The following is a 57,671-nucleotide window of genomic DNA, read 5'->3' on the forward strand; positions in this document are numbered from 1 at the left end:
GTTGGTTAGAATACCGGCCTGTCACGCCGGGGGTCGCGGGTTCGAGTCCCGTCCGCTCCGCCAACATTAAGAGATAAGCCTCATCGAAAGATGAGGCTTTTTTCGTTATGGCGTCGTGGATAATCCGTGTCCGTGACGCACATGCTTCGGGCTCGAAGTACATGGTTATCCTCATACTCGGCCATCATGTAGACGAAATCCTTATCAGAATATGACGCTTTCGCTTCAATGTTAAAAATCAAAACCTACTTTTTTGCCGATCTTTATTCCACTTTATCGATATTGTTTCTTTCACGTTCTGAAAACCTCCTGTGCGCGACTTGGCAGTATTGACCTGTGACACTGATCTCAGACAAATTAAACGGTATAATGCCTTATGTCTTTCATGAGTAACGAAAATGAATTGTCGTCTTGGGTGTGGTGCTTGCTGTATTGCGCCTTCAATAAGCAGCAGTATTCCGGGTATGCCAAAGGGTAAGGCGGCGGGTGAGCGTTGTGTGCAATTGAGCGATGCCAATTTATGTTTGATTTTCGGCTCGCCTGATCGTCCTGCGGTTTGTAGTGATTTCGATGCATCTGAAGATGTTTGTGGTCATTCGAACGAAGAGGCGATTTGGTTGATTACCCAACTCGAATCTCAGACCTCTCATTAAGTTTATCGCTGACAGGTGAAATATGCAGTTAACTCGTTATACCGATTTTGGCGTTCGTACCCTGATGTATTTAGCGGTTCAGCCAGATAGAACAACTTTATTTAGGATTGCTGAAATTACGCAGGTGTTTGATCTGTCACCAAATCATGTCTCTAAGATAGTGCATCATTTAGGCAAGATGGGTTACCTTGAAACCATCCGCGGTAAGATGGGCGGTTTCCGTTTGGGTAAGCCTGCGAGTGAGATTAACCTAGGCCAGTTAGTTCGAGTATTAGAAAACTCACTCGCACCGATTGATTGCAGCAAACCTTATTGCCGATTTACACCAGCCTGTAAGCTTAAAGGCGTATTAGCCCAGGCTGTTGAAGCTTATTTGAATGTGCTGGATCAATATACTTTGCTGGATATTGTGAGTAACCGTGATGAGTTAGTCGCCTTGCTGCCAGACTTTTCTATTTCATTACTGCAACTGGATTAGTACCACTTTTAAGTGCAATACCGATGGGGAGCAAACTCGATGCTGGCACCAGATCAATCCCCTCGGTTTTAAGTCTGTGTAGGTTAGCCTCTAAGAAGCGCATAGTTTCTGGATAGGGATGGGCAATCACCACCAAGCTACCTTGGGTATGTGCCTGACTTATCATTAAGTTAAATTGTCTCTCGAGTGCATTGGCACTGGTATCATTGTCTAGAAACAGTTGGCGTTTTAGTAAAGGAATGCCTAGCTTATCTGCGTTATCCCCAGCCTTAGTGAATCGTGTTGTCATACTATCGACAAAATACAGCTGCTCTTGTTTGAGTGTTTCCATGACCCAGAGCATGGGATCGTCTAGTTGAGTTAATAGACTCCCCATGTGGTTATTGGCACCTTTGGCAAAGGGAACGCTGTTAATCGCATCAATAATACTGGTGCGAATTTGTGCCTCAGTCATCGTATTGGTTAACCCCCCCAACCCTAACGTCTTACCATTAAGCGCCTGCATGGGAAGATGTAGCATAATTTCGTGGCCTTTTTGGTGTCCTGCGTTAGCGAGTTCTTTGCCAAGTGGGGTATGAGGTAATACAGAGAGTGTTACTGTACTGGGCAGTGCCAGCACGGCTTTATCTGTATGACGATAACCTATGTCATCAATAATGAGTGCAAGCTGGGCTGCATAGCTTTGAGAAATGCTTAGGGCCAATAGGGCTAAGGAATAAAGTAAGCGCACAATTTCTTCTTATTCATCATGGTGCTGTATCCATGCAATGGCAGAGGTCACTTGATGATCTTGGGCCAGTGATGCATGGGCTGATAGGGCGTCGATTATAGCTAAATTACCAACGCCGGAACCAGTTTCGGCGGCAATTTTTATGTCGGGGATGATCCCTATGTTGTGAATGTTTTCACCTCTAGGAGTATTGTACTGGGCAATTGTGAGTTTAATCGCGTTACCATCTTCTAAAATGGGGATCAGGCTTTGTACTGTACCTTTGCCAAAACTGGTCTCACCTAAGAGTTTAGCACGACCATTTTCTTGTAATGCGGCGGCGAGAACTTCGGATGCAGAGGCCGAGCCTTTGTTGATTAACACTAGCATAGGCACGTTAGTTAGCATGGTTTGCGGTGAGGCATAGTAGTCAGAGTTGGCGTCGAAGAAGCGGCCAGAGGTCGAGACTATGCGTCCTTTGGCGAGAAATAGATCCGCAATTTTAACCGCTTGGTCGAGTAGGCCGCCGGGATTATTACGTAGGTCTAAGATAAGTCCTGTGAGCGGTTTGTTTTGCCATTGGCTGAGCGAGCGCACCATATCTTCGGTAGAGTTTTCTTGGAAGTTGCTTAATCTGACATAGCCAATATTGCCATCAAGCAGTTGAGTACTTACAGACTCTATAGTGATATTGCTTGGCTTGAGTGACACTTTAAAGGTGGCATCGTCATTACTGTGTTTTAGCTCTAAGTTAATACTCTGATTATTGAGACTATGTCTTTTTATTTGAGTAAGGATATCGGCTAGATTCGTTTCAGTCGCTAGGGTGTCGTTAAGTTTAATAATAATATCGCCCGCACGTATTCCCGCTTGCTCTGCGGGAGAATGGGCAAAGGGGGCTATGATGCTGATGTGGTCTTTTTGGGCCGCGACTTCGAAACCGAAACCAAAATACTCGCCGCGATTCGAATCTTTAAGATCGAGTAATTCTTGATGATTCAAGAAGCTGGAATAGGGGTCGAGATGTTCAAAAATGCCTTTGATGGCGGCCTGCACTAGCTCTTCTTTGGGAACGGTTTTGATATAGTAAGTTTCAACCGTTTCAAGTACATCTTGTAGTAATGGATAGTCAAAGTTGTCGCGGTAGGATTTAGCATTCTCTTGGCTGGAGAGGCTGATGGATAGGCCTAAAGTGAGACCTAATCCAACGCAACTGATATAGCGGATCATGTATTTCATAACGGTCCCCTGTGATAAGGGGACCGTTATGATTAGCGACAGTATTTCGCTGGATCGACGGCTTGCCCTTTGTGCCTTATTTCAAAGTATAGGCCAGGCTCGCTCTGTCCACCTGAACGTCCGACTAAAGCAATCGCTTCACCGCTTTTCACCATCTCACCAGGGCTTTTTAGTAGGGTTTGAGCGTGACCGTAAAGACTCATATAACCTTTACCGTGATCGATGACCATGACAAGACCAAAACCGCGTAACCAGTCGGCATAAATGACTTTACCACCTGAAACGGCTCGAATATTTTGCCCTTCTGGTGCAGACAACATAGTGCCTTTCCACACTACTTGACCGGAACGTTGGCTACCAAAGCTAGCACTCACACGACCTTTTGTCGGCCATTTAAGTTTGCCACTTTGTTTACCAAAGCCTTCCATCGAGGGGTTATCTTTCATGGCCCGCAGCGCTTGTTCAACGACGCGCTTTAAGCTGGCCTCTTCAATTTGCAACTGCTCAAGCTCTGCACCCTTAGAATTTAAGGTGCGTTGCAGCTCTTTGATGGTCAGTTGACGCTGATCTTGCTCTTGGCTCAAACGTTTAGCTTGTACTTGTTGTTCGGCCACGAGTTTCGTTAATTGCTTTTGCTTACTCGTTTGCGACACCTTGATCTCATCTAGCTCGGTCAAGGTTTGCTTTAATTCGTTGATCGACTTCATCCGCGCTTTATTGAGGTATTGGTAATAAGCCAACATACGCTCGATAGTGGCGGGACTTTGTTGATTAAGCATCATCTTAGTGTAATCGTGATTACCGGCAAGATAGGCGCTCGACAGCTGTTTCGACAGTGTTTGTTGTTGAGTCATTTTAAGCGTTTCTAACTCATCTTGACGTTGTTTTAGCTCGGCAAGTTTAGTGTCAATTTGCACTAAGCTATTTTTGGTGCTGTTGACTTTTTTGGCAGCTGACGCAATCGCTTCTTCATCGCTACGCAGCAATGACAGCAGTTTTTCTCTTTGTTTACTGGTGGTTTTTAATGCGCTTTGTTGTTGATTTATTTGCGTTTGGATTGATTTTAACTCGGACTTACGCTTCTCCAAATCAGAAGCGTGTGCCGAGAAAGATAACATCATAAAGCCAGCAATAATGCTGGCTTTAACAAGGAGTCGAGTGCTCACTAGGTAACGGTTACTCTTTTATGTGGATTAAGGGTTTGCCCGTCATCTCAGCTGGAATGGCTTCGCCGATCAAGGTCAAGATGGTAGGTGCAACATCGCTGAGTTTACCACCTTCATCTATGGTCGCATTGCGTCCAACAAAGACGAAAGGCACGAGTTCACTGGTGTGGGCCGTGTGAGCCTGACCTGTGGTTTCGTCGGTCATTTGCTCGGCATTGCCGTGGTCGGCGGTAATAATACATTCTCCGCCCACTTTCGCCAGCGCATCAACCACACGGCCGATACAAGCGTCGACAGCTTCACAAGCTTTAACGGCTGCATCGAAATTACCCGTGTGGCCAACCATGTCACCATTGGGGTAGTTACAGATGATCACGTCGTATTTAGTTGATTCAATTGCTGCGACTAACTTGTCAGTCAGCTCAGCTGAACTCATCTCAGGCTGTAGATCGTAAGTTGCCACTTTAGGCGAGTTGATTAGGATGCGATCTTCTCCCTCGAATGGCTCTTCTTTACCGCCGTTAAAGAAGAAAGTCACATGGGCGTATTTCTCAGTTTCAGAGATACGCAGCTGAGTACGACCTTGTTTCTGCAGCACTTCACCTAAGGTATTCACTAAGTTTTCAGATGGATAAGCGATAGGGGCTGTGATGTCGCCAGCATACTCAGTCAAAGTGACGAAGTGCATTTTTGGCATTACAGCGCGTTCGAAACCATCGAAGTCTGGGTGAATAAAGCTACGGGTGATTTGACGGGCGCGGTCAGCACGGAAGTTCATAAAAATCAGGGCATCGCCGTCTTTTAAGGTCGCAACTTGACCGTTGGCATCTGTGATCGCCGATGAAGAGACGAATTCGTCGTTCTCGTTACGCTCGTAAGCCGCTTCTAATGCTGTAACGGCATTGTCGTATTGGAATTTTGACTTGCCTTGGGTGATTAAATCGTAGGCTTGCGACACGCGATCCCAACGATTATCCCTGTCCATAGCAAAGTAACGACCAATAATCGATGCGATACGGCCATGGCCTAATGTAGTAAACAGATCATCAAAATGGCTCAAGCTACCCATAGCGCTACGCGGTGGCGTATCGCGGCCGTCGAGGAAAGCGTGCAGATAAACCTGAGTTGCACCGCGCGCAACGGCCATACGGCACATAGCTTCGATATGCTCTTCATGGCTGTGGACGCCGCCGGGGGAAAGTAAGCCCATAATGTGCACAGCTCCGCCAGCTTTGATGGCTGAGTCTACCGCATCACATAGCGCAGGATTTTTTTCAAACTCATGATCTGCAATGGCTTTACTGATACGAGTGAGTTCTTGATAAACCACACGGCCAGAGCCTAAGTTAATATGGCCAACTTCAGAATTTCCCATCTGGCCATCAGGTAAGCCAACATCTAAGCCAGAACCTGAAATCAAACTATGGGGATATTTAGCGTTGAGACGGTCGAGTACCGGAGTCTTGGCGTGGAAAATCGCATTATTATGCGTGTTTTCACGGTAGCCCCAGCCATCGAGGATCAACAACGCGAGCGGACGTTTAGCTGTCGTCATAGTGATACCTTTAAGTTTTATAGAAGCGATAGAAATCTGAAATTGGTCAAATATTACTACGTTAGCGGGGGATGAAAAAGCGCTTTACCCCGATTAAGGTCATCGAATCACTAATTCGCCCGATTATGTGAGTGGCTTGTGACAAGTACAGAGTCAATTGCACTAAAAGTGCGATCTCGAACTGTGACTAAACTGCTGCATTCTGCCAAGGCAATCGGTATACTCTGTGCCCTTATCGAATTTTCGCCATTTATGCGGGCAATCATCATGCAAGAATATATCGAATTTTTTAAAGCTCACTCAATGCTCAGTCTGGCTTGGGTGGGATTATTTGTTGTGCTTGTCGCGAGTATCATCAAATCGAGCATGTCAAAAATTAAAAGTATTTCTCATCAAGAATTAACGATTATGGTGAATAGACAGGATGCTAAAGTGGTTGATGTGCGCTCGAATGACGAGTTCCGCAAGGGCCATATTGTTGATGCACTTAACGTTACGCTCGCCGATATTAAAAATAATCAGATATCAGCCCTTGAAAAGTATAAAGCCAGTCCCATTATATTGGTATGCAATGCTGGCATGACCTCGTCTCAAGCCGCTCAGCTTTTGAGTAAGCAAGGTTTTGAAAACCTGTACAACTTGAAAGGTGGTATGGGTGAATGGCAGGCAGCAAATATGCCTGTTTCAAAAAGCAAAAGATAAGTTGTCGGCGGCAGTTATGATTTCAGCTGCACTCAATCCACAGGATAGTGCAGTAATAAAGTCATCATTGTTTGGCATACTGATCCTACGGTCGCTAAGGGCTTAATGTAAGTTTTTAGACTGGTTCGATCGATACCCGAATATGGGTACAAGTTGGGATGATACCGAGATCTGATATAGGCCTTGAGTAACATAAGCCCCGAGCCAATTTACGTTCAAATGGTAATTGGCTTTCAAATAATAATTGGCTTTCAACGAAAAGCCGATACAACATTGATAGGATAGGTAGGAAATTATGGCTGAAGTAGCAAACAACGAACAACAAGCCCCACAATTCAACATCCAACGTGTTTACACTAAAGATGTGTCTTTCGAAACGCCTAACAGCCCAGCGGTATTCCAAAAAGAATGGAACCCAGAAGTTAAGTTAGATTTAGACACGCGCAGCGCTAAATTAGCTGATGATGTGTATGAAGTTGTCCTGTCTTTAACTGTGACTGCACAAAACGGTGGCGATACCGCTTTCTTATGTGAAGTACAACAAGCCGGTATCTTCTCTATCACTGGTTTGACTGAGCCACAATTGGCCCATTCATTAGGTGCATACTGCCCTAACATCCTATTCCCATATGCTCGCGAAACCGTGGGCAGCTTAGTCGGTCGTGGTACTTTCCCACAACTGAACTTAGCACCTGTTAACTTCGACGCGCTGTTTGCCCAATACGTGCAACAACGTCAAGCTGCTGCGACTGCACCAGCTGCCGAAGAAGCTAACGCTTAATTACATGAAAAACTCTGCCGATATCACGGTATTAGGGGCGGGCTCTTATGGCTCCGCCCTTGCCATTTCTTTAGCCAGCAACGGTCATAAGACCTTGTTATGGGGACACGATCCTGTCCACATGCAAACGCTCGCTCAAGACAAGTGCAACCAAGCTTTTTTGCCTGGTATTGCGTTTCCTGATTGTTTACAGATCGAAGCCGATTTAGCCAAAGCCTTAGCCGCCAGCAACAATGTGTTAGTGGTGGTGCCAAGCCATGTGTTTGGTACTGTGCTTGAGCAAGCTAAACCGTTACTCCGTAGCGATGCGCGCATCGTATGGGCAACGAAAGGGCTCGAACCTGAAACCGGACGTTTGCTGCAAGATGTGGCCCGTGATGTGTTAGGTGAGCAATATCCGCTGGCGGTGTTATCTGGGCCGACCTTCGCGAAAGAACTCGCCATGGGTTTACCTACGGCCATTTCGGTCGCGGGCACTTGTCCTAAATTCACCAACGATCTCGTCGAGCTGTTACACAGCCCTAAACGTTTGCGGGTTTACGCCAATGACGACTTTACCGGACTGCAACTGGGCGGCGCGGTAAAGAACGTGATCGCGATTGGCGCGGGCATGTCCGACGGTATCGGCTTTGGTGCGAATGCCAGAACGGCCTTGATTACCCGTGGTTTAGTCGAATTGACGCGTTTAGGCGAAGCCTTAGGTGCCAATGCGGCCACCTTTATGGGCATGGCGGGGTTAGGCGACTTAGTGTTGACCTGTACCGACAACCAATCCCGTAACCGTCGTTTCGGTTTAGCCTTAGGTAAAGGCTGTGATGTGATGACTGCACAGGCTGAAATCGGCCAAGTGGTTGAAGGTTATCGTAATACCAAAGAAGTGTTTACACTTGCGAAACGCCTCGGGGTTGAAATGCCGATCACTGAGCAGATTTACCAAGTCTTGTATCAAGGCAAAGCGCCGGTCGATGCTGCTAAAGAGCTGCTCAGCAGAGAAAAGAAATCAGAAACGCCTACGCAATAAACCGCGAGCCGTGATGATGCTGTAATGCCGAATAAAGGAAAGGGTGCTAAAATAGCGCCCTTTTTTGTGCCTAGCGTTTGAGCTTATCTTTGCTCCGTTTAGCTGTTGCATGATTTGCTTGCTAAAGGTTCGCGAGTCAGCAAATTGCCCGTTGGCAGCCAATGCCAATCAATTTATCTGTGTGGAGTAAGAGCGTGAAACATCATGATGTCATTATTATCGGAGCCGGCGCCGCGGGATTAATGTGTGCAGCGACCGCAGGTTACCGAGGCCGTGATGTACTCGTACTCGACAATGCCAAGCAAGCTGGGCGTAAAATCCTCATCAGCGGCGGCGGGCGTTGTAACTTCACCAACCTTAAAGTCGAGCCCGCTAACTTCCTCTGTGGTAATCCTCACTTTGTTAAATCGGCACTCGCGCGTTATCCGTCGCAGCAGTTTATTGAAATGGTCGAGCGTCACGGCATTGAATACCACGAACGTGATCACGGCCAACTGTTTTGCAATGACTCGGCCAAAGAGATAGTCACTATGCTATTGACCGAGTGTGAATGGGCGGGCGTGACGATCAAGCTGCGTACCGATATTCTGGCTGTTAAAAAGACCGAGGCTGGGCACTTTGAGCTCAATACCTCTAACGGCGAACTGAGCTGCGACTCACTCGTTATCGCCACGGGTGGCTTATCCATGCCTAAACTCGGCGCCACGCCTTACGGCTATCAACTGGCCGAGCAGTTTGGCCTTAAAGTGTTGCCAACTCACGCGGGTCTGGTGCCTTTTACTTGGCACAGTGAAGATAAAATTCGTTTCGAACCTCTGTCGGGAATCGCAGTGCCGAGCCGCATTACCGCCAAAGATGGCACTGCATTTAGCGAAGCGCTGCTATTCACTCACCGTGGCTTATCTGGCCCCGCCATTTTGCAGATTTCCAACTATTGGAAAGCGGGCGAAACCATAGAAATCGATCTATTGCCGAATATGGATTTGGCGCAATTGCTAGAACAACAATTTGCCGTACATCCTAAACAGAGTTTGCGTAATACCTTAAGCCAATGGTTGCCTAAGCGTTTGGTCGAAGTGCTATTCGATGAAGCCCTGTTGAATAAAGCGTTAAATCAGCTAATTCACGCCGAGCGCGCAACACTTGTGGATGATCTCCACCGCTGGACAGTATTGATGAACGGTACTGAAGGCTACCGCACCGCCGAAGTGACCTTAGGTGGTATTGATAGTAATGAGCTGTCTTCCAAAACCATGGAAGCCAGCAAAGTCGCAGGACTCTACTTTATCGGTGAAGTCATGGACGTAAGTGGTTGGTTAGGCGGGTTTAATTTTCAATGGGCCTGGGCATCTGGCGTGGCTGCAGGGCAAGCGGTTTAGTTGTAAAGATGAAATTCGAACGAAGACTATTTGAATTCAACGAAGACAATCTTTTGAGGTAAAAAACTCAAAATAAAAATAACTCTTTGATAGTTAAATTAAAAGATTGTCTTCGGCTTCTTTACTTACTCCACGAATTAGACAACATTTCAGCTTGCTTCAATATCAGCTCTACCGCTTCAACAGCTTTATCAGGTGGATACTTGTAACGCTGCAGAGTGCGGCGAACGAGTATTTTCAACTTAGCTCGAACACTGTCACGAACTTGCCAGTCGACTGTGGTTGATTTTCTGAGTTTGTCAGTGATTTCGATGGCAATCTTTTTAAGGATCTCATCACCCAGTTCACGCACTGCGCTTTCGTTGTTGGCTAGAGCATCATAAAACGCGATTTCATCTGGATTTAAGCCCAGTTCAGCCTCGCGCATCATTTCTTCCTGAAACTCTTTCGCCATTTGAATAAGTTCTTCAATGACCTGAGCCGTTTCAATCGCGCGGTTATTGTACTTTCTAAGCGTTTCTTGCAAGCGTTCAGCGAATTTTTTCTCTTGCACCACGTTATTGCGTGTTTTCGCTTTAATGTCATCCTTAAGTAATTTCTCAAGCAACTCAATGGCCAAGTTCCGCTCCGGCATCTGTCGCACGTCTTCTAAAAACTCGTCCGATAGCAAGCCAATATTGGGTTTATCCAAGCCACAAAGTGCGAACACGTCAGCAACGCCTTCAGCGATTACTGCGTTATCTAGAATCTGTTTGAGTGCAGAGTTCTTATCTTCTTGAGTGCGCTTTTTATCTACGCTTGTAAATTTGCTAATAGCGGCCTTAATGGCTGAGTAAAATGCTATTTCTTTCCTTAACTCTTTAGCCTCATCCAAAGTACTGCATAATGAGTAAGATTTCGTCGCTGCCAACACTAAGTCTAAGAAACGCTTTTTACCATCCTCTAAACCGAGTACATAGTTGGCGGCAGGCACTAATAGTTTATGCGCTTGTGTTTCAAAGCCCGATATATCCAAACCATCTGATTTTGGCGTTTTACCGAACATGCCACGGATAGCATCAATTTTTTCTAAAAGGATTGAAAAAGCTTCTTCAGCATTGAGCGTCGGCTCCCCTTTCCCTTTTGAGTCCGTATAGGTTTTTAATGCTTGCTTAAGTTCATTGGCTATTCCGATGTAATCAACGACTAGACCGCCAGGCTTATTTTTAAACACGCGGTTAACCCGAGCAATTGCCTGCATCAAGTTATGGCCTTTCATCGGCTTATCTACGTACATGGTGTGACAACAAGGCGCATCAAACCCCGTTAACCACATATCCCTTACGATGACCAATTTCAGTGGGTCGTTAATATCCTTAAAGCGTTTTTCTAAGCGTTTTTTCGTTTTTTTGTTATAGATATGGGGTTGCAAAAGTGGCTTGTCCGAAGCAGACCCTGTCATAACAATCTTAATGGCCCCTTTTTCAGGGTCATCAGAATGCCACTCTGGGCGCAGTGCAACAATTTCATTGTAGAGGTGCGCACAGATATCACGGCTCATGGCCACTATCATGGCTTTACCATCCATGGTGGCATTGCGTGTCTCAAAGTGCTCGATCAAGTCAGCCGCAACTTGGTTTAATCTGGGTGTGGCACCAACAAGCTTTTCAAGACGGCTCCATTCCCCTTTGGTTTTCTCACGGTTACTGACGTCCTCTTCATCCTCGACCACTTCATCAACTTGATCGGACAACTCAGCGATTTCAGCGTGGTTTAAATCAAGCTTGGCAAGGCGAGACTCGTAATAAATTGGAACCGTGGCACCGTCATCTACAGCATCTTGAATGTCGTAGATGGACACATAGCCACCAAATACGGCGCGGGTGTCTTTGTCATCGATTGAAATGGGTGTACCAGTAAAGCCAATAAAAGAAGCAAACGGAATAGCATCTCGCATATGCTTGGCGTAACCAAACTTATATTGGCCATCGGCACTCAATGTTGCTTTGAGGCCATATTGGCTGCGGTGTGCTTCATCCGAAATAACAACTATATTGTGACGGTCATTAAGTATTGGATGATGTTTCTCGTCGTCAAGCAGGGCAAACTTTTGTACCGTCGTGAAAATAATACCGCCGGACTCTCTTTCTGCTAATAACTGCCTTAAGGCATCTCTGTCAGATGCTTGAACAGGTGTTTGCTTCAAGAGTTCCACTGCGTTGCAGAACGTGGCATAGAGCTGACCATCAAGATCATTGCGGTCAGTAACGACAATCAGCGTGGGGTTATTCATGGCCTTTTGCTGAAGCAACATACCGGCATAGCAACACATTGAAATACTTTTGCCACTGCCTTGAGTATGCCAAACCACACCTGCTTTTTTACTACCAGGTACAACCTCATCAGCATAGGTTGCCCGTTTCTCACTTATGCCATCGATTTGCTGCGCCGCAATGACTGTCGCCTTTACCGCTTCACGCACGGCATGAAACTGGTGGTAACCAGCAATCTTTTTAATGATCGTCTCACCGTCTGTTTCAAACAACACGAAAAATCGTATGTAATCCAGCAGCAACTCACGATCAAAGAAGCCCCGAACCATGGTTTCTAGTTGCCACTCCAGTAGCGGTTTGTCGTTTTCATTTTTAATAGTGCGCCAAGGCATAAAACGCTCTTGGTTAGCAGTTAGAGAGCCTACCCGAGCGGTGTAACCATCACTGACGACTAACGCTTCATTGAAAACAAACAGGTCAGAAATTTCATCTTTATAGGTTTGCAGCTGATTAAAGGCATCCCAAATATCGGCGTTTTCATCGCTTGGGCTTTTCAACTCAAGAACAGCAATTGGCAACCCGTTGATAAAACAAATAACATCAGGTCTGCGTGGCTGTTTAGTACCAGTAATCGTGAATTGATTGACAACTGAAAAGGTGTTGTTGTTTAGGTTATCGAAATCAATGATAAAAGCATGGTCTGCAATTGGTTCGCCATCGTCTTTTTTGTATTCAACAGGCACCCCTTCCAATAACAACCGATGAAATGCGCGGTTGTTGGTGATTAAATCCAAACTTTCAGGTTTTAAAACAATCGCTTTAAACTGCTCGTAGCAATGCTCAATCTGTACGGCAGGAAGGTGTTTATTGATCGTTTCAAATGCTGCTCGAAGTTGACCATCCAATACCACTTGCGCGTAGTCATTACGAAGTGGGTTATCGCTATCAGGGGCAATATCGGGGCCATGTATTACATCCCAGCCACCTTCTTTAAACCAATCTAAGCAGAGGTTTTCTAGTTGTTCTTCATTCATTTTATACTCCTAGACCTTTGCTTTACCGGCCGCGCAAGCGACTGCGAATTTAATCAAATCTTCTAATTGAGAGTGATTTCGAGCGCCGCCATCATCAATGTTTACTTGATACCAAATAGGGTGAATTTTTGCTTTTGCTAGCAAGTCTTCTTTCTCTAACTTTTTCTCGTGAGAAGAAGGCTCAGGTAAAAATGCAAAATGGGCCGGAATATCGAATGCTTCTGAACTCACAACATCAATAAAAAGCTCTAATGTTTTATCCGTCTCTAGGCTACAACCAAGAAATAAAAGAGAATGACTGACAAATATTTGACGAAGAACCTTTGCCAATGGTTTCGTGTAATCCAAGCTTTCTTCTCCGTACGCTTGGTCATACTGTGATTTAGAAAAAATATACGTTTCAGGGTCGCTATAATTCCCATGTAATTTCAATATGCAGCGCTCGCCTTGTATCAGTTTCGATGCAAATTGATTTCGAGACTGAGTACCGTGCATATAGCCTTCGATTGATCGATTGTTTCCTGTATACACTCGCTCGATCAAATTGTCGAAATTGGTCGTTATAATACACCCGTCGCTCAATTGGGGTAATAAATCTAGAACACCGAAAAATTCCAACACATTAGATCCATCAAATGTATTGAGTACAAAACTCTCAAAACGAGTTTTATGGTTCTCATAAATCAGTTGTGCGGCTTCTAGATACTTCCAGTGACTTAGCAAGCCCTTTACATCCTCAAGATACTGAAGCGCTGGAAGCATTGCTCTTTGGTCAGACTTCGATGCTCCTTCAAGCTTAGTAACCAGCCTATCTAGAGCTTGCCCCCATAAAGGTAATTTGTAAGGATACGATAAACCTGCACCAACGAATGGAGCTACGCGACCACGTTTTATCGCCTCAACAAGACGAGAAAAAGGGTTTAATTGATCACTTCTGTCTAAATACTCTCGAATGCTTACGTGCTCATCAAGAATCTTTTGGCCTTTCCAGCGATCCAATTCATCTAAATATGCAGTTGGATCATGCCAAAAAAGAACATCACTTGGATCCACTAAATACTCGTTTCTTTCGCCTTCTGGCCCCATTCCTTTGAAAGCTATTGGCTCTTCATCGTTTATTGCGTTATGAAACTCGCAATTTTCATTGTCTAACTCCCTCTTAACAGCATCTTTGAATTTATGCACAGCCGAGGCTAAGCCTTGATATTTATTAGACATTTGCCTTCTCCGAGGTCAAATCATCACCAGTCAATAATTTCGGAAGGAGTGCATCTCTAATCTCAGCAAAATAGCTAGATTCTTCTTTTAATGAGCTAATTTGATTGAAGATTGGCACAATTATGTCTGAGAATTTTTTGTTAATAGCTTTATCACCAACTAAGACATGTTGAGATTCCATAATCTTTTTTGTTAGATGGGTGAATATCGACCCGGTGCCTGCATTTTTCATTGCCTCAGTTTTTCTAAACATGCTCAGATACAAAAAATATCGGCTTATTACTGATTCATCTACTTTCATTTTCCATATGTGGTAATGGTAAATGCTTTTTGGGCCTCGCCAGATATGAGGGCCAAATGTGGCAGACCAAGCATATATAAATTCTTCCCGATCAATGTACTTTTCGGGTGGAAGCTCTAAATCTGAATAGACGGTCTTTCCTCCATTTGAGAGGTTCTGGATCCTGACTATCGGAGTTCCTTCAGTTTTGAATTCGGTGTTTTTATATGCCCTACCGTTAATTACTTGGCAGATTTCTGAGAGCAGCTTTACCTCCCACCCCTCAGGTATTTCCCCAAGTTCAGAGTCTTGCATTGCCGCAGGAAACAGTGCGGCGGTTTGGGCAAGTTTGTTAAATGCCTCGGGATTACTGGTTTTTAAACCGTTCAGCTCATCAAGGGTTTTGGCAGAAATAACACTCATGGCAGCGAGCTCTACATCGTCAGCGCTACCACCCGCTGCCAAGGTTTCAATCTTGGCTTTAACGGGATCAAAATCGACAAACCAGCTTTTGAAGAGCGCTTGTGCGATTTGTTCTAAGGTTTGGTTGGTTTGGGTGTTTAAGCCTATTTTGTCTTCAATCTCACCGATTATTGAAACTATTTTTTCTTGAGCTTCTAGGTTGGTTGTAACATAAGCCTCCAACTTATTTAACAGACCTTGAGTTAAAAGTGGATGACTAGAACCCTGCGCATATTGATTTAAGTTTTTACTTTTTAGTACGTAATACGCATATTTTGCTATAAATCCTTCTTTCGCCTTTGCAGACAATGCATTATCAGAAACCCAAATCGGATTATTTTCGAAATAAGTCGCACCACAATAAGCACCAACTCGACCAATTATGATGGTCTCTTCTTGATAATTTGAATCGCCAGAATAACCTAGAATTCCATTTCCTCCGTAGATTGGAATATTACCTTCTGTCTTTGGACGAGCTTTGCCATTTCCAAAATTAACAATTTCGTTTAGCGTCAATGTTTTCCAATCAGAACTCATAACCAATCCCCGCTAGATTATCCTTAATCGCCTTTTCTAATCGTTCAGATTCTTCAAACTGGGCTTTTAATTGCGCGGTTAATCGCAGCATTTTTTCAGGAAAAGGCTCGCTATCCTCTTCTGCCTCAGCTGCACCGACATAGCGGCCGGGCGTTAATACATAATCATGCTTTTGCATGTCTTCAAGCTTGGCACTGAAACAAAACCCTTTTTCATCGTCATAGCCTGTGCCAGATTGCCAAGCGTGGAAAACATCGGCAATTTTTGCAATATCATCATTGGTAAAGTCGCGCAGCACGCGGTCTTTCATAAAGCCAAGATTACGCGCATCAATAAACAAGGTTTCACCACGGCGATCACGTTTACCTTTTTGACCTGGTGACGTGCCGCCTTTTTTGTTTTTGGTTAAAAACCAAATACAGGCTGGAATTTGCGTATTGGTGAATAGCTGTCCTGGCAAGGCCACCATACATTCGACTAAATCAGCTTCGATAAGCGCTTTACGGATCTCACCTTCGTTGTTGGTATTAGAGCTCATCGAACCATTAGCGAGTAATAAGCCCATTGAGCCGTTATCGTTAAGGTGGTACAGCATGTGCTGTATCCAGCCGTAGTTAGCATTGCCTTGCGGCGGTGTGCCATATTTCCAGCGAATATCGCCCTCTAGTTTGGCGTGCCACCAGTCTTTGATATTAAACGGTGGATTGGCCATCACAAAATCAGCACGCAGGTCGGGGTGTTGATCATCTAAGAAGGTATCAGCATTCTTTTTACCAAAGTTAAAATCGATACCACGAATAGCCATATTCATGGCGGCCAACTTCCAAGTAGTCGGGTTGCTCTCTTGGCCATAAACAGAAATATGTTTGCGCTGTTCGCTAGCGTTGTAATGTTTATCAGCGGCATGAGCTTCGATGAACTTATCGTTACTCACAAAGAAGCCACCGGCCCCCATGGCAGGGTCATACACTCGGCCTTGATAGGGCTGGAGCATTTCAACAATCAGTGTAACGATGCTTTTAGGGGTATAGTACTGGCCACCTTGTTTACCTTCTGCTAGGGCAAATTGGCCCAAGAAATACTCGTAGACATGCCCCAAAATATCTTTGCTGTGTAGATCTAACTTTTCGCCATTGTATTCAGGGGTGCGGAAGCTGGTATCGGAGAAGCGGTTAATCAGCTCAGTAAGGTTATGATTATCCACCTCATAACGACTGATGCGAGGCAGAACCCCTTTTAACTTGGGGTTGGCCAGTTTGTCGTCGATTTTATAGGTTTCGATTGCTTCTAAGGCATTGTCGATTAACTTAGAAATTGAGCTAAGTTTAAAGCTTTCTTTTTCTCCATTCAGTCCGGCGGCTTCAATGTCAATGTCTGAACCAATAGGCAACGCCGCTATACTTTTAAGAAATTCCCAGCGTGACTGTTTTGGCACCCAGAACACGTTTTTCTCTTGGTAGTATTCGTGCAATTCTAACTCTGCGTTTACTGCTTCGTAGTATTCTTCGTCAGAGTCATAATCTTCACGAGGCATAAAGTAGATGTTGTCATCGTTATTGTCTTCAGTGAAAAGTGCCTTCAATTCTAACTGGCGTTCTTCAAACGCGTCTGACACATACTTTAAAAAGATGATGCCAAGTACCACATGCTTATAGTTAGCTGCATCGAGGTTATTACGTAACCTATCGGCTGCCGACCACAGCTTTATATCTAATTCTTTTAAAAACTGCTGTTCTGCGTTATTCATTTCAAATTCCAATTCGTATTAATTCTCAAAAAATTCTTCGTCGATTTTCTTCAGGTGCAGTATCTGTTCGTCTCGGCTGCCGATGTTGTATCGTAACATGAGTTTGGCTAATTCTTTGCCGTTAATCAGTACAATGCGCATACCTAAGTCTTTGGCCGTTTGTACTGCTGATGGCGTAAAATCAGAGGTGGTGATAAAGATGCCTTTGTGTGCTTTTTTAAGGTTTAATGCCCCAAAAAAGTCGCGGATATCACTCGCGCTGACATTGTTGCCTTCACCATAACGTTTGGCCTGAATATAGATTTGGTCGACACCTAATGGATCTTGGTCTATCACGCCATCAATACCATTATCACCGCTTCTTCCTAGTGCATGAGCTGCGCCTTCCCCCGTACCGCCATAACCCATAGCCAGTAATAATTGGATGAGAAGATCTTCAAAAAAGGCAGGGGTGACATTGCGAGTGCGAGATAGTAGTTCTGATGTAAGCGCCTCATTGATGGTTTTATAAGCCGCTCTTAAGGCTTCATCAGGGGTGATTTCATTGTCTGAGTTATCAGTATCTGAAGGTAATTCAATATGAGGTGTCGTAGTAGCGTCAGCCTTTGAATCTTTAAAGGCGATAAACTCATCAAATTGCTTTAAGTAGTTATTATCAATAACTACCTTTGGGTCTTGCAGCGCTTTAATACCTCTGTCAGTAATGACAAAGTGCGCTCGACGAGTGACTTCAAGCAGACCAGCTTTGGTAAGATACGTTTTTGCCCAGCCAATACGATTATCTACAATACTCTGTCTACCGCTAGGCAAAGTTTGTGTGCGTTCTTCTTCTGTTAAAGCAAACAGGTCTGAAAGCTTATTGATGACTTCTCTGAGTTTTACTTCTTGTCCGTGGGCTTTATAAACGACTTCAAGAAATGGGCGCATAAACTGCTGGTAGTTGGGGATCACAGTCATCCTTTTCTGTTTTAGTGATATCGACGCAATCAATATACAGATTATGCCCTTGTTTTACCTAAAAATGCAGTGTTTCAGTCACAAAATATTATGTGCATTGTGACTGCCAAACCCGAGTATGTCGTCATTCAATCACTGTGTATGCAAGCTGCTGGAGTGAGCTTATATCAGAGCTCTTCTGGTGATTTTAAGCCTACAGTTTTTACTTTTAAGCGCAGTGAATCGCCTATCTGGATAATTCTTTTAAAAGAAACGGACGGGTGTTATAGCGGTGAACAGACTCGAAGGGCGGCACTGACTTGCAGTGCCTGCCGTCCAACTAATTAATTTACCCAATCGCCAATTTGGTTTCTGCGTAGCGCAGTTTCTTGGTCCTTGGGCTGGCGAGGAAGTAGGCGAGTACGAGTGGGCCTAGGCGACCCATGAACATTATAAAAATGATGATGGCTTGGCCTAGAGTAGTTAAGTTGCCTGTTAAACCTCGGGACAAACCGACTGTGCCCAGTGCCGATACGGCCTCAAAGACGATATCAATTAACGGTGCGTTTTCACTTAATACCAGTGCGAAGATGGCTAGCCAAGTGACGCCAATGGAGATCATGGTTAGCGCCAAGGCTTTGCTGACAGTGTCTTTGGGGATCTCGCGCTTAAATACATAAATGGCTTCATCGCGGCGTAAGTAGCCATAAGTAGCCAAGATGAGCACCATAAAGGTGACTACTTTAATACCGCTGGCGGTACTTAGTGAGCCGCCGCCAATAAACATCAATACCAGCATGAGTAGCGTTGTACCATCTTCGAGTTGGTCTATGGCTAGCGTATTAAAGCCTGCGGTGCGCGGTGTCACGGCTTGAAACCATGAGGCTAACCATTTCCCGAGTTCGCTTAAGGGCGCCAAGGTATTGGGGTTGTTGTACTCAATAAAGTAAATCGCAATTACGGCGACGGCGTTGATAATTATAGTGCCTGTGATCATCATGCGGCTGTAAACGCTGAGTTTTGACCAACGTTTGTTCCTACGAAGATCTATCCACACCGAGAATCCAAGGCCACCTATGATGAGCAGGCCCGTGATGGTGAGATTTATGACAGGATCGGCAACATAGGGCATTAGGCTGTCGGCACTGAGGGCAAAACCTGCGTTGTTAAAGGCGCTGATGGTGTAGAAAAAACCGTGGAATAAGCTGGTTTGCCAACCAAGTTCCTGACTCCAGTACACTGAAAGAATGGCCATGCCTACGGCTTCAACCAGCAGAGAAAACACTAACACTGATTTTGCCGTTGACACTAGAGTCGATGTGTCTGTTTGATTAAAAGCCTCTTTTGCGACTGTTTGGTGTAAAAAACCAATTCTACCGCCAATGGCGATCAAGGTGACAATGGCGAAGGTCATCAGCCCAAGTCCACCGCATTGGATTAACAGCGCTATGACGATTTGCCCAAAGGGCGTAAAGACAGTGCCAGTATCGACAACGACAAGTCCTGTCACTGTTACCGCCGAGGTGGCCGTGAACAGACTTTGTAGCCAAGTAACAGACGATTCGGTTGCTATCGGCAGTTTGAGTAAGCAAGTGCCTAAGATGATCAACAATGCAAAGCTCACGCTTAGGATAAAGGGCGGTGCGCCTAACAACTTTTTACTCGATTTGGGTTTATGCTCAATCGCCATGATGGAGGGATGCCATTGAACCAAGTTACACCAACCTTGGCGCTAGGTATTTGAGCTCAGTACGGCTACCGCAGAGCAGTAAGGCGTCATTCGTTTGCAGGATAAATTGACTATCAATTTTGCTGAAAACCGTCAGATCCCGCTTAACCATAATGGCGGCGACTTTGCCTTTAGGATTGCGTATTACATTACTTTTTACATCATCTTTAACATCATCCTGTGCAGCGCCGAGGAGTTGGCTGACAGTGGTTTGATCAAGGTGAGGCTTGATATGGATTTCGACCACATAGATACCATCACCAATCGGCAGGAAATTGTTCACCATAGGATAGTTGAGTGACTGGGCAACACGTATGCCCATTTCTTCCTCTGGATGTATGATGCGGGCGACGCCGAGTTTAGAGACGATAGTGTGATGGGCTTTAGTGCTGGCCTTGACCCAAATGACTTCTACTCCCAGATTTTTCAGAGCCAAAGTGCACAGTAAACTCGATTGCATATCTTCGCCAATTGCGACCAGTACGGCTTCACTGTTTGCGAGGTCTAGCTCACGTAGTGCGGCTTCGTCGGAACAATCACAAATAACCGCTTCGGTTAAGTCTTCTACATATTTTTCCACCATTTTAGGGTCACTATCCACGCCAGTGACCGTGTGGCCTAAGTGGATCAATTCTAGGCTAGCGGCGACACCAAATCGCCCTAAGCCAATAACGGTAAAATGTGCCATTAAAATATCCTTTTCTAATTTATAACAGATGCTTATCTATTGTTTGTTAAGCGATAACCTAGGCCCGCTTCTGTCTTAATGAGCTGCTGCTCGCTGCTGTCATTGAGTTTTTTACGTAACTGACTGACTAAGATCCGCAGATAATGACTGTCTTCTTGATGGGTTTTACCCCAAATATCCCGCAGTAATTCAGTTTGTTTAACGAGCTGACCAGGGTGAGACATTAAGGTCTCCATCAGAGCAAACTCCTTTTTGGTTAAGGCGATTTCTTGCTGATCGAGCCAAAGCTGGTGGGTACTTTTTTGCAACTTAAGTGCGCCAAACTGCAGTAAATCACTTAATGGCGGTTCATCGACTAAGTCGCGGACTAAAACCTTGATGCGAGCGATTAACTCCCTGATCCCAAATGGCTTGCTGAGATAGTCATTGGCGCCTGCTTCCAAAAGACGAATTTTTTCTTCCTCTTGATCGCGGGCGGTTAAGATAAGCACTGGCACTTTGTCACTCTGACGTAGGGTTTGCAGCAAGCTGATGCCATCACCATCGGGTAGGCCAAGATCGAGCACTAACACATGTGGCTGCTGCGCATGATATTGGGCGAGGGCAGAGGCAATCGAGGCGGCGCCATGATATTCGAATCCTTCCGCTTCTAACGATATCCGCATAAAAGTGTGGATTTGCGCTTCGTCATCGACAACTAGCACCTTATAAGCCATTTATTCCTCTCCCTTTTTTATCGGCAATGCGATACGAATAAGGCTGCCATGAGCGACAGGTTCTGCGCTGATCTGGCCACCATGGGCGGTAATTATCCCCTTAGCAACAGCAAGCCCAAGGCCCGAGCCGCTATCGGTTGAGGGGTGTTGGCGATAAAAGAGTTCAAAAATTGCCTGCGCTTGAGCGGGTTCTATGCCAAGACCCTCATCTTGGATATCTAACAGTAACGCATCGCCCTGCTGATACGCCTTTACTATGACTTGCTTATCAGAAGGCGAATAGCGCAGCGCATTATCCAATACATTAAAAATAGCTTGCTCAATCAATGAGCTGCATATCATCAGTGACGGTAGATCGGCGTCACTCTTGATGATAATACGCGGCTGCGTGGCTGGAAAACGGGCAATAGCTTGGTGCAATACATTCATTATGGCGTCTTCACTCAAGCTAAACTTGAGTGCGCCGTGTTGTAACTTAGTGGCTTGCAGCAGGTTTTCGATATATTGGTGCAGGCGATGGCTTTCGGCCGCCGCGCTATCAATCAGCTCATCCTTTTGGTCTGGGCTGAGCTTAGGCATGTATTCCTTTAGGGTGGTGAGCGTGCCTATGATAGTGGCGAGTGGGGTGCGTAAATCGTGGGAAACCGACAGCAAAATACTGTTGCGTAACTGAGCTTGTTCGAGAGCATCTTGCTGACGTCGATAGTGTTCGGCTAATTTGCTGGTGGTGAGGGCGACAAGCAGAAACACACTGAGATTGAGAATGTCCTCAAGATTAAACATCTGGAGTGAATAACGTGGTGTGGTAAATAGAAAATTAAAGCTGGTCGCCTCAAATACTGCCGCAAAATAGGCCAAGTTGGCGTTGCATTGTAGGGCTACGGCCACTACGGCCAATTGTAAAATCAGCAGTACGGCGATAGTCGAGTTTGAAAAGTGATCGATAAAGGCGCTACTGAAAATGGCCGTCACTAGCACTATGAAGGTAAATAAAGTCGGGTGCGAACGCCAGTATTGTGTCATGGGAGCCGCTATGGATGAAGTCATGAATAGAAAGACGCATATAAAGAAAGTGCCTGTACTTTAGCAAAGGCACTTTAAGATAGCGCGTAAAAATGTCGTAAAATTTGTAACCTTGTGAGTGGCTTAGCTTGCACTCGGCTTAGAAAACTCGAGCTTGTTCACATCACACTTTGGGTAAATGATAAGGCTTACCGCATACACTCATGTTGTAAGCCTTAACCTAGGCGCAGGCCATTACGTAAGATGCCAAAGTGCCTATCCAACCACTAACCCTGAGTCATTGACCCGCCCGTCATTGAGCTAAGCATCACCAAGGTATTGGTGGGGGCACTAAGCGTTTGCCACTATAGCCAGTAACGGCGGCGAAGCGGGGATCTTCGGCTTCCCAATCTGCCTGTGCTTTGACTATTTCATCTTTGCTATGGCCAACAAAGTTCCACCAAATGCTGACAGGATCAGCCAATGGCGCGCCGCCAATCAGCAGTATGCGACAACCCGCCTCGAGTTTTATGGTGATGGTTTCGCGTAGCATGCCAAGGTAGGCGAGGTGGTTATTATCAAAACTGTCATCCTCGATTTGGAAGCGGCCTTCCAGTGGCATGAGGGCATATTCGAAACTAGGGTCGAGATTCAGAGTGAGTTCAGCGTCATGGGCGGCAAACAGATCGATGGCAACGATAGGTGAGAAGTGTAATGTGGGCGCCTGTTTATGATGCCAACTGCCAATCAGTAGGGTGAATTCGACGCCTGACTCGTGCCAAGTCGGCAGCTCTGGGTAGTGATCGAATCTCGGAGTGGTATCTTTGTGTTCCAGTGGTAAGGCAATCCATAGTTGGGCTGCGTGCATAGTGTGATGGCCCGCTATCGACTCTTCGGTGTGGGCTATGCCGTGTCCGGCTGTCATCAGGTTAACTTGTTTTGGGCGGATCACTTGAGCACTGCCGAGGCTGTCCCTGTGCATGATTTCGCCTTCGAGCATCCAAGTAAAGGTTTGCAATCCAATGTGTGGATGTTGGCCGACGTTTAACTGCGGGCCGTCGGTGATTGGGCCAATATGGTCGAGAAAGCACCAAGGGCCGATAAGGCGGCGCTCTTTTTGGGGAATAGCCCGTGCGACAGGTATGCCGCCGACATCACTGATTTTGGGGGCAATCCGTTGAGCTTGAATGCGGCCATTTTCAATAGGACATTCCTTAGGGCCACCATAAAACTGTGCTTGTAGTTCACTCATGTTCGCTCCTTATTCCATTACTAGGGCATGCTCAGTTCAGTTTGGCTCGGTTCAGTGCTGCTAAGTGTGAACCTAGAATCTCGCATGGGGGTGATCTCATCTTGCATTCGAGCCGAAGGTTTTAGCTTCGGGTATTCCAGTCGATTTTGCAAATTGTGGCAGTGACCTGATAGAGGGCAATTTCACTTTTTAGTGGTTAACTTAACGTGTTTTAGGTTCTTCAAATTGTCCTTCGATACACTTTGATAGCCTAATTCAAGTACGAATGTGTGACTGAGCCCGCGTGAATGGGACTTTTATCTGTCCTTTACTTTAGCAAGCCTGTATTTATGTGGGCATTAGCGTTTGATGTTTTACTCGAGCCTAAATACGAGTGTTTGACAAGTTTGGGGCTCGGTGATTTTTATCATCCATGTCTTACGTTGGATCTGCAAAATCGAGTCTATCTTTTATGGGAGCTTGTGTTGGCGGCAAAGCCTGTCTTCACCCTAATCCATTCAGCGTACAGGCTTAACACTCATAAATATATCATTGGTAAATATAACGTTGGGCTGTGATTCAGCGTGATAGATCAAGGAGAAAGCGTGCTCGAAAATCAAATGATGTTACTGGCGGTATTTGAACGGGCGGCCTTGATGCTGATGACCTTGTTCTTTTTAACTCGCACTCGACCGTTTCAGCGTTTATTCCAAAAGCGTAATCATACCCCCGCAGAGTTGGTTTCTGTGGCGGCGATATTTTGCTTATTTGCAGTGTTTAGTACTTATACCGGCATTGAGGTTGAAGGCGCGTTGGTCAACGTGCGTATTATCGCGATTATTTCTGGCGGGATTCTATTTGGCCCTTGGGTGGGTATTCCTGCGGGCGTGCTGTCGGGGCTGCATAGATATTTGATTGATATGGATGGCGATACCTCTATTCCGTGTTTAATCGCTAGCATTATTGCCGGCCTTATGGCGACGTGGATTTATTACAAATGTCCCAAATCTAAGTTGTGGATTTATGGCATTGCGGCGGGCATGTTGTGCGAAACGCTGACCATGTTGTTGATTTGGTTATTGACAGAGCCACACGAGGTGGGCGTTGAGATTGTGAGTCATATTGCCTATCCCATGATTGCGGGCACTGTGTGTATCGGGCTAATCATCAAGTTAGTGCAGGACCTCGACGATGAGAAAGAGTTGATTGCCGCTAAACAGGCCAAGCTCGCGCTGGATATTGCTAATAAAACCTTACCTTTTTTTCGCAAGATTGATCGCCATGCCTTAGAGCAAGTATGCGCTGTGATCCGCAATGAAATCCATGCCGATGCTGTGGCGATTACCGATACTCGCGATGTGTTAGCCTATATGGGCGTTGGTAAAGATTACTACGAGGTCGATGGTCATCAAGCGATTAGCGAAATGACTCAAAGGGCGATAGAGCAAGATCAAAATATTATTAACAATGACTTACGCCAATATCATTTATCGGATTTTCATTCGGTCATCATAATCCCGCTGCGCGAAAACGGCACTGTGAGTGGCACGCTGAAGATTTACTATCGCAATACCTATCGTATCACTAGCTCGTTGCGGGAGATGGCTGTGGGTTTGTCGCAGCTGATTTCGACCCAGATGGAAGTGTCGCGTATCGAGCAACTGCAAGAGATGACCCGCAAGGCGGAGTTTACGGCGTTGCAGAGCAAGATTAATCCACATTTTTTATTTAATGCCCTCAATGCGATTTCTTCTTTGATCCGTATTCGGCCACAGCAGGCGCGACAGTTGATTGCTAATCTGGCCGATTATCTGCGCTATAACTTGGCTAAAGGCGATGAGCTGATTGATATCCAAGAAGAAGTGAAGCAAGTCCGTGATTATGTAGCGATCGAGCAGGCGCGCTTTGGCGACAAGCTTGAAGTGATCTTCGATGTCGACGATGTGCATTTTTGTGTACCTTGCCTCTTGTTACAGCCGCTGGTGGAAAACGCGATTTTGCACGGCATTCAACCGCGTAGTGCACCGGGCAGAGTGACGATAGAAGTGAAAAAACTCGATGCAGGCATTCGCGTCGCCGTGCGCGATACTGGCTATGGGATCCGCCAAGAGGTGATTGATGGTGTAGCTGCTGGCCGTGTAGAAAGCAGCAGTATCGGGCTGATGAATGTGCACCAGAGAGTGAAGTTATTGTACGGCGAAGGTTTGCAGCTTAAACGGCTCGAGCCGGGGACGGAAGTCAGTTTTTACTTACCGGAAAATGAGGCGCAAGTATGTTAAAAGCCATCATAGTTGAAGATGAATATCTCGCCCGTGAGGAGCTAGAGTATTTAGTGAAGAGCCACAGTGAGATAGACATAGTGGCTAGCTTCGAGGATGGCTTAGAGGCCTTTAAATATTTGCAGGATCACGAGGTCGATGTGGTGTTTTTGGATATCCAAATACCGTCCATCGATGGCCTTTTGTTGGCGAAGAATCTGCATAAATCGACCCATCCTCCCCATGTGGTGTTTGTTACTGCCTATAAAGAATTTGCAGTAGAAGCGTTTGAGCTCGAAGCTTTCGATTATATTCTCAAGCCCTACAATGAACCGCGGATCATCAGCTTATTGCAGAAGATTGAACAGGTGGGACGACAAGCACCAAAGCCGCAACATGAGGCCGCGAGCAACACCAGTCGAACCGTGAATTTAGTTAAAGGTGAGCGGATTATCGTTACGCCCTGCGAGCAAATTTATTATGCCGAGGCCGATGAAAAACTCACCTATGTGTACACCCGCACCGACCGTTATGTGATGCAGATGACCATCAGTGAGTTTGTGAGTCGTTTGCCTGCTGAAGGCTTTTTCCGCTGTCACCGTTCCTATTGCGTCAATATCAACAAGATCCGCGAAATTGTGCCTTGGTTCAATAGTACTTACCTGATTAGGTTGCATGATTTGTCATTCGAGGTGCCCGTTAGCCGTAGTAATATTAAGGCTTTTCGACAGCTGATGAGGCTGTAATTGTCATTCATTCCTGCAGATCTGTATTTCATGCCTTAATTGATCGGCGCGAATCGCATCTCTCTTATAGTGGACTCAATTCCTGATCCCCTAAAGCGAGATGCATCATGACTAAAGAGATGAACCGTACTCGGTACCTGACCTTAGTTGGTACTATTATCACCCAGTTTGCACTCGGCTCAGTTTACACTTGGAGCCTGTTCAATGCGCAGTTGGCCGTTAAGCTCGACGAACCCGTCAGCCAAGTGGCATTTGTGTTTGGTTTGCTGAGTTTGTCTTTGGCCGTGGCATCTTCCATGGCGGGCAAATTACAGGAACGCTTTGGCGTACGTAATGTCACCTTAGGCGCAGGCCTGTTACTCGGTGTTGGATTCTTACTCACTGCCCAAGCCAGTAACTTGATGATGCTTTACCTGTGCGCAGGGATTTTAGTGGGCTTTGCCGATGGCACTGGCTACTTGATGACCTTGTCTAACTGCGTGAAGTGGTTCCCTGAACGCAAAGGGCTGATTTCGGCGTTAGCGATTGGCGCTTATGGTCTAGGTAGCCTCGGATTTAAATACATTAACGTGCTGTTACTCGAAAACACTGGCCTTGAAACCACCTTCCAACTGTGGGGCCTGATCGCCATGGCGCTGGTGTTATGTGGCGGTATGTTGATGAAAGATGCGCCTGCACAATCAGCCGCAAGTCAGCAAGCCGAAAGCCGCGACTTCACTCTCGCAGAAGCCATGCGTAAGCCGCAATACTGGATGCTGGCGCTGATGTTCCTGTCGGCCTGTATGAGTGGTTTGTATGTGATTGGTGTGGCTAAAGATATCGGCGAGAAGATGGTCGACTTGCCTGTACTGGTCGCCGCCAATGCTGTTGCTGTGATTGCTATGGCGAACCTCAGTGGTCGTTTAGTGCTGGGTATACTGTCGGACAAAATCCCTCGCATTCGGGTTATTTCGCTGGCGCAGATCATCACCTTAGTCGGTATGGTGTTACTGTTGTTCATTCCTTTGAATGCTAACCTGTTCTTCGTTGCGGTTGCCTGCGTTGCCTTTAGTTTTGGCGGTACTATCACTGTTTATCCATCATTGGTGAGCGACTTCTTCGGCCTGAATAACCTGACTAAAAACTATGGGGTTATCTACTTAGGTTTCGGTATCGGCAGTATTATCGGTTCGATTGTCGCCTCGTTATTTGGTGGCTTTATTGCAACCTTCAACGTGATTTTAGTGTTGCTGGTGGTGGCGTTAGTCATGTCATTAACCATTCGTATGCCTGAGCCCAAAACTCCTGCGTCAGCTAAGAGAGCGACTAAGAGTACGCCTCGCTTAGTGAATATGACGGCCGAATCTGCATAGGCGCAAGCTAAGCTTTTCCTCTTTAGCCAAAAGCTAACACAAAAAATCCGCAGCCAAATGACTGCGGATTTTTTACTTTTTATTCCGTATTTTATGGGCGAGGTTGTTATTCATTTAAGGCTCATTGACTTATCTATGTGATTGCACTTTTGATGTTAGCTCTGTGCTGCCTCTTTTTTATCACACCAACAACAGGTAACTTGATAGCCATAAAGCGTTATTCAGGATGTGTTGATGTTAACGGACCCTCTTTTTTGGTTGGTGGCGATACCTGCAGTATTGATTACTGGGATTTCTAAATCCGGTTTTGCGGGTGGCGTGGGCGGCTTAACTGTCCCGCTATTGGCGCTGGCCATTAGCCCTGCTACAGCGGCGGCAGTCATGTTACCACTGCTGATTTATATGGATTTTTTAAGTGTTCGTTCCTGGTGGGGGCAACATAATCCGCGTCATTTATGGATCCTCTTACCCGCGGCGATTGTGGGAATTTTTATCGCTTATCTGTTGTTCGATCGATTAAACGAAGATTACTTACGGGTGATTCTAGGCTGTGTGTCCTTAGGTTTTGGTTTGTATGGTTTGATCCTTGGGGATAAAACTCAAGCATCACCTTCACCTCTGGTTGGGCGCTTGTGTGGCTTAACAGCAGGATTTACTAGCTTTGTTGCCCATGCGGGCGGGCCGCCACTTAACGCTTATTTGTTGCCGTTGCGCTTGGCCAAGGCAGAGTTTTTAGCCACTGCCGTGGTGTTTTTTGCGGTGGTGAATCTGGTTAAACTTGTTCCTTACAGTTTGCTTGGGCAGATTAACCAAGAGAATATTATCGTTTCTCTGTTATTGGTGCCGCTTGCATGGTTAGGGGTAAAGTTAGGTTTGTTCATTCAAGATAAAATTGACGATAGGTTATTTAAACGCATCATCTTGATTTTAATGGTGCTGGTGGGTGTGCGTTTATTGTGGACGGCGTTATAGTTTTAAGCTTTAGGTTATATTAGTCTGCTAGAGTGCGCGGGTGTTGGGGCGTTTTGATCCCCAGCCGCCTGAATTTACCTGATAAAAACTCAAAATTACGTTACTGTGAAACCTGCCTGCAATGAGTTTGAAGCTATGAAACGATTACTGATAGTTATCTTAGCCTTAGGCCTTGGCGCTTGTGCTAGCGCGCCAGAACCTAAGCCTGTGGTAAAGCAAGTTGAACCCGCCACGGTTTGGAATGATAGCAATATCTCCGAACTGCATTCTGAATGGCGCGGAGTACCTTATCGCCTTGGTGGTGGCACTAAGCGTGGCATAGATTGCTCGGCTTTTGTGTCTGTCGCCTATCAGAAGATGTTGGGTATGACCTTACCGCGCACAGTCGAAGAGCAACAAGCTTTAGGTAAACCTGTGCCGAGAAATCAACTGCGCAAGGGTGACTTGGTATTTTTCAAGACAGGTTGGAGCACACACCATGTCGGCATTTATGTAGGAGGCGATAATTTTCTCCACGTTTCCACTAGCCAAGGGGTGAAGATTTCGAGCCTGCATAACAGTTATTGGGCGTCTAAGTATTGGAATGCACGGCGGATTTAGCCCTTTGACCGTTTTTATCTTTTGAATGGCTCAACTTGCAGTGAGAATGCCTGAGCCAATCTCCCTTTATGGCATGTTTTTATCGGCCCAATGCTGCTTTGCTTTGGGGAAGGCGTTTGTCATCAATGAACAATTTTTAAATTCCGAGTGTTTAAACGGTGTTGCGCGAACCCCATCACGTTTTAGTCGCCCCCTTTCCTGAGCATTTATGCTATTTTAGCTGCGGCTTAAGGTCGAAGCTGTAGCGGCTTCTTCCATGCTTGATGTCGACAATTTTCACTTCGGCATGTTTCATTTCAACATCATTGGGGATTTCCTATGAGCAAAGCAAAAATCGGTATTGTGACGGTCAGCGATCGCGCCAGCGCGGGAATTTATGAAGATATCTCAGGCAAGGCGATTATCGACACGCTCAACGACTATCTCACCAGCGAGTGGGAGCCGATTTATCAAGTGATCCCCGATGAGCAGGATGTGATTGAAGCGACGCTGATCAAAATGGCCGACGAGCAGGATTGCTGCTTGATTGTCACTACGGGCGGCACTGGCCCAGCGAAACGCGATGTCACCCCAGAAGCGACAGAAGCCGTCTGCGATCGCATGATGCCAGGCTTCGGTGAGTTGATGCGCGCCGAGTCATTAAAATTTGTGCCTACCGCCATTTTGTCTCGTCAAACCGCAGGGTTACGTGGCGATTCATTGATTGTGAATTTGCCCGGCAAACCAAAATCGATTCGCGAATGTTTAGATGCCGTGTTCCCCGCCATTCCTTACTGTATCGATTTGATGGAAGGCCCGTATTTAGAGTGCAATGAGTCGGTTATCAAACCATTCAGGCCTAAGGCTAAGTAAGCTTCTATCTAGCCTGTAAAAAAATAAAGCCACTGAAAATCCAGTGGCTTTGTTGTTTGAGGAGCTTAGGGTTCATAACTGATTAATCTGCTGCTTTAGCTCGTACTCTGGCTCTGTCACTATTTTTTCAAGCACTTGTACTCGCTCAATTAGTCTTAGTTTTGTAGGCTGAGTTGAGTCACTTTGTCCCCAAGTTTATCAATCGAAGCGCCCTATAAACCGAAGATCACTTTTTCACTCTTGAGTGACCTTTCCATGCCAAAGGCGAGCAATACCGCAATGGCGAGTGTGCCTAAGGTCGAAACCAGTAACTGCAGCATGGGCAAGTCTTTACCTTTGATAAAGTCCATTAATGCCTGTTGCTGACCCGAGACGGGCAACCACTGCAGCATATCTGGCGCTATGTTGTAACTGGCGGCCATCGACAGGGCTAAGGGCACAAATAGCACCATAGTCAGATAGGACTGAGCCTCCTTAAAGGTTTTCGCCATAAAAGACACAAACAGTTGCAGACAAGCGGCCATTAACGCGACGGGGATGCCGACCACTAACATCAGCAGCATAAATTCTGTGGTGATGTTGACGCTAAAGCCTAATTCCTGCCATGGCACAAAGGCGTAGGCGATTTTAGACACCAGCAAGATCAGCACTAAACCGAGCAAAGCGAACAAGCTTACCGCAATAATTTTTGAGAGCACTAATTGGCGAGTGGTCAGCGGATGGCTCAATAGCAGGGCCAAGGAGTTGCGTTCGCGCTCACCGGCACTGGTGTCGATAGCTAGGTTCATGCCCGAGATAAATACCGAGTAAATCATAGTGAAAATGGCGATACCTAAGATCATTCCACCCTTAGAGTCTGTGGTGGCTTTGTCTTGCACATTCACCTTGAGCGGCTGCACCACGCGCGGGTCGATACCGCGGGCAATTAAACGTAAACTGCCCATTTCAGCGCTGTAGGCCTGTAGTTGTTTCTCGAGTCTGCGAATCGAGTTCTGCAGTTTCTCCTCTGAATTATCGGCCACGATAGTGATTTCGGCGCTTTTGCCTTGGTTCATTTGCGCGGCATAGTCGGTGCTGATGATCAGTTCTATTGCTTTAAGGTCTTTGGCGTCAGAGCCATCGGCTGCGCCTTGAGTGATGCCTTTATTTGATAAAAATCTTACTAAATCCGGTGCTTTATCGGGATTTTTAATGGTGATTTTCAAATCATCGGGGCTGGTTAGCTGGCCAATTAACACCATAAATAGGCCGCACATGATCAACGGTGTGCCTATGGCGTAGTACAGACCCGCCATCACAGAGCGCTTATCGCGGGCGGCATCGATGAGTTCTTTACGAACCATAGCGATTATTTTATTCATGCTGTCATTCCCTTATCCATGATCTTATCTATCTGAGCTTGTACATCATTGATGCTGCCTGCATTCTTGTTAGTTTGAGTCATCATGCCGCTATCCCTTCATCCGTGCCGATAAGTTGAATAAAGGCTTCTTCGAGCGAGTCTTTGCCCGTTTGAATGCAAAGCTCTGTTGGGCTGCCAATGGCGACGACTCTGCCTTGGGCCATGACGATCACTTGGTCACACAGAGCGGCGACTTCCTGCATCACATGGCTAGAGAACAGCACGCAATGTCCTTGATTTTTAAGATCGATAAGAATGTCACGCAGTAGGCGAGTGCTCATCACATCCAGCCCACGGGTCGGCTCGTCGAGGATAATATTGCTCGGGCTGTGGACGATTGCCTGTGCGAGGGCGGTTTTCATTCTTTGTCCTTGGGAGAAGCCTTTGCAGCGGCGATCGCTAATGTCTTCGAGGCGCAATTTCGCAATCACTTGGCTGGTGGCCTCTTTGGCCTCCTTGGGTGATAAGCCGCTCAGCTCGGCAAAATAGCGAATGTATTCCCGTGGTGTTAAGCGTTCATACAGACCAAAAGGGTCGGGGAATAGCCCGAGTTGCTGCTTAGCGCCAATAGGGTCGATGGCGACATCTATGCCTTCGATTTCAGCCTTGCCGTTATCGGGTTTCAGCAGGCCAAAGATAGTGCGTAAACAGGTGGTTTTACCTGCCCCGTTCGGGCCGAGTAATCCTGTGATTTGGCCGTTTTGTGCGACGAAACTTAAGTCATTCAGCGCCTGCACGTCACCGATGCGCTTGGAAAGATGGGATACTTTAATCATGGCTTATTCCTTAGCTCCAGTGCTGGCGTGATCATCTGTTGTCGTGGTTTTTGTGCTGGTCGCATTAAGCGGTTCTACCGAGCTGGCATTTAAATAAAAGCTACGGCGCACATCTTTGTTCAAACATTCGCCGTCGAGATCGTTGACTGAGCCCGAGCGAACGAGATCGGCAATCAGGTTATTGGCGCAGGATTGATAGGCCACACCGTGGGTCGCATAAGGAGCGACAAAGTGCTTGGCATTGGTGAGTTTTTCCATGGCTAACTCGCCCCAGCTTGGTGGGGTGGCGGGGTCGATTTCGCCGGATAACAACAAGGTCGGAATGTTACTGTTAATGGGCTCGCTAAAGCTGTCATCGACCGCAGGGACTTTCCATACTGAACAAGTCGCCTCTAAGCCTTCGAGCATGGTTCTGCCCATAAAGGATTTTTTGGCCTGCTCGCGCATGGTTGGGGTAATGCGGTGCATATCTTCGCCACAGACCACAGAGGCGTGCATGCCCATCGCCATGCCAGCATTGTCGATAGTGAGGGCATATAGGCCGAGTATGGGTTGGAAGTTGTTTTTCGATGCTTGATGAATCGCATGGGGCAAGAGGGCGCGCACATTGGCTTGATACAGCGCCATGCGGATCGAACCAGAGAATTTACCGCGCGTCATGGTCAACATGGTTTTTTCGCCCGTGACGGGATCGTAAACGTTTTCCATCACAGGGCCAGTGGCGAGCTTAGCGTCGACTCGCTCAAAGTCTGCCTTTAACTGGGGAAATTGGCTGTTACAGGCGGCGGTTGCTTGGCAATCCTTAAATAATAAGTCGAAGCCACGATCAATCGCCGAGCCAATTTCTAATACGCTTTGTTGCATCGGCACTATGCCGTCTAAGGTCACTGTGGCTAAGTGTGCCGGGTATAAACGCATGTAAAGCTGCGCCATACGAGTGCCGTAGGAGATGCCGTAAATATGCAGTTTTTTATAGCCTAAGTGCGCTCGTACGGCTTCGAAGTCTTTAATCGCATTGAGGCTGCCGTATTGAGTCACGTCGGCATCAATTTTGGCTAAGCATTTTTGCGTTTCGGCTAAGGTATCGACATTATCGTCATCGAAGGACAGTGGAGATTGAGCTCCTTCATCGCAGGCCAGTACATTCGAACGGCCAGTGCCCCTTTGATCGATCAGTAAAATATCCCGCTGTTGGCGGACTTTGCTCAGCATGGCATCGAAACCTGCCGCGTTCTCTATGGCCGATTGTCCTGGGCCGCCTGCAATCGCCAGCAAGGCTTCTTCATGGTTGGCATTTTTCACCGCAGGCAAAACAACGTAATGCACTTGGATCTGTTTGCCATCGGGTTTGTTAGGGTTTTCTGGCACAGTCACAAAACCGCAGTTTAGACGATCGGATACGCCTTCCACATAACAAGTGTCGGTGTCATTCGCCATGTTCCTAGCTATATCAGCTGTCGCTTGTGTCTCTTGGCTTTTCACATCACTCGCCCACGTCGCCGTACTTGCCATTGCCAGTATGAGGGCGCTCATTCTCAAAGTACGCGTGCGCCATGTGGCACTAGTCGCACCATGGCGTGGCTGAGTTGGCACAAGGCGTTGAACTGTGTTGCTTAACTTCCTGTGTGTCATGCTATCTATCATGCGCGCTTTCCTTTTTGCATTTCAGGACGAGTTGTAAATTTAGATACAAAATATCGGTATATTAATGTGTTAACAAGGTGTGAGCGGGCAGTGCTGGGCGTTTTTCATGTCAACCTAAGTTGTTGTGAACCTATTTACAAGCACTGAAACGAACAAGTTGTGTTTTTTTGGGGATAAGAAAAACTCTGGCAAGGCGATGTCATTAGCAGATAAAAGCCTATTTACAGCGTGATTTGGGCGACATTTGCACAACATTAGAGCAAAAACTCTTAGTTTTTATTTGGCCTTCAGGTAGAATGCTGCAAAAGCGGTACACTTGTAAGCTAAAAAGGTGAGTCTCTTATGTCTCTCGATCAATATCATGTTATTCGACTACTACAGCAGCAGAGTGAGTCTTTAAAAGACGCAGTAGCGCTGGAAGGTTTTGAAATGGCCGCTCCTTGGTATCAGGTGAGTTGGCAAGCCTTCGACCAAATCAGCAGTAAAATTGCACAAGTGTTGATCGAACTTGGCGTACAAGTGCAAGACCGTTGCGTTATTCTGGCGCAAAACTGCCCGCAGTGGACTTGTGCCGATGTCGGCACTCTCAAAACTCGCGCCGTTGTGGTGCCAATTTATCCCACCAGTACCGTCGAACAGGCGAGCTTTATCGTTAACGACGCCACCGCTAAAGTGATTTTTGTCGACGATGCTAAGCAATACGCCATGGCGTGTGAGTTGCAAGCCTTATGCCCAAGCCTAGAGCATGTGATTGTATTCGATGCCAGCGTGACACTCGCTGCCGATAAGGCCAATCAGCATTGGCATCTAGATACCCTACTGGCGGGTGACACTCAGTTAAACATTGAGCAAGAAGCCGAGCTTAATCAGCGTTTACAAGCTGCAAATCTCGATGATTTACTGACCTTAATTTATACCTCCGGCACGACGGGCGATCCTAAGGGCGTGATGCTGGATTACCGTAATATGGCGTCTACCATACGCCAGCACGATCAAAAACTGGCCTTCCATTCTGGCGATGTGTCTTTGGCATTTTTGCCATTGAGCCATGTATTTGAGCGCAGTTGGAGTTTCTACGTCTTGTGCCGTGGCGGCCATAACGTCTATCTGCAAAATACCCAAAGAGTGAAAGAGGCGATTAGCGCCGTGCGTCCACATACCTTGTGTGTGGTGCCGCGTTTCCTCGAAAAAGTGTATAGCGCCGTACAAGATAAAGTCGCCAAATCAGCCGACGGTCGTAAGAAGTTGTTTGCTTGGGCGATGCGCGTCGGCCAACATCAGTTCGAAGTTGGCCAAGGTCGTGCTAAGGGTGGATTGTGGTTGTCGCTGCAATGGCGTTTGGCGCACAAGCTGGTGTATAGCAAGCTGCAGGCTGTGCTTGGTGGCCGTTTGAAGTTTATGCCTTGCGGTGGGGCAGCCTTAGATGTGAATGTCGGTAGTTTCTTCCATGCGATTAATATTCCGGTACTTTGTGGGTACGGTATGACAGAAACTAACGCGACTGTGACCTGCAATACCTTGGGTAATCGAGTGCCAGGTTCCAATGGACAACCTTTGCTGGAAACCGAAATTAAGCTAGGTAAGGACGATGAGATTTTAGTCCGCGGCGCCACTGTGATGCGCGGCTATTACAATCGTCCTGAAGATACCGCCGCTGCGTTTGAAGATGGTTGGTTAAAAACTGGCGATGCAGGGCGTTTCGATGCGAACGGCAATTTATTTATTACCGATCGTATTAAAGAATTGATGAAGACCTCTAACGGTAAATATATCGCGCCGCAAAGGGTTGAGGGCGCCGTAGGCTGTTGTCCTTTTATCGAGCAAGTGGCGATTATTGCTGATGCGCGTAATTATGTGACCGCCTTGATTGTGCCAGCGTTTGAGTCACTGGAAGCGTGGGCGAAGGACAAAGGGCTGAAGTATGAGTCACCTTTAGAATTGCTGCGCCATAGTCATGTGGTTGAGCATTTTGAGCAGCGCTTAAAGCAGTTACAGCATGAGTTGGCTGGTTTTGAACAGATTAAAAAGTTCACTCTGTTGCCTGAAGCGTTTTCGATGGAAGCTGGTTTAATCACCCCAACGCTCAAGCTGCGCCGCAAGATGATTTACCATAAATACGCCCATGAAATAAATGCTATGTACAACAACTAATTGTTAAGTTGTTGTTGCTAAAGGCCGCAGAAGCGGCCTTTTTTTTATCTACTACTTCCTGAAGTGCTTTTCTTCGCTTAAAATTCGCCCCGTTTACTGGTGCGCATGAGGCGCGAGGCGTCGGTATAAAAGGTGTAGTTAAATGGAACTTTCGATTCGTAGTTTATTCACTGCAGTGAGTGCGGTGTTGTTATCTTCTTTAACTGTCATTCCTGCAGCTGACGCTGAGGATTACGACAAAATCGTCCATGGCCCAGTGGACTTGCCTAACGGGCAATGGCTCAATTTCTATCAAAAAGATCATAAAGTGTGGGGCGAAATGCTCTATGGCGATGCGCCCGGCGTGCGTCTTGATGATTATGGTTCTGCTGAAGTGGTTGCGGTTTTTTACCTCGATTTTGATAAAGGTGGCACCAAAGAAGTGGTTGTCATGCTTAAAGATGCCGATGGTCAGCATTTACGGGGCTATGGTTTTGAAGGGGATGATCTCACAAAACTCCCCCGTCTACAGGTTGTGCTCGATGAAGTGGCACCAACCTTAACCTCGTTTACCGTGGGTAGCGTTCGTAAAGTGTTAAGCCAAATTCCGCCGCAACAATACCGTATGACCTATGATGTTGACGCGATTGAAGATCCCGCCATTAAAGCGATTGTCGATGGTTCTACTAAGCTCAAGCCGACCTTAGTGGGTTATCGTAATTCCGAAGGTTCACCCGTCGATGTGAAGACCGCCGTCGAATATAAATTACGTTATCCACTCACTCGCAAAGATAAAGATGCCCAAGGGATTGAGCGCCAATATAGCTTAGTGACCACCTTTGATCGCAGTGGTTATAGCGAAGAAGACGGCAGTTTTGTATTAGTGAGTGTGGCCTTTGAGGCCGATGACTTTGATTGGCTTAAAAGTGGTGGTGCCGTGATCCCTAAAACTGGCCCATCCTACGATTTTATGAGTATGAGCATGGCGAGTACTTGGGCAGGGCTTGCCAGTGAAAGTCATTATGCCCAAGGCGTGCTCGATGGCCCGTATGCAGCCTACGATGGTCGCAATGGTAGCGTGGTTTACTCTGGTAACTACAAACAGGGCAAAAAAGTCGGTAAGTGGATGGAGACAGAGAACCAAGCCATTTATTGGGAAGGCGAATATCTTGACGGTAAAAAGCAAGGTAAATGGATTGCACAGTCGATGTTCGATGAGGCCGATAGCTTTGGTTTTGCCCATTACAATCAGGATGTGCTCGACGGCCCCTACGAAGTCTATGAGCCCGATTATGACTCCAGTGCAGAAGGCGATAAGCGATTAGTGGCAAAAGGTATTTATCTTAATGGCGTAAAAGATGGCGAGTGGCTTGAGGCTGATGGCAGCAAAGGCCAATATCAAAAGGGTGTCAAACAAGGTCCTTGGGTCGATAAAGTGACGAGCGGACATTTCCGTGATCAAGTAGGTGAAGGCGCCTATCTTGCAGGAAAACGCACTGGCCCTTGGGTATTTAAAGCCGAAGATGGGACTCGTACCGAAGTGAATTATGTCAATGGCTTACGTCAAGGAGAGTCTAAATCATTCGACAAAAATAATCTGATGTTTAATACCCGCCATTATGAGCAGGGTCGCCTTAATGGTCAGAGTATTTGGTATTCAAGTCCGAATGTCGTGGTGGATATCGCTAACTACCGCCAAGGAGAGCTGGATGGTCAGCAAATGCGCTTTAATCCCCAGAACGGTGAGCTGACTGAACTAACGAGTTATAAATTCAATGAAGCGGTGACGCTTAAGCCTTCGCACGATGAATGTATTATGCGTGAGAATCCCTACTCAGATGATTGTGAAGGGGTGATTAATGGCAAAAATGAAGCAATTTCATCGATAAAACACGGTGAGCAACGCGAGTATCATAGCAGCGGCTCCCTGTATAAATTGGCTTATTACACCAATGGCGCTGTAGATAAAGAATATCAGTTTGATTCAAATGGCCGTTTATTAAATTTAAAAACGTACAAAGCGGGTAAGGAATACGGCCCAAGTATCAGTTATTCCACTGATGGTGGTTACTCACTCTCCCGGTATGGTCACCAAGTGAATAACCGTGTCTCTGGCCCCCATTATAGTTTCTATCCTAATGGGCAATTAAGAAGCCTGTGGAACTACTGCCAGCAAGAAGGCGAAATGTGGAACGGTGAACCTTACTACTGGGATAACGCCATTGCGCGCTGCGGTATACAGCGGGAGTACTTTGATAATGGTGCCGTGAGTTGTATTGAAGACCTCGATAGCAATTATGCCGTGGATAAAGTGTGTTACGACATGAATGGCAAGATAGCGAATGAAATGCTGCGTATCGATGAACAGCATGTGATCCACAAGCGCTACATTAACGGTGTCATCTATTCCGAAGAGCCGGGTTTTGCCGATTACTCACATATCACTAAGGGCCGTAAGATTTATCACTTAGAGAACCCAAAAACTCATGGGGTGTATAAGTCTTATAAAAATGGCAAGTTAGAATACGAGAAAATGTATGATATGGGTAAGGCTGGATGCCTTAAAAAGTACGATGCTAACGGCAAGCAAACCCCAGAAACGGCGAGTTGTCAGTTTTAAAATGCTGGGTTTGGGCTAGTGGCTAGAACCTGTTTGGCTTAGGATAATGGATGAGTTTGGTGGTTGGTTTAATTACGTTAATCACCACGCTCTTCCATTCATAAAATAATAAAAAGGAAGTTTGCATGTCAGCCACAGAATACAGTCTCGAAATCAATCCAAGATTTACTGAAACCGACGGCCTAGGTCATATCAACAACACTGTTATCCCCGTATGGTGCGAAGCGGCGCGCACGCCAATCTTTGAGATTTTTAATCCCGAGTTAGATTTGCATCAGTGGAACTTAATCGTCGCGGGGTTTACCGTGGTATTTATCGCGCCGACTTACTATGGCAAGAGTGTCACAGTAAAAACCTATGTTAGCCGTATCGGCAATAGCAGCTTCGAACTGACCCAAACCTGTTGGCAAGCGGGCAACAAGACCGCCGAAGTAAAAACTACCTTAGTGCACTACGATTACAGCAGTGAAAAAAGCCGCCCGATTCCTGAAGAAATCCGCGAAATGCTCGCTAATCTGAATGGTGAAAGTGCTTAGTCTGCTTACTCTTTCGGTCAGCGCAATTGCAATTGCGCTGCTGAAGCGTTAATTTGTCGACCCGTTAACCGTGATGCAGATCACTTGTCTGTATCGCTTAATTTTTATCGGTTCGGATTAACCATGAGATTCTATTTTACCCGCATGCGATCGAAGGACATTTGTCCACCAAGACAGCCACTTAAAAAGATTGTGTGGTCATGGATTGGGGCTTTCTGTGGCATTTACTTGGTCGCGAGTCTCGCAAATTATATGAGTGAAAACCTCGTCGACACTATGTTTGTCATTGGCTCGTTCGGCGCGTCGGCTGTGCTAGTGTACGGTGCACCGCTGGCGGAGTTTTCTCAGCCGCGTAACTTGATTGGTGGCAGTGTGTTATCGGCCTTAATTGGGGTCGCAGTGTACCAAGTGTGTGGCGATTATGTGGTGCTGGCGAGCGCCTTAGCGGTATCCCTGTCTATCGCATTCATGTACCTGACTCGCACTCTTCATCCTCCGGGCGGAGCAACGGCATTGATTGCCGTGATTGGCGGTGAAAACGTGCATCAACTCGGCTTTCTTTACGCGTTAATGCCAGTGTTCCTCGGCTCAGTATTACTCTTACTGGTTGCGCTGGTGGTCAATAATCTCTCCACCGATCCCAAGCGCCATTACCCTGTTTATTGGATTTAGCGAACTCGTTTTTAAATCTGCCTATTTTAAAAACTTCTGTACATACCAGCAGGTGGCTTGGATAGTAAACTCTTGGCCTTTAGCCCACTTTAAGCCGTGGCGCACTAAGCGTTCGGCAAGGCCTTTACCGCGCAGTTCGTTGGGGACAAAGGTGCGGCTAAAATCGATATCCTTGCCTGATAATCGGTATTCCAACACGGCTTCATAGCCGTCGACAGGGATAATAAAACGCTGTCTATCCTGTTGATGTTCAATGGCGATCTCGATATTTTCGTTATCTGACATACATGCTTCCCTCAAGGAGTGGCTTAAAGTGTGCTGGCAATTCGTTATTGATTTTAATAGCTTAAGCGATTTCGTGTTGTTTGAGAATTGTCAGCAGTTCTGCTGGTAACTCAGCTTTTTTGCCCGTTTTAAAGTTAAACATCACCGCGACTGAAGTACCTAACGTCGTTACTGCCTGCTGCTGTTTACTAAAAGCCTGGTAATGCATGGTAAATCTATCGCTGTGAATATCGCTAATACTGACACTCACCAATAAAGTATCGGGGAAAGTCACTGGGCGTTTATAGCGAGCCTGATTTTCGCTGATTACGGGGCCAATACCGGATTTATACAGGGTATCTAGCGGGAAGAGACGATTGAAAAAGTCGATACGTGCCGTTTCAAAATAGCGGAAATACACCACATTATTAACATGCTGCAAAGCATCCATTTCGCCCCAAGCAACGGGGATTTGGGTAACGATAGGGTGCTGTGCGAGAAACTTTTCCATTGCCTGTTCTTGTACATCTTCTTGCAACTGTTCTTGTTTAAATCCCATGATAAAAATCCCAAGTTAAAACGCTCGTTTAAGCGGCCAGACTAGCAGCATAAGATTGCTGCGACAAGTCTTGGCCTAAGCTGATACTGTGGCTGATAATGGCAAGCAATGCAGATATGAGTAATGTCTTTAACGGGTTAGGTTGAACTATGTATATTGGACAAGCGGCAAAGCAAACAGGGCTGTCGATAAAAGCGATTCGCTTGTATGAGGAGTGGGGGCTAATCGACACTCCCGCACGTCAGGGGCGTTATCGTATTTATAGTGCGGCGGATATTAGGCTGTTGTTGCTGATCAAAGAGGCCAAAGCCCTCGGCATTAAGCTTATCCAACTAAAAGATTTACTCGAACAAGGCGATAAGCATGCTCAGTTAGCCACAGTGCAGGCTTTTTTGTTGGGTATTAAAGCGGATTTTTTACGCCAGATAAGTGAGTTAGAACATAAAGTCACTCAGTTAGATGCCTGTATTGATGGGCTCACCTCCTGTGAATCGCAGCTGTTACCTTAGGTCTTGACTCTCCCCTTAGGGGCAGAGTTTATGCTATTTGCCACATTGACTGTTATGGAGTTTCATCGTGGCAAAAAAGATTTTAGTGATCTGTGGTAATCCTAAGGCGCAGAGTTTTTGTGAGCATCTGGCTGAAACCTATGTCCAAGCGGCGGCAGATAAACACTCAGTGAGAATCGTCAAACTAGCTGAGCTGAATTTTGACCCGAATCTGACCTATGGTTATCGTCAACCTCAGCCACTCGAAGCCGATTTGCTAGCGTTTCAAGCGAATATCCAGTGGGCGGAGCATGTGGTGATTATCACACCGATTTGGTGGGGCGGTATTCCTGCTAAGTTTAAAGGCTTAATCGATAGGACATTTTTATCTGGATTTGCATTTCAATATGAGAAAGGTAAATTGATACCCGCTAAGTTGCTGCGCCATAAAACTTCGCGAATTATCATGACTATGGACACGCCGCCTTGGTATTACAAGTGGTTTCAAGGCGCTCCCGCGCTGAAACAGCTTGATACCGCCACTTTAGTTTTTAGTGGTTTTAAGCGGGCTAAGTCCAATATGTTGGGGCCAGTGATGAGTACTAAGGAGCCGCAATTGCAACAATGGCGAGCGTTGGTGCAGCGGCTGGGGAATTTAGGTTTGTAGAATCTAGCGAAACAAGGAGTGGGCTGTGATTAAACAAGTGGGCAATACTCTTATTCAGCCAAAACACAGAGCGTCCTGCCATTGCGGTGCCGTGGTATTGGAGTTGTCATTGCCTAATGGCATCGAAAATCCACGCCGTTGCGATTGCTCTATCTGTCGCCGTAAGGGCGCAATGGTTGGCTCTGTGCCGCTGGCGGGGATTAAGATCCTCAAGGGGGAGGATGCACTGAAACTCTATGAGTTCAATACCAAAACTGCCAAACACTACTTCTGCTCTATCTGCGGTATTTACACCCATCACCAGCGACGTTCCAATCCCCATGAGTATGGTTACAACATTGGTTGCCTCGAAGGGGTTAACCCATTCGATCTCGAAAATGTGCCCACGAATGATGGCGTTAACCATCCTGCGGATCGTTAGATTATGAATATAGGTCAGTTTGCTGCACTCACTGGACTGTCGGCGCATACGCTCAGATATTACGAGAAAATTGGCCTACTGCAGTCTGTCGTTCGAAATGGCAGCGGGCATCGTGATTATGCGGCGAAAGAAGCGGAATGGATTGGGTTTATCAATCGCTTAAAAGAAACGGGCATGCCGTTAAAGCAGATATTGACCTATGCCGAGTTGCGTGCCCAAGGCGATGCAACCGCTGGCCAGCGACAGCAGTTGCTCGAGCAACATGCAACACAATTGGCTGAGCGTATTCGCCAAGAGCAGGAGCATTTGGCTGCCCTTAAGCAAAAAATTCACTATTACCAAACTCATTTTAGTGGCTAAGCTCAGTCGCTAACATTTGTGGTTAAATGCTAAAAAGCTAATATTATTTACTTTTCTATTTGCTTGCTTGTGTCTCTAGTCGGCGGGCAAAACAGAGGGCCAGTTTTACTGATCCGCATTGCCTGTGTCATCCATCAATGAACCATTGACTTAGAGTTAACTCTAAGGTTTAGGCTGCTTGCTGTGATTTAATCCAACAGGAGCTAAAAATGAGTAATCAAAGATATGTGCAGGGCCTCGCTAAACTGACTGAAATCGACGGTGAGGCGGGGGAGAAAGTCATCCGCAGTCTTGCCGATATTTGCCCTGCCTTAGGCAAGTACATTATCGAATATCCTTTTGGGGATATTTATCAGCGTGAAGGGCTCGACCTTAAGACGCGAGAGCTAGTGACAGTTGCCGCACTCACGGCGCTAGGGCATTGCCAGCCACAGTTAAACGTACATATTAATGGCGCATTGAATGTGGGTTGTACGCCGCAGGAAATTGTTGAGGTGATATTGCAAATGTCGGTTTATGCTGGCTTTCCTGCTGCACTTAATGGCATGTTTGCCGCTAAAACCGTATTTTCTGAGCGGGAGTTAAGCGTCGTTTAGTTAGTCCTGAGTCAGGTTTATCGATTTGCAAAAGTGACCATAAGGCCGCTTTAATTTCCTCTCTCAAGTTCATTTTAGTTGGATTTAAACTGGCGATGGGGTGTTGCAGGGCTTTCATTCGACTCTAAACAGAACGTTCGACTTTGGCTAGAGATAGCCAAAGTTACCAATGTACCGATATTGAGTGGCACAGTTGCCATCACTGTGCTTTGCACATTACAGTGGCAAATGTTGCCCGTCTTACTATTTCAATGGAATGTAAAAGAATAATGAATTTAATCGGTTACATTGGTTCGGCTCGCCAATACTTGCGAAAGCTCAGCTTACCATCACTGAGTGACATCCGTTTAGGTTTGGGCAAGTTCTGGCGCTGTCTTATCCTAGGGGTTGCTAAGTTATCCTTTGCGCAAAAGCTGTATCTTATTGCTTTGATATTGGCTTTTAGTAGTGAGTTAATGGGGTTGGTCGCTGTGATTGCCGTAATCGCTATGGCTATCGAGTTTTGGCCTGTGTTCGAGCGGGTTTGGCACAGTTTGGCGGGCAAAGCTGTGTTGTTGCTGTTTTATGCGATGATTGCCAACTTTGCTTTGGGCTGGTCTGGCGCGATAGTCAACGAAGTGGTTGGGGTCTCAGCAAGCGATCTCAATTACACCCATAACTTAGCGATTTTACTCTATATGCCCGCTTGGTTTTTGATGGTAAGCGCTATCGTGCTGCTGGCATTACAGTTGATTATTCCTATCTATTTAATATTGATCTTTTTGCTTAAACCTTTAGGCGTCAAATCGTTACGGCTTACCTCGCATGCTTCATTCCGCAAAACGACTTTTTTGATCCGTATCGTGCTAGCGACTGTGGTTTTGTATCACTTGAGCCTGTTAATTGATTTAGAGACGCGCATTGAAACCTCATTTGGCAACTTTATTACCTCTCCCCAAGAAGCCGCTAAGCATGCGCCTCGCGAGCCTAAATCGGGACGGTTGCCGGATGCGACCGATGTGCTGACGGTACCGATTGTAGAGCTAACTCAGACTGCTCTTGACTCTGAAAGCGATAAATCGAGCAAGGCTGAGAATAGTAATGATGACAGCGAGCTGGAAGAGGAAGAGCGCAAAAAGGCCTACGCCTCGGTGCGAACTCAATATCAGTACTTAGTGCGGCAATGGCTAGCTACGTTCGCATTTTCACTTGAAGCCAATGGCCGCTCGCGTTGTAAAAAGCCTGCCGAGTCGAATGTGATTGAATTAAATGATTACGAGATATTGTTGATCACACCCGATAAGAATGCGGATTATGGTTATCGTTTTGAGGTGGAAAAATGTATCTCGGCCGCGTTTCCGCTGGCGGTGAAGGGTAATTGAGTCAATTATTAAAAAGCGACCACAAGGTCGCTTTCGTTTTATCGGCTAAATCAGCTTGAGTTGACTATCGTGCTATTCAACCATCACGTTATTTAATAATCGCATTATTCAATCAGCAGCTCATCGAAGCTGCTGATTTTGCGGAACTCGCCAGTGCGTTGCTTGCTGTCGCGAACCATTTGGCAGGTCATCATACCCGCAGCGTCGGCAGCCTTTAATTCTTCAATAACATCAGACACAAACAGCACTTGTTTGGGGCTTAAGCTGATGGTGTTGAGGATATTGCAGTAAGCCTGCTTATCTAATTTGTTGCCCGTGCGGGTGTCGAAATGGCCGTTAAACATTTCAGTTAAATCGCCGCCGTCACTGTGGCCGAACAACAGTTTTTGCGCGTCGACAGAGCCGGATGAAAAACTGTAAATACGCAGATTTTGTGCGCTAAAACGTTTCACCGCTTCAATAAAGTCCGGGAAGATATGGCCCTTAAATTCGCCATGGGCATAGCCTTGTTTCCAAATTAACCCTTGTAAGGTTTTAAGTGGCGTAGCTTTACGGTCTTCGTTGACCCACTGTTGCAGGATCTCAGTTACACGCGCTAAGTCAGCCTCGGGCTCTAGGGCGATATCTTTAGTGTCACAAATACAGTTTTCAACCAATACATTGTGTTGGTTCTGTTCTAAAAAGTCTGGCAAGGCTTTGACAGAATAGGGGAATAGTACATCTTGGATAAAGTTTAGGTCTGTCGTGGTGCCTGCTGTGTCTACGACTATGGCTCTGATACCCATAATGTTTTGATACTCCACAATATGTTGGCTAAAAAATGCAACTCCGATCCTAAGCGTTATTGGTGAAATTGGCTAGTCTATTTCACCCAAACACATGGGCAAATTGTGGGTGATATCACTAAGCGATAAGATTGAAATTTGATTAATCTAGTAATTTTAAAAGCTTATCCACTGATTATCCGAGAAAACACTAACTTGATACTGGATTTCATCTCGTTTATTGCGCACAAGTTTGTGGTAGACATAAGACTATGGTCTTAATAGCTAAGGGAAATTTAGGCTGCTATTGTAGTTAAAGTCTCTTTACTCCTTTATACCTTGCATGCTGTGGTTTTCGGGAGACGAGACAGCATATTTCACCTGCGAATAGAGAGACCTTACATGAAATATTTACCCGCACTTGGCTTTGGTATCCTATTAGCCTTATTGAGTTTTATCAGTTTCTCATTGGTCGCCAGCGCAGGTTATATGTTGGACATGTTGAGTGCGGTGCCTCACATCTCGCATAACAGTGTGGAGTATCTTTTATTGGCGGCTCATGATGCGAGTTTGCTGATATTGCTTGCAGGTTTAGTGCTTTATGCTTACCACAGGATCTTTCCTAAACTTCCCTTCGATTGGTTTACCGCTGTGCTTATCCAAATGCCGCTTGGCTTGGCGGTACTGGTATTAGATGGTTTTACTTTAAACCTGTTTTCATTCAAAGGTTTTGCACTAACGCTGACCACTTTAGCCGCTTCATTTGGGGTGTTAAGCCTCTTTTGGTTGCTTCAACGTAGAGCTAAGCGCTTCGAGGCGAGGTTGAGTAAATAAGCAGAATTTACAGAACATAGCGTAGGCGCAGTGCCGTTTGTTCAACAGGGGATAACGCGAGCCACTGTTCTCGGATTTCCACGGCTTCCTGCGGATAGTCGGTAATGAGCACATCGGCTCCCAGCGCCAACATGCGCAGCATTTGCCGTGGATTATTTACTGTCCATACATGCACTTGCTTACCTCCTTTGTGTGCTCTGGCGATAAATTTTTCGTTAGTAATCGATTGATTGACCGCTAAGAATTGTGTATTCGCCTTAATGGGATCGCCAATGGATTGAGTGACGATAAGGCCTGTGTGAATGGAAGGGTCGAGTCGTTGCACTTCTTCAATGGCTCTTGCTTCGAGCGATGTAATCACCACTTCTTGTGTCATTTTCTCTTGTTGCAATAAGGCGACAACGGCCTGCGCTAAGCTGGGATCGGCTTGATTATATTTAAGCTCAATGTTTAAACCTATTTTGTTGCGTGCCTCATTAAGCATCTCTAGTAGTGTTGGTACGGATTCCCCTGCAAAAGTGGCACTGTGCCAGCTCCCCGCATCAAGCTGTTGCATTTCGCTCGCATTGAGGTTGGCAACTCGCCTTGGATCGCCCGCTATGCGCATTAAATCAGCATCGTGCAATACCATTAAGGTGCCATCGGATGCCGTTTGCACATCGATTTCGGCATAATCCGCCTTTTCTGCAATCGCTAAACGCAAAGCCGCAAGGGTATTTTCTGGTGCCCTAGCTGCGCCAGCACGGTGTGCAGTAATCAGGATGTCATCCCTTTGTGGTTCACTATTGAGGGCATATACCCCTAATCCCAACATGATTAAAAAAGTGCCGACCAACACCCCACTTATTGTATAAAGCGACAGTTCAGACGTTCTTTTTACTGTTTGTCGCCCAAGGCGTTCTAACCCTGCGGGTTTTTCTCCCAGCTGGCGGTATAACAGCAATATGATAAAGGCTTCGCCAAACATTCCGAGTAAGGACCATGCCGCGCTGAGCATAAAAATCAGTGCAGAAACGAGGGCCAATATGGCTAATTCTGCCGAAAGTGTCAGCGTAACCCTATCGAGTAAAGTATCGGCTCCCCAGGAGATCAGCAGTATTAAGGGATACACCAAAGCACCTATCCTCAACCACCAACCCGCAGCGTGCCACATAATCGGGCGTTCATTGCCTGCGCTTAATTGCCAACTGCGTTTGAGTGCCGTCAAAGCATCGGTCGTTTCACTCACAATAATCGTCAGTGAAAAGGCCGCTTTGGCCCACAGATATAAGGCAACAAGGACATAGATTATCGCTAAGAAGGCCATACTCGTTAAGGCGAGATACCAGTCTATAGGCTTAAAATACAAGTAGTAATTGATGTCGTGTCCCTGTAGAAACACGCTGAAAATCAGATATCCTAGTCCGATAAAAGGTACGCTGAGCAGCAACAAGCAAGCCGCATAAATGCTACCAAGGCGAATAAATACGGGTAAGCGCGCAGTCGCGAAAATCAGCGCCCGCACTGGGCCAATGGGAATATCGTATAAGCCAGATGCTGCGAGAATCGTGACTCCAGCACGTTGGGTAAAAAACACGGTAAAGCTGCTGAATAGAGTAATGACCATAAACAGCAAGCCATAGGGAGACATGGCGAAGGCGATTAAGTCGTAATTGGTGATGGTGACATTGCCCGTTTTGGCAATCAGATGGCGCAGTAGCCAACCAAAAGACGGAACGATAATACCCGCCGACACTAAGGTGAATAACAGTTCAAATTCAATGAGTTTTCTACCGCAGCGACGAATGGCTTTAAGCGTGTCATGCCAGTAACTGTGTTCAGGATTGAGCATGCAGCTTCCTTAATCGTGCGAGTGTAGGACTGTAATTTAGCAGCGTTTCAGGTTGACGGTTAGTCATTCGTGCAATGTTTTAGGTGTGGGTAGTTCGTTAAAGTCTTCTTCTCAATGATTTTACAGAAGACCTATGGGTACCGGATTACATTCGACAATGATTAACAGTTCTGCTGAGTGGCTACTCAAAGCGTTGAATATCTCTTGGCCAACCAGATTCTAAGGTGGCAACTCTTCAGTGGGGCGTTGCATAGTTGACATGCATGTCAATAGTGTCGATAATGTAGGCAACAACTAACCCTTCTGTCACGCGTGGCATTGCGACCCCTGATGGTTGGGAGATAAAGCCGGCGAAAGCCGGTTTTTTCATATCTAAAGGAATATACTAGTTTGAAAACAAGGGGTTATGTCGATGGATATAACTTGTATTACGGTTGTTTAAGAAATACTAGCTATAAATGGTTAGATTTAAAAAAATTATTCCTTACCTATATTCTCCCCAGTTCCGTTCCGTTTCCATACACAGTAGATCCTATTTCGATTAAGTTTTATACTGCGAAAATTTTAGAGAAAGCTAGGCGAGCCCATGATTCTGTCGCTGATCAAGATGCTTATCATAGAGCATTGCGCATGGCCTATTCTGATAAGAGTGTTGAGATTATCGAAGGATATTATTCGATAGATCAAGTTTCTGCTTATTTGATTGATTCTAATAATCCTAATGTCTGGCCGAGAAATTGCCAGCGTGCGAATATTTGGAAGTTAGAAGAAAAACAGAGTGATGTTAATTTAGCATTGGATTCAGTTGTAGATGCAATACTCGATCCTGAACTTGAACACATTGTTTTTGTAACGAATGATACCGATATCGTCCCCGCATTACGTAAACTAAAGCAAGTAACAACAGCTAAAATTGGTCTGATTATCCCAACTCGAAAATTAGAAAGAAGTCCAAATGCAGATTTAGCCGAGCTTGCTGATTGGACGAGGACTCATATTACTACTGATGAATTGAGTCTTTCACTGTTACCTCGTTCAATTATTGGGTTAAAAAAATCTGTGAATAGGCCTATTTCATGGTTTGGTCAACCAGCCATTGTTAATGATATTTTACATGTTTTAGAAGAAGTCATTCCTAGTCCTGCAAAAAGATGGAAATGGTTAGACGAGGTAAAACCTAGTCCAGAGGGATTACCTGTTTTAAGTGATATCCCAAGTAATTTATTAGACTTTGAAGAAACTGCTTTGGATGTTTTAATACATGCAAGAGCTTATGTTGAATACCGAAAAAAAAGTAACTGATTCACTCTGTACCAGACTGACTCATCACACCGCTAAAACCCGCCATTGGGCTCTACATTTGCTATTAGAACGCATTTTTTTACCCTAAAATGAATCAAATTCCTTAAGAACGGATTCAAGTAACTTTGATGACGGCACATTATCAACATAACGAGTTTGTGATGGTGGCGCAGTTTCCTGTAACGCAAATTGCATCAGGCTAATGGCCAAACTAGGTCATCAATATGCACGGGAGTTGATTAGATTAAGCACTGGTTTGTAAGTGACCGTTCGTGACAGGGAGGTCACGGTCGAGCCCTCAAGGATGAGTTTATGGCGCGTCACTGGAAAGCCAGTGCTTAATCATTTTCTGATTATTTGCACATTGCCGCACACTCAGTACAGGGTTGCTTAGTTGACACAATCAACTAATCTCGATATTGTTGATACAGTCAACTATATCGAGAGCCTTCTATGTCGTCATTGTCACTCAGTGAAACTTTGCACAGATTAGTGCATGCCTACAAAAAGCAATTGCGTAGCGATATTGCTGCACAAGAGATTGATTTACCTGTCACTCATATCCGTGCCTTGAAGGGCGTGTGTCGCAATCCTGAATCGACAGCTCAGTCTATTGCCCTGCGAATGCAGCGGGATAAAGCGCAAATTACCCGTGTTCTTAATGAGCTACAGCAGAGCGGGTTGATCACTAAAATCGATAACCCTAAGGATGGCCGCAGCCAGTTACTGCGACCCACGGCTGAGGGGGAAAAGATCATGACTCAGATCAATGCCTCAGAACGTAAAACCGTGGCGCGCATGACGCAGGCGCTCAGTTCAGACGAAGTCGATACTTTTATTAAACTTGCCAATAGGATCAGTAAAAGTGTGGATGATGCCGCTGCCGCCAAAAGTGAAACTGATTGCCTTACTCAAAAAAGACCATCTAGTAAGCCAAAAGATACGGCTGGAAAAGGAGCCATTGAGTTGCGCTTAACGGCAGAAAACGCAATAGGAGAAAATCATAATGAATAAACCTGCACCACGTGAGCTAGAAGTGATCCGCTCGACTTATATCACTCCGCATATGTTACGCATCACCTTAGGCGGTGCGGGATTGGCTGGATTTCCTGCCGATCAAGAGAGTGCCTATATCAAGTTGTTATTCCCACAAGCGGGTGAGCGTCCATTAATGCGAACTTACACTATCCGCCAGCAACGCGATGATGAAATCGATGTGGATTTTGTATTGCATGATACCGACGGCCCTGCATCGAGTTGGGCGAAAACGACGCAGGTGGGCGAACTCATTCAAATTGGCGGACCCGGACTTAAAAAACTGATCAACTTTGAGGCGGATTGGTTTTTACTCGCAGGTGATATGACAGCCTTGCCCGCCATTAGCGTGAATCTGGAAAAATTGCCAAAAAATGCAGTGGGTTACGCTGTGATTGAAGTGTTGAGCGAAGCCGACATTCAGCCTCTTGTGCATCCCGAAAATGTTGAGCTGCATTGGGTGATTAATCCTGAGGCCGATCCCGAAGGTCGCCCTTTGGTTGAGCGGATTGTCCAATTACCTTGGCTTACTGGCGAGCCTGCCGTGTGGATTGCTTGTGAATTCAACAGTATGCGCGCGCTAAGAAGACACTTCAAGCAAGCGCATTCATTACCTAAGAGCCATTTTTACACGTCGAGCTATTGGAAAATAGGCTGTAACGAGGGCGAGCATAAGCTGGTAAAACAAGAAGATGAGCAGTTAGAAAATGGGGCCAGTGCTTAAGCTTAAATCCTGTTCTTAAACAAACCGAGCCATTAAACAAAATAAGGTCGCCAAGTTTGATTTTGCGACCTTATTTTATTCGCTACTTATGCCACATTTGCGGCGAGTACGCGCATTTTACTGATGCACTAGCTTGCCATTCTTCACCACATCTTTGCAGGGATTGACGCCGTAGCTGTAGGCCAACTGCGCAGGCGTGGCGATATCCCACAGACAAAAATCGGCTTGTTTGCCAACGACTAAACTGCCAACCGTGTCTTCAATTCCTAGTGCTTTGGCGGCATTTAAGGTGAGTCCTGTTAGGGCTTCTTCTGGCGTTAAGCGGAACAAGGTGCAGCCCATATTCAGCATCAACAGGGTTGAGCAAATGGGGGATGAGCCTGGGTTGAAATCGCTGGCGAGCACCATAGGTACGCCGTATTGGCGCAGTAAATCGATAGGTGGTTTTTGGGTTTCCCGCAAAAAGTAAAAGGCGCCCGGCAGCAGTACGGCGCAGGTGCCGCTTTCACTTAAGGCTTTTACGCCCGCCTCATCTAAATATTCGATATGATCTACAGACTTAGCACCAAGACGTGCGGCCAGTGCACTGCCGCCCATATTGGTTAACTGCTCGGCATGGAGCTTAATCTCTAAGCCCGCCGCTTTGGCTGCGCTGAGAACCCGTTCGGTTTGCTCAAGGTTAAAGGCGATATTCTCGCAGAACACATCCACTGCATCGGCAAGATTTTCGGCGATCACGGCGGGCAGCATCTTATTGATAATTAAGTCGACATAGCCGTCGCTATTGTCTTTATACTCAGGCGGAATTGCATGGGCGCCAAGGAATGTGGTCTTCACATCTACGTGGTGATGTTTGCCGAGCTCGCGGGCGACACGCAGGATTTTCAATTCAGTTTCAGTATCTAAGCCGTAACCCGATTTGATCTCAACCGTAGTAACTCCTTCTTTGGCGAGCGCGTTTAAACGCTGACGGCCGAGTTCAAATAATTCTGCTTCATCCGCTTCGCGGCAGGCCTTAACGGTCGAAATAATGCCGCCACCTGCACGAGCAATTTCTTCGTAACTGGCGCCCTGTAGGCGTAACTCAAATTCATTGGCGCGATTACCGGCAAAGATTAAGTGGGTGTGGGCGTCAATTAATCCTGGGGTGATCCAACCGCCTTTGCCCCTGTAAACGGGAATTGACAAAACATCGAAGGCGGGCAGTTCGCTGCGGGGGCCAAGCCAAGCAATTTTGCCATCTTTTACTGCGATGGCCGCGTTGGCGATCGCACCATAAGGTGCTGATACGGAAGGGTCCATTGTGGCTAAGTTAACATCTATCCAAACCTGATCCCAAGACATGTATTCCCCTCGCTGTGCTGGCAGATGTTAACCAAGTGATTAACGGTTTATTAAATTTATGTGAGCTGGCTTGTATTTGCTTGTATATACAAGCTAGGATTGTAGCCGCAATTTTGAACGTTTGAAAGAGTGAATAGTACCTAGATTCTAGCGCTTTATATTGAGGAAATGTTTTGGCTACTCCTAAGTTTGCAGAAATTAAGCAATACATTATCTCCTCTATCGAGTCGGGTGAGTGGGAAGAACATGCTCGCGTACCTTCTGAGAATCAGCTTGCCGATTTGTTTACCTGCAGCCGAATGACGGCGCGACGTGCGCTAACCGAGCTGACGGATAGCGGTGTGCTTGAGCGTTCTCAAGGGCTAGGCACTTTCGTCGCAGGGTGTAAATCCCAGTCGTCTATGTTGGCGATCCGCAATATTGCCGATGAGATAAAAGACCGCGGCCACGGCTATAGCGTGCAGCAATGGGTGTTAGAACAAGTCGCGGCGAGTACGAGTATCGCAATTTCCCTTGGACTTGAGCACGGTGCGACAGTATTCCATTCGATCTTAGTGCATTGCGAGCAGGGCTTACCGTTGCAAGTTGAAGAGCGTTATGTGAATCCTGAGCTGGTACCCGATTATTTATTGCAGGATTTTACCCAGCAGACACCCCACGAATATTTGTCCCAAGTGGCACCGCTGACCGAGGCGCATCACACGATTGAAGCGATTATCGCCAGTGAAGCATTACAGCAAAGGCTCGAAATCCCCGCCACTGAGCCCTGTTTACAGATTTTACGCCGCACTTGGTCACGCCAAGGCGTCGTGAGTTTCGCAAAATTAGTTCATCCAGGTAGCCGTTTTAAACTCGGCGGCCACTTAACCTTTAGCAAGTAACGCCAGTGGCGTGATTAACAGATGTAAATCAGTAACTTTGATAGCTGTACCCTTATAAGTTAAAAGATAAAAACATAATAAAAACAATAGTGCTAACCCGTATTAGCGACTTAGCGAATACGAGTTAGCACCACAGGTTGAAAGAGGAAAATTCAATGGATAAGCGCCACGACCCAAGCCGCCGTATTATTGCACCGCATGGCACACAATTAAGCTGTAAGAGTTGGCTCACTGAAGCGCCAATGCGTATGTTAATGAACAACTTACATCCCGATGTCGCCGAGCGCCCAGAAGACTTAGTCGTCTATGGTGGTATCGGCCGCGCCGCCCGCGATTGGGACTGTTACGACAAAATTATCGAAGTTTTACAACGCCTCGAAGACGACGAAACCTTATTAGTGCAATCGGGCAAACCTGTGGGCGTATTTCGCACCCATGCGGATGCACCGCGCGTACTGATTGCTAACTCAAACCTAGTGCCACATTGGGCGAACTGGCAACATTTCAACGAGTTAGATAAGTTAGGTTTAGCCATGTACGGCCAGATGACGGCGGGTTCGTGGATCTACATTGGTACTCAAGGCATAGTCCAAGGTACTTACGAGACCTTTGTGTCGGTCGCAAAACAGCACTTTGAGGGCATCTCTAAAGGCAAATGGATCCTTACTGGCGGGCTAGGTGGTATGGGCGGCGCACAAACGCTGGCGGGCACTATGGCCGGCTTCTCAGTGTTAGCCTGTGAAGTCGACGAAACCCGCATCGATTTCCGCCTGCGTACTCGTTATGTTGACAAAAAAGCCACTTCGCTCGATGAAGCATTAGCCATGATTGAAGAAGCGAACCAAGCTGGCAAGCCAGTATCAGTGGGCTTATTAGCGAATGCCGCCGATGTGTTTGCTGAATTAGTTAAACGCGGCGTTACCCCAGATGTGGTGACCGACCAAACCTCTGCCCATGATCCATTAAACGGTTATCTGCCGCAGGGTTGGACTATGGCTGAGGCTGCGGCCATGCGTAAAACTGATGAAGCGGGCGTAGTGAAAGCGGCGAAAGCCTCGATGGCGGTGCAAGTACAAGCCATGCTCGACCTGCAAACCGCGGGTGCAGCCACGCTTGATTACGGTAACAACATTCGCCAAATGGCGTTTGAAATGGGTGTTGAAAATGCCTTTGATTTCCCTGGTTTTGTACCTGCTTATATTCGCCCACTGTTCTGTGAAGGCATTGGCCCGTTCCGCTGGGTGGCGTTATCTGGCGATCCCGAAGATATCTACAAAACCGACGCTAAAGTGAAAGAATTGATCCCAGATAACCCACACTTGCACAATTGGTTAGACATGGCGCGCGAGCGTATCGCCTTCCAAGGTCTGCCAGCGCGTATTTGCTGGGTTGGCTTAAAAGATCGCGCTCGCTTGGCGTTAGCTTTCAACGAAATGGTCAAAAATGGCGAGTTGTCGGCGCCCGTGGTAATTGGTCGCGACCACTTAGATTCTGGCTCCGTGGCTAGCCCGAACCGCGAAACCGAATCTATGCTGGACGGCTCAGATGCAGTATCCGATTGGCCATTACTGAACGCACTACTCAACACCGCTAGCGGTGCAACTTGGGTATCTTTGCACCACGGCGGCGGCGTCGGCATGGGCTTTAGCCAACATTCGGGAGTGGTCATTGTGTGTGACGGCACAGATGCGGCGGCAAAACGGGTTGGCCGTGTGCTGTGGAATGACCCAGCGACAGGCGTGATGCGACATGCTGATGCGGGCTACGAGATTGCGAAAAACTGCGCCAAGGAGCAGGGCCTCGATTTACCTATGCAAGACTAGCCGATGCTAACGACTCAATAACAATAATAACTAAAAGCTTGGAGCTAAAAATATGAAATCTGTGAATCACTTAGTGTTAACGCCGGGCAGCTTGAGCCTAGCGCAATTGCGCGAAATCAGCCGTCATAAGTTGACACTGGAACTCGCACCAGAGGCCATTACTGATATCAACACCAGTGCGCAAATCGTGCAGAAAGTGTTGGATGAAGGCCGTACCGTTTATGGCATCAACACGGGCTTTGGCTTGTTGGCCAATACCAAGATAGCGCCCGAAGATCTGCAATTGCTGCAACGTTCTATCGTGTTGTCACATGCCGCTGGCACGGGGCAATACATGCAAGATGCCACAGTGCGCTTGATGATGGTGTTAAAAATCAACTCATTAAGTCGTGGTTTTTCAGGCATTCGTTTAGAAGTGATTAACTTCTTAATCAGTTTAGTGAACGCCGAAGTCTATCCCTGCGTGCCAGAAAAAGGCTCTGTTGGCGCCTCGGGTGACTTAGCGCCACTGGCGCACATGTGTTTGCCTATGCTGGGTGAAGGCGAAATGAGCTATCGAGGCGAGTTAATTTCTGCCGCCGAAGGTTTAGAAATCGCTGGCCTTAAGCCAATCGATTTGGCGGCCAAAGAAGGGTTAGCTTTGCTTAACGGCACGCAAGCGTCGACAGCGCTGGCACTGGAAGGGTTATTCCACGCTGAAGACTTGTTCGCAGCAAGTTCTGTGATCGGTGCTATGAGTGTCGAAGCGGCTATGGGCAGCCGTAGCCCGTTTGATCCTCGCATCCATGCGGCGCGTGGTCAGAAAGGTCAAATCGATTCGGCCATGGTCTTCCGTCATCTACTGGGTGAAGAGTCTGAGATAAGCTTAAGTCACGCTAATTGTGAAAAGGTGCAAGATCCTTACTCACTGCGCTGTCAGCCACAGGTGCTCGGTGCTTGCTTGACCCAAATTCGTCACGCGGCCGATGTGTTAGGCACAGAGGCCAATGGCGTAACCGATAACCCACTGGTGTTTCAAGATACAGGCGATATCATTTCTGGCGGTAACTTCCACGCCGAACCCGTGGCTATGGCGGCGGATAATCTGGCGATTGCGATTGCTGAACTGGGCTCCATTGCCGAGCGTCGTATTGCGTTATTGATCGATTCTAGCCTATCTAAACTGCCGCCATTTTTGGTAAAAAACGGCGGGGTGAACTCGGGCTTTATGATCGCCCAAGTGACGGCGGCGGCATTGGCGTCTGAGAACAAGACCTACGCTCATCCGGCATCAGTTGACAGCTTGCCAACATCGGCAAACCAAGAAGACCATGTTTCTATGGCGACCTTTGCGGCGCGCCGCTTGCGCGATATGAGCGAAAATACCCGTGGTGTACTGGCAATTGAATTGTTAGCGGCGGCTCAGGGTTTAGATTTCCGCGCGCCTTTAGCCCCAAGTGTCGCAGTAGCTAAGGCTAAAGCCGAATTACGTGAAGTCGTCGCTTATTACGATAAAGACAGATACTTCGCGCCAGATATCGAAGCCGCGACAGATTTGTTGTATACAGCGAGCTTTAACACTTATCTGCCAGCAGGAACGCTAGCCAGCTTTTAGGCGTTTGTTTTAGTTTAATGGCTGAACAGGTGTTTACTCCGCGGGAATAGGCTGCACTGAGGCGCTTTTGTTATCGCGCCCAGATTTTGCGCCTCAATGTGCTAAAAATAAGCGTTAAAAGGCAAAATTTAAGGTGCAGGCAGATTGCTTGTGCCTTTTTCTTTGGTTTTTATCTGCTTTTCCTCGATCTTTGTCTTTGCCATTTTGGTGTGTTTAACACCGCAGACTCTGCACTTTTTGCCCTAATCTTTACATTGTCAGTTTTTGTGGCTGTCTATCCCTCTAGAAACCGTTACCTTTGTGTTTTTATCCGCCATCATTATGCATATTTGAATGCATGTAATCATTTTTAATAACCACAACCATATGATGTGGGACAATATGGGGTTGTCATGTTGGACAAAATGTCTTTTGTGGTTTATTGGTTTTTAATTCCTTAAATTGTGCTTTTATTATCATTTATTGGTCTTTGGCGCTTTATTTGAAATGTTTTTTGGAGTTAAGTTCTGTGGTTGTTTATTTGAGATCTTGATCTCATGTCATTATTTGTTATCTATTTCTTCTTTGGGGATAATCTTAAATTAAGTGTGGTCTTTAGTAGGACTCACTCAATCGGTTGCCATTTTTACCACAGCAACCACTAGACTCATAACGACAAGAGTGTGAGAGGACGCAATGAACAGACGCCAGTTTTTTAGACTGTGTGCTGCCGGAGCTGCCACCTCAGCAATTTCAGCGTTGGGATTGA

52 protein-coding genes (1 of these 52 running past the window's edge) are annotated in these 57,671 nt (G+C 46.4%); 30 read left to right on the plus strand and 22 right to left on the minus strand.

What is annotated here, in order from left to right; translation table 11 throughout:
* Positions 1 to 398 precede the first annotated feature (398 nt).
* Entirely contained in the window at positions 399 to 653 is a 255-nt protein-coding gene (locus KO531_RS16175) for a YkgJ family cysteine cluster protein (RefSeq protein ID WP_131525655.1), read from the plus strand.
* A gap of 22 nt (positions 654 to 675) precedes the next feature.
* Entirely contained in the window at positions 676 to 1,131 is a 456-nt protein-coding gene (locus tag KO531_RS16180; RefSeq protein WP_219251685.1) for an Rrf2 family transcriptional regulator, read from the plus strand.
* Here the strand turns inward: KO531_RS16180 and KO531_RS16185 are convergent.
* Genes KO531_RS16185 through gpmM form a run of 4 tightly spaced genes read right to left on the minus strand, consistent with a single transcriptional unit; the run spans position 1,106 to position 5,800 of the window.
* Positions 1,106 to 1,861 (minus strand): divergent polysaccharide deacetylase family protein, encoded by a 756-nt coding sequence (locus tag KO531_RS16185; protein ID WP_219251686.1) that lies wholly within the window; start codon positions 1,859 to 1,861, stop codon positions 1,106 to 1,108. The two genes, KO531_RS16180 and KO531_RS16185, sit on opposite strands and share 26 nt — an antisense overlap.
* A 9-nt stretch (positions 1,862 to 1,870) precedes the next feature.
* A complete protein-coding gene (locus tag KO531_RS16190) occupies positions 1,871 to 3,079 on the minus strand; it encodes a S41 family peptidase (protein ID WP_219251687.1) in 1,209 nt (402 codons plus the stop codon).
* A gap of 32 nt (positions 3,080 to 3,111) precedes the next feature.
* On the minus strand, positions 3,112 to 4,245 hold the full coding sequence (locus KO531_RS16195; RefSeq protein WP_219251688.1) for a peptidoglycan DD-metalloendopeptidase family protein: 1,134 nt from the start codon (positions 4,243 to 4,245) through the stop codon (positions 3,112 to 3,114).
* A 10-nt stretch (positions 4,246 to 4,255) separates the two neighbouring features.
* Entirely contained in the window at positions 4,256 to 5,800 is a 1,545-nt protein-coding gene (gene gpmM, locus KO531_RS16200) for a 2,3-bisphosphoglycerate-independent phosphoglycerate mutase (RefSeq protein WP_219251689.1), read from the minus strand.
* Positions 5,801 to 6,067: 267 nt separating this feature from the next.
* On the opposite strand from gpmM, the gene KO531_RS16205 reads away from it, so the two are divergent.
* From KO531_RS16205 to KO531_RS16220, 4 genes are all read left to right on the plus strand, one after another.
* Positions 6,068 to 6,502, plus strand: coding sequence for a rhodanese-like domain-containing protein (locus KO531_RS16205; RefSeq protein WP_105253030.1), 435 nt, complete (start codon positions 6,068 to 6,070; stop codon positions 6,500 to 6,502).
* A gap of 295 nt (positions 6,503 to 6,797) precedes the next feature.
* A complete protein-coding gene (gene secB / locus KO531_RS16210; protein WP_006083777.1) occupies positions 6,798 to 7,283 on the plus strand; it encodes a protein-export chaperone SecB in 486 nt (161 codons plus the stop codon).
* 4 nt (positions 7,284 to 7,287) lie between these two features.
* Positions 7,288 to 8,304, plus strand: coding sequence for an NAD(P)H-dependent glycerol-3-phosphate dehydrogenase (gene gpsA, locus KO531_RS16215; protein WP_173497252.1), 1,017 nt, complete (start codon positions 7,288 to 7,290; stop codon positions 8,302 to 8,304).
* Positions 8,305 to 8,498: 194 nt separating this feature from the next.
* Positions 8,499 to 9,683: an NAD(P)/FAD-dependent oxidoreductase gene (locus KO531_RS16220; RefSeq protein ID WP_219251690.1), complete on the plus strand. Its 1,185-nt coding sequence runs from the start codon at positions 8,499 to 8,501 to the stop codon at positions 9,681 to 9,683.
* A 121-nt stretch (positions 9,684 to 9,804) separates the two neighbouring features.
* Here KO531_RS16220 and KO531_RS16225 read toward each other — a convergent pair whose 3' ends face one another.
* The 10 genes from KO531_RS16225 to KO531_RS16270 form a co-directional block, all read right to left on the minus strand.
* Positions 9,805 to 12,969, minus strand: coding sequence for a type I restriction endonuclease subunit R (locus tag KO531_RS16225; protein ID WP_219251691.1), 3,165 nt, complete (start codon positions 12,967 to 12,969; stop codon positions 9,805 to 9,807).
* Positions 12,970 to 12,978: 9 nt separating this feature from the next.
* On the minus strand, positions 12,979 to 14,187 hold the full coding sequence (locus KO531_RS16230; RefSeq protein ID WP_219251692.1) for an SIR2 family protein: 1,209 nt from the start codon (positions 14,185 to 14,187) through the stop codon (positions 12,979 to 12,981).
* A complete protein-coding gene (locus KO531_RS16235) occupies positions 14,180 to 15,466 on the minus strand; it encodes a restriction endonuclease subunit S (protein WP_219251693.1) in 1,287 nt (428 codons plus the stop codon). Before KO531_RS16235 ends, KO531_RS16230 begins: the two co-directional genes overlap by 8 nt.
* A complete protein-coding gene (locus KO531_RS16240; RefSeq protein WP_219251694.1) occupies positions 15,456 to 17,213 on the minus strand; it encodes a type I restriction-modification system subunit M in 1,758 nt (585 codons plus the stop codon). Before KO531_RS16240 ends, KO531_RS16235 begins: the two co-directional genes overlap by 11 nt.
* Before the next feature lie 18 nt (positions 17,214 to 17,231).
* The gene (locus KO531_RS16245; RefSeq protein ID WP_251068989.1) at positions 17,232 to 18,170 is read right to left on the minus strand and encodes a restriction endonuclease; all 939 of its coding nucleotides are present in this window, start codon (positions 18,168 to 18,170) and stop codon (positions 17,232 to 17,234) included.
* Positions 18,171 to 18,498: 328 nt separating this feature from the next.
* The gene (locus KO531_RS16250) at positions 18,499 to 19,863 is read right to left on the minus strand and encodes a TrkH family potassium uptake protein (RefSeq protein ID WP_113941208.1); all 1,365 of its coding nucleotides are present in this window, start codon (positions 19,861 to 19,863) and stop codon (positions 18,499 to 18,501) included.
* Between the two features lies 1 nt (position 19,864).
* Positions 19,865 to 20,566 (minus strand): TrkA family potassium uptake protein, encoded by a 702-nt coding sequence (locus tag KO531_RS16255; protein WP_219251696.1) that lies wholly within the window; start codon positions 20,564 to 20,566, stop codon positions 19,865 to 19,867.
* Between the two features lie 32 nt (positions 20,567 to 20,598).
* Positions 20,599 to 21,282, minus strand: coding sequence for a response regulator transcription factor (locus tag KO531_RS16260; protein WP_131524531.1), 684 nt, complete (start codon positions 21,280 to 21,282; stop codon positions 20,599 to 20,601).
* Positions 21,283 to 22,329, minus strand: a complete 1,047-nt coding sequence (locus KO531_RS16265) for an ATP-binding protein (RefSeq protein WP_113941211.1) — start codon at positions 22,327 to 22,329, stop codon at positions 21,283 to 21,285.
* A gap of 283 nt (positions 22,330 to 22,612) precedes the next feature.
* Entirely contained in the window at positions 22,613 to 23,536 is a 924-nt protein-coding gene (locus KO531_RS16270) for a pirin family protein (RefSeq protein ID WP_198573897.1), read from the minus strand.
* Between the two features lie 584 nt (positions 23,537 to 24,120).
* Between KO531_RS16270 and KO531_RS16275 the strand changes: the two genes are divergently transcribed.
* From KO531_RS16275 to mog, 6 genes are all read left to right on the plus strand, one after another.
* Positions 24,121 to 25,794, plus strand: a complete 1,674-nt coding sequence (locus KO531_RS16275; RefSeq protein WP_287478759.1) for a sensor histidine kinase — start codon at positions 24,121 to 24,123, stop codon at positions 25,792 to 25,794.
* Positions 25,788 to 26,519, plus strand: coding sequence for a LytTR family DNA-binding domain-containing protein (locus KO531_RS16280; protein ID WP_105250908.1), 732 nt, complete (start codon positions 25,788 to 25,790; stop codon positions 26,517 to 26,519). The genes KO531_RS16275 and KO531_RS16280 overlap by 7 nt, the downstream gene beginning before the upstream one ends.
* A 107-nt stretch (positions 26,520 to 26,626) precedes the next feature.
* On the plus strand, positions 26,627 to 27,871 hold the full coding sequence (locus KO531_RS16285; protein ID WP_105250909.1) for an MFS transporter: 1,245 nt from the start codon (positions 26,627 to 26,629) through the stop codon (positions 27,869 to 27,871).
* A 234-nt stretch (positions 27,872 to 28,105) separates the two neighbouring features.
* The gene (locus KO531_RS16290) at positions 28,106 to 28,843 is read left to right on the plus strand and encodes a sulfite exporter TauE/SafE family protein (protein WP_113941215.1); all 738 of its coding nucleotides are present in this window, start codon (positions 28,106 to 28,108) and stop codon (positions 28,841 to 28,843) included.
* A 135-nt stretch (positions 28,844 to 28,978) separates the two neighbouring features.
* Positions 28,979 to 29,443 (plus strand): NlpC/P60 family protein, encoded by a 465-nt coding sequence (locus KO531_RS16295; RefSeq protein WP_105250911.1) that lies wholly within the window; start codon positions 28,979 to 28,981, stop codon positions 29,441 to 29,443.
* Positions 29,444 to 29,761: 318 nt separating this feature from the next.
* Complete coding sequence (mog, locus tag KO531_RS16300) at positions 29,762 to 30,295, plus strand: molybdopterin adenylyltransferase (RefSeq protein ID WP_106648670.1); 534 nt, start codon at positions 29,762 to 29,764, stop codon at positions 30,293 to 30,295.
* A 212-nt stretch (positions 30,296 to 30,507) separates the two neighbouring features.
* Here mog and KO531_RS16305 read toward each other — a convergent pair whose 3' ends face one another.
* The 3 genes from KO531_RS16305 to KO531_RS16315 all read right to left on the minus strand — a co-directional run bounded on the left by KO531_RS16305 (position 30,508) and on the right by KO531_RS16315 (position 34,117).
* Positions 30,508 to 31,656, minus strand: a complete 1,149-nt coding sequence (locus KO531_RS16305; RefSeq protein WP_219251697.1) for an ABC transporter permease — start codon at positions 31,654 to 31,656, stop codon at positions 30,508 to 30,510.
* Between the two features lie 82 nt (positions 31,657 to 31,738).
* A complete protein-coding gene (locus tag KO531_RS16310) occupies positions 31,739 to 32,473 on the minus strand; it encodes an ATP-binding cassette domain-containing protein (RefSeq protein WP_173242482.1) in 735 nt (244 codons plus the stop codon).
* A 3-nt stretch (positions 32,474 to 32,476) separates the two neighbouring features.
* On the minus strand, positions 32,477 to 34,117 hold the full coding sequence (locus KO531_RS16315) for an alpha/beta fold hydrolase (RefSeq protein WP_219251698.1): 1,641 nt from the start codon (positions 34,115 to 34,117) through the stop codon (positions 32,477 to 32,479).
* 342 nt (positions 34,118 to 34,459) lie between these two features.
* Between KO531_RS16315 and KO531_RS16320 the strand changes: the two genes are divergently transcribed.
* The 4 genes from KO531_RS16320 to KO531_RS16335 all read left to right on the plus strand — a co-directional run bounded on the left by KO531_RS16320 (position 34,460) and on the right by KO531_RS16335 (position 40,075).
* Positions 34,460 to 36,268 (plus strand): long-chain fatty acid--CoA ligase, encoded by a 1,809-nt coding sequence (locus KO531_RS16320; protein ID WP_219251699.1) that lies wholly within the window; start codon positions 34,460 to 34,462, stop codon positions 36,266 to 36,268.
* Positions 36,269 to 36,410: 142 nt separating this feature from the next.
* Positions 36,411 to 38,867: a hypothetical protein gene (locus KO531_RS16325; protein WP_219251700.1), complete on the plus strand. Its 2,457-nt coding sequence runs from the start codon at positions 36,411 to 36,413 to the stop codon at positions 38,865 to 38,867.
* Positions 38,868 to 38,992: 125 nt separating this feature from the next.
* Positions 38,993 to 39,403, plus strand: coding sequence for a thioesterase family protein (locus KO531_RS16330; RefSeq protein ID WP_219251701.1), 411 nt, complete (start codon positions 38,993 to 38,995; stop codon positions 39,401 to 39,403).
* 123 nt (positions 39,404 to 39,526) lie between these two features.
* Positions 39,527 to 40,075: an HPP family protein gene (locus tag KO531_RS16335; RefSeq protein WP_105250927.1), complete on the plus strand. Its 549-nt coding sequence runs from the start codon at positions 39,527 to 39,529 to the stop codon at positions 40,073 to 40,075.
* A gap of 21 nt (positions 40,076 to 40,096) precedes the next feature.
* Here the strand turns inward: KO531_RS16335 and KO531_RS16340 are convergent, their stop codons facing one another.
* Positions 40,097 to 40,360 carry a GNAT family N-acetyltransferase gene (locus KO531_RS16340; protein ID WP_219251702.1) on the minus strand — a complete coding sequence of 88 codons (264 nt, stop codon included), beginning with the start codon at positions 40,358 to 40,360 and terminating at the stop codon, positions 40,097 to 40,099.
* 61 nt (positions 40,361 to 40,421) lie between these two features.
* Positions 40,422 to 40,850, minus strand: a complete 429-nt coding sequence (locus tag KO531_RS16345; protein WP_113941276.1) for a thioesterase family protein — start codon at positions 40,848 to 40,850, stop codon at positions 40,422 to 40,424.
* 197 nt (positions 40,851 to 41,047) lie between these two features.
* Here KO531_RS16345 and KO531_RS16350 point away from each other — a divergent pair, with 197 nt between their 5' ends.
* From KO531_RS16350 to KO531_RS16375, 6 genes are all read left to right on the plus strand, one after another.
* A complete protein-coding gene (locus tag KO531_RS16350; RefSeq protein WP_219251703.1) occupies positions 41,048 to 41,407 on the plus strand; it encodes a MerR family transcriptional regulator in 360 nt (119 codons plus the stop codon).
* Between the two features lie 67 nt (positions 41,408 to 41,474).
* A complete protein-coding gene (locus KO531_RS16355; RefSeq protein ID WP_219251704.1) occupies positions 41,475 to 42,053 on the plus strand; it encodes an NAD(P)H-dependent oxidoreductase in 579 nt (192 codons plus the stop codon).
* Between the two features lie 25 nt (positions 42,054 to 42,078).
* Positions 42,079 to 42,474 carry a GFA family protein gene (locus KO531_RS16360; RefSeq protein WP_105250932.1) on the plus strand — a complete coding sequence of 132 codons (396 nt, stop codon included), beginning with the start codon at positions 42,079 to 42,081 and terminating at the stop codon, positions 42,472 to 42,474.
* A gap of 3 nt (positions 42,475 to 42,477) precedes the next feature.
* The gene (locus KO531_RS16365; protein WP_198573875.1) at positions 42,478 to 42,834 is read left to right on the plus strand and encodes a MerR family transcriptional regulator; all 357 of its coding nucleotides are present in this window, start codon (positions 42,478 to 42,480) and stop codon (positions 42,832 to 42,834) included.
* 209 nt (positions 42,835 to 43,043) lie between these two features.
* Entirely contained in the window at positions 43,044 to 43,430 is a 387-nt protein-coding gene (locus KO531_RS16370; RefSeq protein ID WP_219251705.1) for a carboxymuconolactone decarboxylase family protein, read from the plus strand.
* 269 nt (positions 43,431 to 43,699) lie between these two features.
* Complete coding sequence (locus KO531_RS16375) at positions 43,700 to 44,791, plus strand: hypothetical protein (protein WP_219251706.1); 1,092 nt, start codon at positions 43,700 to 43,702, stop codon at positions 44,789 to 44,791.
* A 104-nt stretch (positions 44,792 to 44,895) separates the two neighbouring features.
* On the opposite strand, the gene mtnC is transcribed toward KO531_RS16375, so the two are convergent.
* A complete protein-coding gene (gene mtnC, locus KO531_RS16380) occupies positions 44,896 to 45,576 on the minus strand; it encodes an acireductone synthase (protein WP_105253037.1) in 681 nt (226 codons plus the stop codon).
* Between the two features lie 381 nt (positions 45,577 to 45,957).
* Between mtnC and KO531_RS16385 the strand changes: the two genes are divergently transcribed.
* Complete coding sequence (locus tag KO531_RS16385; RefSeq protein ID WP_113941233.1) at positions 45,958 to 46,389, plus strand: hypothetical protein; 432 nt, start codon at positions 45,958 to 45,960, stop codon at positions 46,387 to 46,389.
* Positions 46,390 to 46,396: 7 nt separating this feature from the next.
* On the opposite strand, the gene KO531_RS16390 is transcribed toward KO531_RS16385, so the two are convergent.
* Positions 46,397 to 48,220, minus strand: coding sequence for a glycerophosphodiester phosphodiesterase (locus tag KO531_RS16390; protein WP_219251707.1), 1,824 nt, complete (start codon positions 48,218 to 48,220; stop codon positions 46,397 to 46,399).
* A gap of 390 nt (positions 48,221 to 48,610) precedes the next feature.
* Between KO531_RS16390 and KO531_RS16395 the strand changes: the two genes are divergently transcribed.
* The 3 genes from KO531_RS16395 to KO531_RS16405 all read left to right on the plus strand — a co-directional run bounded on the left by KO531_RS16395 (position 48,611) and on the right by KO531_RS16405 (position 51,281).
* Positions 48,611 to 49,522: an NYN domain-containing protein gene (locus KO531_RS16395; protein WP_219251708.1), complete on the plus strand. Its 912-nt coding sequence runs from the start codon at positions 48,611 to 48,613 to the stop codon at positions 49,520 to 49,522.
* Between the two features lie 453 nt (positions 49,523 to 49,975).
* Positions 49,976 to 50,536, plus strand: a complete 561-nt coding sequence (locus tag KO531_RS16400) for a MarR family winged helix-turn-helix transcriptional regulator (protein WP_113941237.1) — start codon at positions 49,976 to 49,978, stop codon at positions 50,534 to 50,536.
* Complete coding sequence (locus KO531_RS16405) at positions 50,529 to 51,281, plus strand: siderophore-interacting protein (protein ID WP_219251709.1); 753 nt, start codon at positions 50,529 to 50,531, stop codon at positions 51,279 to 51,281. Before KO531_RS16400 ends, KO531_RS16405 begins: the two co-directional genes overlap by 8 nt.
* A gap of 117 nt (positions 51,282 to 51,398) precedes the next feature.
* On the opposite strand, the gene hutI is transcribed toward KO531_RS16405, so the two are convergent.
* Complete coding sequence (gene hutI, locus KO531_RS16410; RefSeq protein ID WP_219251710.1) at positions 51,399 to 52,625, minus strand: imidazolonepropionase; 1,227 nt, start codon at positions 52,623 to 52,625, stop codon at positions 51,399 to 51,401.
* A 173-nt stretch (positions 52,626 to 52,798) separates the two neighbouring features.
* On the opposite strand from hutI, the gene hutC reads away from it, so the two are divergent.
* From hutC to fdnG, 4 genes are all read left to right on the plus strand, one after another.
* Positions 52,799 to 53,506: a histidine utilization repressor gene (gene hutC / locus KO531_RS16415; RefSeq protein WP_212600830.1), complete on the plus strand. Its 708-nt coding sequence runs from the start codon at positions 52,799 to 52,801 to the stop codon at positions 53,504 to 53,506.
* 155 nt (positions 53,507 to 53,661) lie between these two features.
* Positions 53,662 to 55,329, plus strand: a complete 1,668-nt coding sequence (hutU, locus tag KO531_RS16420; protein WP_212600829.1) for a urocanate hydratase — start codon at positions 53,662 to 53,664, stop codon at positions 55,327 to 55,329.
* A 52-nt stretch (positions 55,330 to 55,381) separates the two neighbouring features.
* The gene (hutH, locus tag KO531_RS16425) at positions 55,382 to 56,923 is read left to right on the plus strand and encodes a histidine ammonia-lyase (protein WP_113941242.1); all 1,542 of its coding nucleotides are present in this window, start codon (positions 55,382 to 55,384) and stop codon (positions 56,921 to 56,923) included.
* A gap of 675 nt (positions 56,924 to 57,598) precedes the next feature.
* Positions 57,599 to 57,671, plus strand: partial view of a formate dehydrogenase-N subunit alpha gene (gene fdnG, locus KO531_RS16430; RefSeq protein ID WP_173496974.1) — the beginning only. Its footprint extends 2,942 nt past the window's final position; only the first 73 of its 3,015 coding nucleotides appear in the window; it begins with the start codon at positions 57,599 to 57,601; its stop codon lies beyond the right edge, outside the window.

It is taken from the genome of Shewanella sp. NKUCC06_TVS, assembly GCF_019345515.1.
Classification (GTDB): domain Bacteria; phylum Pseudomonadota; class Gammaproteobacteria; order Enterobacterales; family Shewanellaceae; genus Shewanella; species Shewanella oncorhynchi.

Bases quoted from the DNA above. Each gene is read 5' to 3' on its own strand.
- gpsA (WP_173497252.1), top strand. From the start codon at position 7,288: ATGAAAAACTCTGCCGATATCACGGTATTAGGGGCGGGCTCTTATGGC.
- KO531_RS16340 (WP_219251702.1), bottom strand. From the start codon at position 40,360: ATGTCAGATAACGAAAATATCGAGATCGCCATTGAACATCAACAGGAT.
- mtnC (WP_105253037.1), bottom strand. From the start codon at position 45,576: ATGGGTATCAGAGCCATAGTCGTAGACACAGCAGGCACCACGACAGAC.
- KO531_RS16255 (WP_219251696.1), bottom strand. From the start codon at position 20,566: ATGGCACATTTTACCGTTATTGGCTTAGGGCGATTTGGTGTCGCCGCT.
- KO531_RS16180 (WP_219251685.1), top strand. From the start codon at position 676: ATGCAGTTAACTCGTTATACCGATTTTGGCGTTCGTACCCTGATGTAT.
- KO531_RS16330 (WP_219251701.1), top strand. From the start codon at position 38,993: ATGTCAGCCACAGAATACAGTCTCGAAATCAATCCAAGATTTACTGAA.
- hutI (WP_219251710.1), bottom strand. From the start codon at position 52,625: ATGTCTTGGGATCAGGTTTGGATAGATGTTAACTTAGCCACAATGGAC.
- KO531_RS16310 (WP_173242482.1), bottom strand. From the start codon at position 32,473: ATGATTAAAGTATCCCATCTTTCCAAGCGCATCGGTGACGTGCAGGCG.
- KO531_RS16295 (WP_105250911.1), top strand. From the start codon at position 28,979: ATGAAACGATTACTGATAGTTATCTTAGCCTTAGGCCTTGGCGCTTGT.
- KO531_RS16270 (WP_198573897.1), bottom strand. From the start codon at position 23,536: ATGAGTGAACTACAAGCACAGTTTTATGGTGGCCCTAAGGAATGTCCT.
- KO531_RS16375 (WP_219251706.1), top strand. From the start codon at position 43,700: ATGAATTTAATCGGTTACATTGGTTCGGCTCGCCAATACTTGCGAAAG.
- KO531_RS16370 (WP_219251705.1), top strand. From the start codon at position 43,044: ATGAGTAATCAAAGATATGTGCAGGGCCTCGCTAAACTGACTGAAATC.
- KO531_RS16305 (WP_219251697.1), bottom strand. From the start codon at position 31,656: ATGAATAAAATAATCGCTATGGTTCGTAAAGAACTCATCGATGCCGCC.
- KO531_RS16350 (WP_219251703.1), top strand. From the start codon at position 41,048: ATGTATATTGGACAAGCGGCAAAGCAAACAGGGCTGTCGATAAAAGCG.
- KO531_RS16315 (WP_219251698.1), bottom strand. From the start codon at position 34,117: ATGATAGATAGCATGACACACAGGAAGTTAAGCAACACAGTTCAACGC.
- mog (WP_106648670.1), top strand. From the start codon at position 29,762: ATGAGCAAAGCAAAAATCGGTATTGTGACGGTCAGCGATCGCGCCAGC.
- KO531_RS16345 (WP_113941276.1), bottom strand. From the start codon at position 40,850: ATGGAAAAGTTTCTCGCACAGCACCCTATCGTTACCCAAATCCCCGTT.
- KO531_RS16325 (WP_219251700.1), top strand. From the start codon at position 36,411: ATGGAACTTTCGATTCGTAGTTTATTCACTGCAGTGAGTGCGGTGTTG.
- KO531_RS16230 (WP_219251692.1), bottom strand. From the start codon at position 14,187: ATGTCTAATAAATATCAAGGCTTAGCCTCGGCTGTGCATAAATTCAAA.
- KO531_RS16235 (WP_219251693.1), bottom strand. From the start codon at position 15,466: ATGAGTTCTGATTGGAAAACATTGACGCTAAACGAAATTGTTAATTTT.
- hutU (WP_212600829.1), top strand. From the start codon at position 53,662: ATGGATAAGCGCCACGACCCAAGCCGCCGTATTATTGCACCGCATGGC.
- KO531_RS16320 (WP_219251699.1), top strand. From the start codon at position 34,460: ATGTCTCTCGATCAATATCATGTTATTCGACTACTACAGCAGCAGAGT.
- secB (WP_006083777.1), top strand. From the start codon at position 6,798: ATGGCTGAAGTAGCAAACAACGAACAACAAGCCCCACAATTCAACATC.
- KO531_RS16365 (WP_198573875.1), top strand. From the start codon at position 42,478: ATGAATATAGGTCAGTTTGCTGCACTCACTGGACTGTCGGCGCATACG.
- KO531_RS16385 (WP_113941233.1), top strand. From the start codon at position 45,958: ATGAAATATTTACCCGCACTTGGCTTTGGTATCCTATTAGCCTTATTG.
- KO531_RS16260 (WP_131524531.1), bottom strand. From the start codon at position 21,282: ATGGCTTATAAGGTGCTAGTTGTCGATGACGAAGCGCAAATCCACACT.
- KO531_RS16400 (WP_113941237.1), top strand. From the start codon at position 49,976: ATGTCGTCATTGTCACTCAGTGAAACTTTGCACAGATTAGTGCATGCC.
- KO531_RS16335 (WP_105250927.1), top strand. From the start codon at position 39,527: ATGAGATTCTATTTTACCCGCATGCGATCGAAGGACATTTGTCCACCA.
- KO531_RS16190 (WP_219251687.1), bottom strand. From the start codon at position 3,079: ATGAAATACATGATCCGCTATATCAGTTGCGTTGGATTAGGTCTCACT.
- KO531_RS16285 (WP_105250909.1), top strand. From the start codon at position 26,627: ATGACTAAAGAGATGAACCGTACTCGGTACCTGACCTTAGTTGGTACT.
- KO531_RS16175 (WP_131525655.1), top strand. From the start codon at position 399: ATGAATTGTCGTCTTGGGTGTGGTGCTTGCTGTATTGCGCCTTCAATA.
- KO531_RS16245 (WP_251068989.1), bottom strand. From the start codon at position 18,170: ATGACTGTGATCCCCAACTACCAGCAGTTTATGCGCCCATTTCTTGAA.
- KO531_RS16390 (WP_219251707.1), bottom strand. From the start codon at position 48,220: ATGCTCAATCCTGAACACAGTTACTGGCATGACACGCTTAAAGCCATT.
- hutH (WP_113941242.1), top strand. From the start codon at position 55,382: ATGAAATCTGTGAATCACTTAGTGTTAACGCCGGGCAGCTTGAGCCTA.
- KO531_RS16205 (WP_105253030.1), top strand. From the start codon at position 6,068: ATGCAAGAATATATCGAATTTTTTAAAGCTCACTCAATGCTCAGTCTG.
- KO531_RS16280 (WP_105250908.1), top strand. From the start codon at position 25,788: ATGTTAAAAGCCATCATAGTTGAAGATGAATATCTCGCCCGTGAGGAG.
- KO531_RS16225 (WP_219251691.1), bottom strand. From the start codon at position 12,969: ATGAATGAAGAACAACTAGAAAACCTCTGCTTAGATTGGTTTAAAGAA.
- KO531_RS16405 (WP_219251709.1), top strand. From the start codon at position 50,529: ATGAATAAACCTGCACCACGTGAGCTAGAAGTGATCCGCTCGACTTAT.
- KO531_RS16240 (WP_219251694.1), bottom strand. From the start codon at position 17,213: ATGAATAACGCAGAACAGCAGTTTTTAAAAGAATTAGATATAAAGCTG.
- gpmM (WP_219251689.1), bottom strand. From the start codon at position 5,800: ATGACGACAGCTAAACGTCCGCTCGCGTTGTTGATCCTCGATGGCTGG.
- KO531_RS16265 (WP_113941211.1), bottom strand. From the start codon at position 22,329: ATGACTTCATCCATAGCGGCTCCCATGACACAATACTGGCGTTCGCAC.
- KO531_RS16290 (WP_113941215.1), top strand. From the start codon at position 28,106: ATGTTAACGGACCCTCTTTTTTGGTTGGTGGCGATACCTGCAGTATTG.